Source organism: Microbacterium sp. AISO3, from assembly GCF_002204305.1.
GTDB lineage: Bacteria > Actinomycetota > Actinomycetes > Actinomycetales > Microbacteriaceae > Microbacterium > Microbacterium arborescens.
The window spans coordinates 171,073-228,356 of record NZ_NHRF01000006.1 but is presented as its reverse complement, the minus strand read 5'-3'; the positions used below and the strand labels follow the sequence as shown (position 1 = coordinate 228,356).

The 57,284-nt window shown below is 71.2% G+C and carries 49 protein-coding genes and 1 tRNA gene (2 of these 50 only partly in view); 26 read left to right on the top strand and 24 right to left on the bottom strand.

What is annotated here, in order from left to right:
• Both CBF90_RS11010 and CBF90_RS11005 read left to right on the top strand, forming a co-directional pair.
• Positions 1-661, top strand: the 3' portion of a protein-coding gene (locus CBF90_RS11010) for an energy-coupling factor ABC transporter ATP-binding protein (protein WP_088380602.1). Its footprint begins 26 nt before the window's first position; 661 of the gene's 687 nt are visible here — the last part of the coding sequence; the start codon falls outside the window, past its left edge; it ends in the stop codon at positions 659-661.
• Between the two features lie 25 nt (positions 662-686).
• A complete protein-coding gene (locus CBF90_RS11005) occupies positions 687-1,283 on the top strand; it encodes a CbiQ family ECF transporter T component (RefSeq protein ID WP_071919155.1) in 597 nt (198 codons plus the stop codon).
• 27 nt (positions 1,284-1,310) lie between these two features.
• On the opposite strand, the gene CBF90_RS11000 is transcribed toward CBF90_RS11005, so the two are convergent.
• The 8 genes from CBF90_RS11000 to CBF90_RS10965 form a co-directional block, all read right to left on the bottom strand.
• Positions 1,311-2,036, bottom strand: coding sequence for an anaerobic ribonucleoside-triphosphate reductase activating protein (locus tag CBF90_RS11000; RefSeq protein WP_088380601.1), 726 nt, complete (start codon positions 2,034-2,036; stop codon positions 1,311-1,313).
• 1 nt (position 2,037) lies between these two features.
• Positions 2,038-3,834, bottom strand: a complete 1,797-nt coding sequence (locus CBF90_RS10995) for a ribonucleoside triphosphate reductase (protein ID WP_088380600.1) — start codon at positions 3,832-3,834, stop codon at positions 2,038-2,040.
• A gap of 213 nt (positions 3,835-4,047) precedes the next feature.
• On the bottom strand, positions 4,048-7,077 hold the full coding sequence (locus tag CBF90_RS10990) for a glycoside hydrolase family 38 C-terminal domain-containing protein (RefSeq protein ID WP_088380599.1): 3,030 nt from the start codon (positions 7,075-7,077) through the stop codon (positions 4,048-4,050).
• 26 nt (positions 7,078-7,103) lie between these two features.
• A complete protein-coding gene (locus CBF90_RS10985) occupies positions 7,104-7,955 on the bottom strand; it encodes a carbohydrate ABC transporter permease (RefSeq protein ID WP_064955547.1) in 852 nt (283 codons plus the stop codon).
• A 1-nt stretch (position 7,956) separates the two neighbouring features.
• Complete coding sequence (locus CBF90_RS10980; RefSeq protein ID WP_088380598.1) at positions 7,957-8,901, bottom strand: carbohydrate ABC transporter permease; 945 nt, start codon at positions 8,899-8,901, stop codon at positions 7,957-7,959.
• A 7-nt stretch (positions 8,902-8,908) separates the two neighbouring features.
• The gene (locus CBF90_RS10975) at positions 8,909-10,267 is read right to left on the bottom strand and encodes an extracellular solute-binding protein (protein WP_023955746.1); all 1,359 of its coding nucleotides are present in this window, start codon (positions 10,265-10,267) and stop codon (positions 8,909-8,911) included.
• Positions 10,268-10,372: 105 nt separating this feature from the next.
• Positions 10,373-11,602: an ROK family transcriptional regulator gene (locus CBF90_RS10970; RefSeq protein ID WP_088380597.1), complete on the bottom strand. Its 1,230-nt coding sequence runs from the start codon at positions 11,600-11,602 to the stop codon at positions 10,373-10,375.
• 88 nt (positions 11,603-11,690) lie between these two features.
• Positions 11,691-12,587 (bottom strand): Bax inhibitor-1/YccA family protein, encoded by an 897-nt coding sequence (locus tag CBF90_RS10965; RefSeq protein WP_172407824.1) that lies wholly within the window; start codon positions 12,585-12,587, stop codon positions 11,691-11,693.
• A gap of 157 nt (positions 12,588-12,744) precedes the next feature.
• On the opposite strand from CBF90_RS10965, the gene CBF90_RS10960 reads away from it, so the two are divergent.
• The 5 genes from CBF90_RS10960 to CBF90_RS10940 all read left to right on the top strand — a co-directional run bounded on the left by CBF90_RS10960 (position 12,745) and on the right by CBF90_RS10940 (position 18,679).
• Entirely contained in the window at positions 12,745-13,740 is a 996-nt protein-coding gene (locus CBF90_RS10960; protein WP_088380595.1) for a glycerophosphodiester phosphodiesterase family protein, read from the top strand.
• Between the two features lie 90 nt (positions 13,741-13,830).
• Positions 13,831-15,453 carry a HAMP domain-containing sensor histidine kinase gene (locus CBF90_RS10955; protein ID WP_088380594.1) on the top strand — a complete coding sequence of 541 codons (1,623 nt, stop codon included), beginning with the start codon at positions 13,831-13,833 and terminating at the stop codon, positions 15,451-15,453.
• A gap of 10 nt (positions 15,454-15,463) precedes the next feature.
• Complete coding sequence (locus CBF90_RS10950) at positions 15,464-16,405, top strand: ABC transporter ATP-binding protein (protein WP_088380622.1); 942 nt, start codon at positions 15,464-15,466, stop codon at positions 16,403-16,405.
• On the top strand, positions 16,402-17,493 hold the full coding sequence (locus CBF90_RS10945) for an ABC transporter permease (RefSeq protein ID WP_071919163.1): 1,092 nt from the start codon (positions 16,402-16,404) through the stop codon (positions 17,491-17,493). The genes CBF90_RS10950 and CBF90_RS10945 overlap by 4 nt, the downstream gene beginning before the upstream one ends.
• Before the next feature lie 7 nt (positions 17,494-17,500).
• Positions 17,501-18,679: an ATP-binding protein gene (locus tag CBF90_RS10940; protein WP_088380593.1), complete on the top strand. Its 1,179-nt coding sequence runs from the start codon at positions 17,501-17,503 to the stop codon at positions 18,677-18,679.
• 11 nt (positions 18,680-18,690) lie between these two features.
• Here CBF90_RS10940 and CBF90_RS10935 read toward each other — a convergent pair whose 3' ends face one another.
• From CBF90_RS10935 to CBF90_RS10925, 3 genes are all read right to left on the bottom strand, one after another.
• The gene (locus tag CBF90_RS10935; protein WP_088380592.1) at positions 18,691-19,608 is read right to left on the bottom strand and encodes a helix-turn-helix transcriptional regulator; all 918 of its coding nucleotides are present in this window, start codon (positions 19,606-19,608) and stop codon (positions 18,691-18,693) included.
• Positions 19,609-19,627: 19 nt separating this feature from the next.
• Positions 19,628-19,954, bottom strand: a complete 327-nt coding sequence (locus CBF90_RS10930) for a hypothetical protein (protein ID WP_023955737.1) — start codon at positions 19,952-19,954, stop codon at positions 19,628-19,630.
• Between the two features lie 189 nt (positions 19,955-20,143).
• On the bottom strand, positions 20,144-20,353 hold the full coding sequence (locus CBF90_RS10925; RefSeq protein WP_023955735.1) for a hypothetical protein: 210 nt from the start codon (positions 20,351-20,353) through the stop codon (positions 20,144-20,146).
• A 133-nt stretch (positions 20,354-20,486) separates the two neighbouring features.
• Here CBF90_RS10925 and CBF90_RS10920 point away from each other — a divergent pair, with 133 nt between their 5' ends.
• The 3 genes from CBF90_RS10920 to CBF90_RS10910 all read left to right on the top strand — a co-directional run bounded on the left by CBF90_RS10920 (position 20,487) and on the right by CBF90_RS10910 (position 22,441).
• A complete protein-coding gene (locus tag CBF90_RS10920; protein WP_023955733.1) occupies positions 20,487-20,822 on the top strand; it encodes an ATP-dependent DNA ligase in 336 nt (111 codons plus the stop codon).
• Positions 20,823-20,951: 129 nt separating this feature from the next.
• Positions 20,952-22,091 (top strand): acyl-CoA desaturase, encoded by a 1,140-nt coding sequence (locus CBF90_RS10915; RefSeq protein WP_052007925.1) that lies wholly within the window; start codon positions 20,952-20,954, stop codon positions 22,089-22,091.
• A 44-nt stretch (positions 22,092-22,135) separates the two neighbouring features.
• Positions 22,136-22,441: a hypothetical protein gene (locus CBF90_RS10910; protein WP_023955727.1), complete on the top strand. Its 306-nt coding sequence runs from the start codon at positions 22,136-22,138 to the stop codon at positions 22,439-22,441.
• A gap of 8 nt (positions 22,442-22,449) precedes the next feature.
• Here the strand turns inward: CBF90_RS10910 and CBF90_RS18405 are convergent.
• The 3 genes from CBF90_RS18405 to CBF90_RS10900 form a co-directional block, all read right to left on the bottom strand.
• Positions 22,450-22,525: transfer RNA gene (locus tag CBF90_RS18405), tRNA-Met, on the bottom strand.
• 64 nt (positions 22,526-22,589) lie between these two features.
• A complete protein-coding gene (locus CBF90_RS10905; RefSeq protein WP_088380591.1) occupies positions 22,590-22,934 on the bottom strand; it encodes a hypothetical protein in 345 nt (114 codons plus the stop codon).
• Complete coding sequence (locus tag CBF90_RS10900) at positions 22,931-24,400, bottom strand: PspC domain-containing protein (RefSeq protein ID WP_172407823.1); 1,470 nt, start codon at positions 24,398-24,400, stop codon at positions 22,931-22,933. Before CBF90_RS10900 ends, CBF90_RS10905 begins: the two co-directional genes overlap by 4 nt.
• 114 nt (positions 24,401-24,514) lie before the next feature.
• On the opposite strand from CBF90_RS10900, the gene CBF90_RS10895 reads away from it, so the two are divergent.
• The 5 genes from CBF90_RS10895 to ligD all read left to right on the top strand — a co-directional run bounded on the left by CBF90_RS10895 (position 24,515) and on the right by ligD (position 31,266).
• Positions 24,515-25,756, top strand: a complete 1,242-nt coding sequence (locus CBF90_RS10895) for an ATP-binding protein (protein ID WP_023955721.1) — start codon at positions 24,515-24,517, stop codon at positions 25,754-25,756.
• Complete coding sequence (locus CBF90_RS10890) at positions 25,743-26,408, top strand: response regulator transcription factor (protein ID WP_167366996.1); 666 nt, start codon at positions 25,743-25,745, stop codon at positions 26,406-26,408. The genes CBF90_RS10895 and CBF90_RS10890 overlap by 14 nt, the downstream gene beginning before the upstream one ends.
• 44 nt (positions 26,409-26,452) lie before the next feature.
• On the top strand, positions 26,453-28,921 hold the full coding sequence (locus CBF90_RS10885; protein WP_023955717.1) for an ATP-dependent helicase: 2,469 nt from the start codon (positions 26,453-26,455) through the stop codon (positions 28,919-28,921).
• Positions 28,922-28,968: 47 nt separating this feature from the next.
• Positions 28,969-30,054, top strand: coding sequence for an SseB family protein (locus tag CBF90_RS10880; protein WP_023955715.1), 1,086 nt, complete (start codon positions 28,969-28,971; stop codon positions 30,052-30,054).
• Between the two features lie 186 nt (positions 30,055-30,240).
• Positions 30,241-31,266: a non-homologous end-joining DNA ligase gene (ligD, locus tag CBF90_RS10875; protein WP_023955713.1), complete on the top strand. Its 1,026-nt coding sequence runs from the start codon at positions 30,241-30,243 to the stop codon at positions 31,264-31,266.
• 47 nt (positions 31,267-31,313) lie between these two features.
• Here the strand turns inward: ligD and CBF90_RS10870 are convergent, their stop codons facing one another.
• The 4 genes from CBF90_RS10870 to CBF90_RS10855 form a co-directional block, all read right to left on the bottom strand.
• The gene (locus CBF90_RS10870; protein ID WP_023955711.1) at positions 31,314-32,612 is read right to left on the bottom strand and encodes a threonine/serine exporter ThrE family protein; all 1,299 of its coding nucleotides are present in this window, start codon (positions 32,610-32,612) and stop codon (positions 31,314-31,316) included.
• 71 nt (positions 32,613-32,683) lie between these two features.
• Positions 32,684-34,780: a phosphatase PAP2 family protein gene (locus CBF90_RS10865; RefSeq protein ID WP_023955709.1), complete on the bottom strand. Its 2,097-nt coding sequence runs from the start codon at positions 34,778-34,780 to the stop codon at positions 32,684-32,686.
• A gap of 102 nt (positions 34,781-34,882) precedes the next feature.
• Positions 34,883-35,926, bottom strand: a complete 1,044-nt coding sequence (locus CBF90_RS10860; RefSeq protein ID WP_023955707.1) for an ATP-dependent DNA ligase — start codon at positions 35,924-35,926, stop codon at positions 34,883-34,885.
• Positions 35,927-35,935: 9 nt separating this feature from the next.
• Positions 35,936-37,093 carry an AI-2E family transporter gene (locus CBF90_RS10855; protein ID WP_088380621.1) on the bottom strand — a complete coding sequence of 386 codons (1,158 nt, stop codon included), beginning with the start codon at positions 37,091-37,093 and terminating at the stop codon, positions 35,936-35,938.
• A 219-nt stretch (positions 37,094-37,312) separates the two neighbouring features.
• Here CBF90_RS10855 and CBF90_RS10850 point away from each other — a divergent pair, with 219 nt between their 5' ends.
• Positions 37,313-39,184 carry an alkaline phosphatase gene (locus CBF90_RS10850; protein WP_088380589.1) on the top strand — a complete coding sequence of 624 codons (1,872 nt, stop codon included), beginning with the start codon at positions 37,313-37,315 and terminating at the stop codon, positions 39,182-39,184.
• A gap of 75 nt (positions 39,185-39,259) precedes the next feature.
• Positions 39,260-40,240: a hypothetical protein gene (locus CBF90_RS10845; RefSeq protein WP_088380588.1), complete on the top strand. Its 981-nt coding sequence runs from the start codon at positions 39,260-39,262 to the stop codon at positions 40,238-40,240.
• Between the two features lie 23 nt (positions 40,241-40,263).
• On the opposite strand, the gene CBF90_RS10840 is transcribed toward CBF90_RS10845, so the two are convergent.
• Complete coding sequence (locus tag CBF90_RS10840; protein ID WP_064955115.1) at positions 40,264-41,511, bottom strand: acyl-CoA dehydrogenase family protein; 1,248 nt, start codon at positions 41,509-41,511, stop codon at positions 40,264-40,266.
• Positions 41,512-41,557: 46 nt separating this feature from the next.
• Positions 41,558-42,223, bottom strand: a complete 666-nt coding sequence (locus CBF90_RS10835) for a TetR/AcrR family transcriptional regulator (protein ID WP_064955114.1) — start codon at positions 42,221-42,223, stop codon at positions 41,558-41,560.
• Positions 42,224-42,284: 61 nt separating this feature from the next.
• Here CBF90_RS10835 and CBF90_RS10830 point away from each other — a divergent pair, with 61 nt between their 5' ends.
• Positions 42,285-43,808, top strand: a complete 1,524-nt coding sequence (locus tag CBF90_RS10830) for an FAD-dependent oxidoreductase (RefSeq protein WP_064955113.1) — start codon at positions 42,285-42,287, stop codon at positions 43,806-43,808.
• Between the two features lie 9 nt (positions 43,809-43,817).
• Here the strand turns inward: CBF90_RS10830 and CBF90_RS10825 are convergent, their stop codons facing one another.
• The 3 genes from CBF90_RS10825 to CBF90_RS10815 form a co-directional block, all read right to left on the bottom strand.
• Positions 43,818-45,512: a long-chain-fatty-acid--CoA ligase gene (locus tag CBF90_RS10825; protein WP_088380587.1), complete on the bottom strand. Its 1,695-nt coding sequence runs from the start codon at positions 45,510-45,512 to the stop codon at positions 43,818-43,820.
• A gap of 109 nt (positions 45,513-45,621) precedes the next feature.
• Entirely contained in the window at positions 45,622-46,230 is a 609-nt protein-coding gene (locus CBF90_RS10820; protein WP_088380586.1) for a DUF4304 domain-containing protein, read from the bottom strand.
• 70 nt (positions 46,231-46,300) lie between these two features.
• On the bottom strand, positions 46,301-46,801 hold the full coding sequence (locus tag CBF90_RS10815; RefSeq protein ID WP_064955110.1) for a hypothetical protein: 501 nt from the start codon (positions 46,799-46,801) through the stop codon (positions 46,301-46,303).
• A 112-nt stretch (positions 46,802-46,913) separates the two neighbouring features.
• On the opposite strand from CBF90_RS10815, the gene CBF90_RS10810 reads away from it, so the two are divergent.
• From CBF90_RS10810 to sucD, 4 genes are all read left to right on the top strand, one after another.
• Complete coding sequence (locus tag CBF90_RS10810) at positions 46,914-48,176, top strand: sensor histidine kinase (protein WP_064955122.1); 1,263 nt, start codon at positions 46,914-46,916, stop codon at positions 48,174-48,176.
• Complete coding sequence (locus CBF90_RS10805; protein WP_023955690.1) at positions 48,173-48,775, top strand: DNA-binding response regulator; 603 nt, start codon at positions 48,173-48,175, stop codon at positions 48,773-48,775. The genes CBF90_RS10810 and CBF90_RS10805 overlap by 4 nt, the downstream gene beginning before the upstream one ends.
• 134 nt (positions 48,776-48,909) lie before the next feature.
• Positions 48,910-50,076 carry an ADP-forming succinate--CoA ligase subunit beta gene (sucC, locus tag CBF90_RS10800; RefSeq protein ID WP_023955689.1) on the top strand — a complete coding sequence of 389 codons (1,167 nt, stop codon included), beginning with the start codon at positions 48,910-48,912 and terminating at the stop codon, positions 50,074-50,076.
• 27 nt (positions 50,077-50,103) lie between these two features.
• Positions 50,104-51,006: a succinate--CoA ligase subunit alpha gene (sucD, locus tag CBF90_RS10795; RefSeq protein WP_023955687.1), complete on the top strand. Its 903-nt coding sequence runs from the start codon at positions 50,104-50,106 to the stop codon at positions 51,004-51,006.
• A 79-nt stretch (positions 51,007-51,085) separates the two neighbouring features.
• On the opposite strand, the gene CBF90_RS10790 is transcribed toward sucD, so the two are convergent.
• Entirely contained in the window at positions 51,086-52,522 is a 1,437-nt protein-coding gene (locus tag CBF90_RS10790; RefSeq protein WP_023955684.1) for an NCS2 family permease, read from the bottom strand.
• Positions 52,523-52,602: 80 nt separating this feature from the next.
• On the opposite strand from CBF90_RS10790, the gene CBF90_RS10785 reads away from it, so the two are divergent.
• The 4 genes from CBF90_RS10785 to CBF90_RS10770 form a co-directional block, all read left to right on the top strand.
• Complete coding sequence (locus tag CBF90_RS10785) at positions 52,603-53,889, top strand: DUF6350 family protein (RefSeq protein ID WP_023955682.1); 1,287 nt, start codon at positions 52,603-52,605, stop codon at positions 53,887-53,889.
• 4 nt (positions 53,890-53,893) lie between these two features.
• Complete coding sequence (gene purN, locus CBF90_RS10780) at positions 53,894-54,508, top strand: phosphoribosylglycinamide formyltransferase (protein ID WP_088380584.1); 615 nt, start codon at positions 53,894-53,896, stop codon at positions 54,506-54,508.
• A 39-nt stretch (positions 54,509-54,547) separates the two neighbouring features.
• Positions 54,548-56,152 (top strand): bifunctional phosphoribosylaminoimidazolecarboxamide formyltransferase/IMP cyclohydrolase, encoded by a 1,605-nt coding sequence (gene purH, locus CBF90_RS10775; RefSeq protein ID WP_023955677.1) that lies wholly within the window; start codon positions 54,548-54,550, stop codon positions 56,150-56,152.
• A 113-nt stretch (positions 56,153-56,265) separates the two neighbouring features.
• Positions 56,266-57,284, top strand: the 5' portion of a protein-coding gene (locus tag CBF90_RS10770) for an RDD family protein (RefSeq protein ID WP_172407822.1). 406 nt of this gene lie beyond the right edge of the window; only the first 1,019 of its 1,425 coding nucleotides appear in the window; its start codon is at positions 56,266-56,268; the stop codon falls past the right edge of the window.

Here is a 57,284-nt window from a genome sequence, read left to right as displayed (position 1 = left end):
CGCGTCCGTACGACTCGGCGATGTGCAGGTGCTGGAGCCCCTCACGCTCGACCTCGACGCTCGCACGATCGCGGTGGTCGGCGACAACGGATCGGGCAAGTCGACGTTCGCGCGGCTCCTCGGCGGCCTCGTGCGACCGACGTCGGGAGAGGTTCGGGTGCTCGGCTGCGACCCGGTGCGGGATGCTGTCGAGCTGCGGCGCCGTGTCGCGATCGTCTTCAGCAACCCGGACGCGCAGATCGTCATGCCCACGGTCGCCGAGGACGTCGCCTTCTCGCTTCGCGGCGATCGCGCCTCCCGCGCCGACCGTGCGGCGCGGGTCGACCGGGCGCTCGCACGGTTCGGCCTCACCGGCCTTCGCGACCACCCCGCGCACGAGCTGTCGGGCGGGCAGAAGCAGCTGCTCGCGCTGTGCGGAGCGTTCGTGCGCGAGCCCGAGCTCGTCGTCGCGGATGAGCCGACCGCGTTCCTCGACGGGCGGAACGCCGCCCTCATCGCGGGGCATCTCTTCGACGACGCCGGCCACCGGCTGCTGCTCGTGACCCACGACCTCGACCTCGCGCGACGGTGCGAGATCGGCGTGCACGTCGCAGCGGGACGTGCCGTCGCCGTGGGAGACGCGGCCTCGGTCGTCGACGCGTACGCGAGGACGTGGCGATGACGTCGACCGGCCCGGCCGCGACGCGATGCTGACGCTCTACCGGCCGAGCGCGCGCGGCTGGCAGCGGCTCCCGACGGGGCCGAAGACCGTGCTCATCCTCGGCCTGGTGATGACGGTGTCGTTGCTTCCCGCAGCGCCGGCGACCGCGATGGCTGCCGCGGGCCTGTGCCTGGCCTGCTACGCCGTTCCCGGAACAGGCTGGCGCGAGCTGGTCCGACAGATCTGGGCGTTGCGCTGGCTCGCGATCGTCGCGCTCGCCGGTCAGCTCATCTTCCTCGGGATCGAGCCGGCCGTCATCGGGACCGTGCGCATCCTGGCCGCGATCCTGCTCGCCGCGCTGCTGGCGCTGACGACCCCCGTCGTCGCGCTGCTCGACCTCTTCGAGCGTGCCCTCGGTCCTACTCGGGCGATCGGCGCCGACCCCGAGCGCATCTCCCTCCTCCTCGTCGTCGCGCTCGGATCCGTTCCGCACCTCGCCCGGATCGCCCGCGACGTGAGCGAGGCGCACCGTGCCCGGGGCGCGAGAGGCGGCATCCGCTCCTCCGCGCTGGCGTTCATCGTGCTCGCGCTGAAGCACGCCGACGAGCTCGGCGACGCCCTCACCGCGCGGGGCGTGCGCTGAGGCCCGCCGTGATGACGCTGCCACGCCTCATCTCACCTCGATCCGTTCGAACCTCTCCCGCGGTAGGCGGTCGAGCCGCAGCGGCGGCGATTCCGGTTCGGGGCAGCGACTGCCCGTCGCGCGGAACCGCTGGATCGCCCACCGCCGCACACCGCGGTCGGCCAGCAGCTCGCCGAGATCACCGAGTCGGGTGTCGTCGATGAGGTCGGGGTGCACCGTCGTGCGGACCTCGACGCCGAGCGGATGCCGCGAGGCGGCGCGCTCGCGCTGGGCGGCGAGCACGAGGTCGAGCGAGCGCAGCGCAGCGCGTCCGCTCGGACCCCGGCCCGTCACCCGGGCATAGTCGTCGGCTCCCGCTTTCACATCGAGGCCGATCCACGACAGCGCCGGCAGCACGGCATCGAGCATGTGCGGGTAGGCGCCGCCCGTGTGCAGCCCGACGTCGAACCCGAGCCCGCGGGTCCGTGCGACCGCGTCGGGGAGGGCCCGTTGCATCGTCGGCTCACCGCCCGAGAAGACCACCCCGTCGAGCAGACCGCGGCGCTCGCCGAGGAAGGCGGCGACCGCCTCCCACGGCGTGCTGCCGCGCCCGCGCGGATCGATCAGATCGGGATTGTGGCAGTAGCGGCAGTCCCACGGGCATCCCTGGAGGAACACGGTCGCCACCAGGCGGCCGGGCCAATCGACCGTCGAGAACCGCGAGAGCCCTGCGATGCGCAGCTCGGCTGCGCTGCGGCCCGCAACGACGGGCACGTCACCCGACCAGCGCGGCGCGGTCGTACGAGAACGAAACCCGCTCGGCCGCCTCGCCGCGCTTGCCGATGTTGAACGACGAGACCGGGCGGAAGTAGCCCATCACCCGCGTCCACACCTCGCATTCGGCCAGGCACTGCGGACATGACGCGTGGTCGCCGGACAGGTACCCGTGCTGCGGGCAGATCGAGAACGTCGGCGTGATCGTGATGTACGGGATGCGGAACCGCTCGAGCGAACGGCGCACGAGAGCCTTGCACGCCTCGGCCGTCGGGGCGGCCTCGCCCATGTACAGGTGCAGCACGGTGCCGCCGGTGTACTTCTGCTGCAGACCCTCCTGCAGCTCCATCGCGAGGAACGGATCGTCGGTGAAGGCCACCGGCAGCTGCGACGAGTTCGTGTAGTACGGGTTGTCCGCCGTGCCGGCGTGACGGATGCCCGCGAAACGCGCGATGTCGGCGCGGGCGAAGCGGTAGGTCGCCGACTCGGCCGGGGTTGCCTCGAGATTGTAGAGGTGCCCCGTCTGCTCCTGGAACTCCACCATGCGCGCGCGCACGTGGTCGAGCAGGTCTGCGGCGAACCGCATCCCCTCCTCGGTGGTGATGTCGTGCCCGTCGTCGGTGAAGTTGCGCACCGCCTCGTTGAGACCGTTGACCCCGATCGTGGAGAAGTGGTTCGCGAGGGTGCCGAGGTACCGCCTGCTGTAGGGGTAGAGGCCGGCGTCGAGGTGGCGCCCGATGACGGCGCGCTTGGCCTCGAGGCTGTCACGGGCGATCTCGAGCAGTCGGTCGAGCTGCGCGTACAGGCCGGCCCGGTCGCCGGCGTGCACGAACCCGAGCCGGGCGCAGTTGACGGTGACGACGCCGATGGAACCGGTCTGCTCGGCCGAGCCGAACAGACCGTTGCCGCGCTTGAGGAGCTCTGTGAGGTCGAGCTGCAGGCGGCAGCACATCGACCGGATCATTCCGGGGTCGAGGTCGGAGTTCACGAAGTTCTGGAAGTAGGGCAGGCCGTACTTCGCCGTCATCCCGAACAGCGCGTCGACCTCCGGCGCATCCCAGTCGAAGTCCTTCGTGATGTTGTACGTCGGGATGGGAAAGGTGAACGCGCGGCCGTCGGCGTCGCCCTCCGTCATGACCGACAGGAAGGCGCGGTTGATCATCGCCATCTCGGGCGCGAGATCGCCGTACGTGAAGTCGGCGAGGCGACCGGCCACGAGCGGGCGCTCGTCGGCGAGGTCGTCGGGGCAGGTCCAGTCGAAGGTGAGGTTGGTGAACGGGGTCTGGGTACCCCACCGCGACGGCACGTTGAGGTTGAACACGAGCTCTTGGACGCCCTGGCGCACGGCTGGTTCGTCGAGCCCGTCGAGCCGCACGAAGGGCGCGAGGTAGGTGTCGAACGAGCTGAACGCCTGGGCACCCGCCCACTCGTTCTGGAGGGTGCCCAGGAAGTTGACGATCTGACCGAGGGCGCTCGAGAAGTGCTTCGGCGGAGCCGACGAGATCGCGCCGGGCACGCCGTTGAACCCCTGCTCGAGGAGCTGTCGCAGCGACCACCCGGCGCAGTAGCCGGCGAAGACATCGAGATCGTGGATGTGGATGTCGCCGTCGCGGTGCGCGGCGCCCGCCTCGGGCGCATAGACCTCGTCGAGCCAGTAGTTGGCGATGAGCTTGCCGGAGGCGTTGAGGATGAGCCCGCCCAGGCTGTAGCCCTGATTCGCGTTCGCGTTGACGCGCCAGTCGTGCTTCTGCAGATACTCGTCGACGGTCGTCCGGACGACGATGGAGCGCGTGGTCATGTGAGTCCCTTCACGAGATTCCCCAGATATGGGGGTCGGACCTCGATTCAGCCACTACATGATGTGCCGCGGGCGCGTGGCGCGCCGGAACAAATACGCGTCAGGGCCCGCGTCAACGGCGGAGGATGTCGCGAACATCGGACTCATCGTGCGCGTCGGTCCGACGTTTGCGACATCCTCCGAAGCTGGCGACTCGCCGCGGGGTGCGCGTCGTCAGCGGGCGAAGCGGAGCGTCACGATCTCGAACGGGCGCAGGGCGAGGGGGACGGCGTCGTCGACGAGGGCGGATGCCGTGGCCTCGCGCTCGAGCAGATCGGTCTGAACCACCGCGAGCGCAGCGAAACCGGGCCGTACGGCCGTGTCGACACGACGGCCGAGTGCCTCGTACAGCCGTACGACGACGTCGCCCGAACCGTCCTCGGCGAGCTTGACCGCCTCGACGACGACCCCCGGATCCGCCGCCGTCACGATCGGCTCGATCACAGATGCGGTTCCCGTCACCACCCGCTCGGGCAGATTCAGCCGATAGCCCTCGACGACGGCATCCTCGACGTCCGCACCCACGACCATGCCGACCCGCAGCGCATACCTGCCCTGATCCTGCGTGGGATCGGGGAACAGTGCCGAGCGGATGAGCGACAGGCGGACGATCGAGATCGTGCCGCCGCCGGCCGAGCGCTCGGCCCGTGTGATGTCGTGTCCGTACGTGGAGTCGTTCACCACCGCGACACCGAAGCCGGGCTCACCCACGCGCACCCACCGCTGCGCGACGGTCTCGAAGCGGGCGGCATCCCACGACGTGTTCGTGTGGGTCTTCCGCTCGATGTGACCGAACTGCACCTCCGACGTCGCACTGTCGGTGTGCACGTCGACGGGGAACGCGAGCTTGAGCAGCTTCTGCGACTCGTGCCAGTCGAGCTCGAACCCGAGCGACACGGTCCGCGACCCGGCCTCGAGCCCGATGCGCTCGGCCACCCGCGACGAGCCGAACGACCGGGTGACGACGAGCTCGTCGCCGTCGACCTCGAGAGCGTCGAGGTCGACGAGGTCGGTCACGGTGTTCCGGTAGTGCACGTCGACGTCCCAGGCATCCCACTGGGTCGGGGTGTCTCGGTGCAGCTGCAGCAGGGCGGATGCCGCGCCCGGCGGCACGCTGTCGCGGCCGCTCGCCACATCCACCGCCGAGACGATCAGGCCACGATCGTCGACCACCACGCGCACGATGCCGTTGTCGAGCACCCAGCCCTCGGGCGAGCGCTCGGGGCGCACGCGAGATGCCGGTGCCGCAGGTGCGGCACCCAGGGCCGCGACCGCGCCGCGGGCATGCGGCGCCGCGTTGACCCGGAGCTCGTGCGCGGCCTCTCCCGGCTCGGGCGCGCCCGCCAGAGCCGTCAACGCGTCGCCGATGATCTCCTCGAGCTCGCGAGCGACGGCGGCGTAGTTGCGCTCGGCGTCCTGGTACACCCACGCGATCGACGAGCCCGGCAGGATGTCGTGGAACTGCTGCAGCAGAACCGTCTCCCATACGCGGGCGAGCCTGTCGGCGGGATACGGCGCGCCGGTGCGCACGGTCGCGGTCGTCGCCCACAGCTCGGCCTCGCGCAGCAGATGCTCGCTGCGGCGGTTGCCCTGCTTCGTGGCGAGCTGGCTCGTGTAGGTGCCGCGGTGGAACTCCAGGTACAGCTCGCCCACCCAGACCTCCGGCTCGGGGTACTCGGCCTCGGCGGTCTCGAAGAACCGCCGGGGCGTCGAGTGAACGACGCGGGGTGAGCCCTCGAGCGAGGTGGTGCGGGAGATCGCCGCCGTCATCTCGCGGGTGGGTCCGCCGCCGCCGTCGCCGAAGCCGTACGGGAGCAGCGAGACGGTGCCGCGTCCCTTGTCGGCGTAGTTGCGTTCGGCGTGTGCCAGCTCGGCCGCCGAGACGACCGAGTTGTACGAGTCGACTGGCGGGAAGTGGGTGAACAGCCGCGTGCCGTCGATGCCCTCCCACCGGAACGTGTGGTGCGGCATCCGGTTCGTCTCGTTCCACGAGGTCTTCTGCGTGAGGAACCAGCGCGCGCCCGCCGCTTTCGCGATCTGCGGGAGGGCGCCGCTGTAGCCGAACGAGTCGGGAAGCCACACCTCGGGGGTGTCGATGCCGAACTCGCGCTGGAAGAACCCCTTGCCGGCGATGAACTGCCGGGCCAGAGCCTCGGCGCCGGGCAGGTTCGTGTCGGATTCGACCCACATGCTGCCCACCGGCACGAACCGGCCCTCCGCGACGCGCGCGCGGATGCGCTCGAACAGGTCGGGGTAGAACTCCTTCACCCACGCGTACTGCTGCGCCGACGACGCGGCGAAGGCGAAGTCGGGGTCCTCGTCCATGAGCGAGAGGACGTTCGAGAACGTGCGCGCGACCTTTCGCACCGTCTCACGCACCGGCCACAGCCACGCCGAGTCGATGTGGGCGTGCCCCACGGCGTGCAGCGTATGCGCGCTCGCCGAGGCCGGAGCCGCGAGAACGGGAGCGAGCACGGCACGGCCCGCAGCCGCGGTGCTCGCGACGTCGTGCGGATCGACGACGTCGATCATCCGCTCCAAGGCGAGAAGGATGTCGGCACGGCGGGCCGACGCCGGGTCGAGCTGCGCCGCGAGTCCCCGAAGCGCCGAGGTGTCGGCCAGCAGAGCCGTGACCTCGAGGTCGCGCAGTCGCACGTCGACCGTTCGCAGCACGTAGACGGGGTCCTCTCCGGCCGTCGCCCGGTCGCCGACCGGCGTGGGCGCGAAGGTGAAGATGCTCCCGACGTCGGGGTTGGAGGCGCCCTCCACGAAGACGTCGATCGCTCCGCCCGGCGAGACCGCCTCGGCCGCCGCGTTGTTGAACGGCGCGATACCGCGCAGCGGCCGGCCGTCGACCGACCACACCATCGCCTCGCACTGGAAGCCCGCCTGTCCGGTCGTGAAGCCGAGGTCGACGACGAGCTCGGCCCGCGTCCCCGGGATCGGCCGGCCGTCGTCGAACCAGTCGGCCGGCGCGTCGCCCGTGACGCGGAACCAGGTCGTCCCCCACGGGCGTCCCCACGGCTGGCCGACGTCGATCGGGCGGTACTCGCCCGCGCGTGCCTCCTCGAAGGCCACCGGTTCGCCCGGCGCGTCCCAGGCGGTGACCGAGAGCGGATGCGAGGCGCGGTGGATCGCCGGAGCGAGACGCTCGCGCATGAAGCGGTCGATGCGCAGCAGCGCGAGGGCGGAGCGGTCGTGCATGAGGGGCCTTTCGAGGGAGGAGCGGGTCAGCCCTTGACGGAGCCGGCGAGCGCGAACGCCCCGCCGGAGAAGCGCTGGACGAGGACGTACAGCACCACCATCGGTGCGGCGTAGAGCACCGAGTAGGCGGCGAGCTGGCCGTAGGCGATCGAGCCGTACTGCCCGAAGAAGTTGAAGATCGACACCGCGGCCGGGAACTTCGACGAGGTGAACAGCAGGACGAAGGGGACGAAGAAGTTTCCCCACGCGGTCGTGAAGACGAAGATGAACACGACGCCGATGCCCGAGCGCATGAGCGGGATGACGATGCGAGCGAGGGCCTGCATCGATCCGGCGCCGTCGACCCAGGCGGCCTCCTCGAGCGAGATCGGCACGGAGTCCATGAAGTTCTTCAGCATCCAGATCGCCATCGGCAGGGATGTCGCGGCCATGAAGACGATGACGCCCCAGACCGAGTCGAGGAGGCCGAACGAGACGAACAGCGCGTAGACGGGCACCATCATGGCGGTGATCGGCAGTCCGGTACCGAAGAGGATCGCGTACATGAAGGTCTTCTGGAACCGCATCGCGTAGCGCGAGAGCGGGTAGGCCGCCAGCACGCCGACGACGACGGTGATGACGGCGGTTCCGAGCGAGACGAGGATGGAGTTCAGCAGGGGCTGGAACGTGAGCTCCCACGTCATCACCTGCGTGTAGTTCTCGAGCGTCCAGGTGTCGGGCACCTTCATCGTGACCTTCGCGTCGCCGTCGAACGAGGCGAACACGATCCACAGCAGCGGAACGAGGAAGAGCACGCCGATCGCGGCGAGGATGACCGACGACAGCACGGTCTGGGCCCGCTTCCGCGGCGCCGAGACGGAGGTGGCGATGGTGGCCATGTCAGTCGACCTCCGGTTTGAGGATGCGAATGTAGACGGCGGAGAAGACCGCGCCGATCAGGAGCGTCACGACCGCGATGGCGGTGCCGTAGCCCACCTGGGCGAACTTGAACGCCTCTTGGAACGCGAGTACCGGCAACGTCGACGACTGCGTTCCCGGGCCGCCCCCGGTCATGACCCAGATGAGCGTGAAGACGCCGAGGGTCTGCAGCGTCGTCAGCAGCAGGTTGGTCGAGATCGAGCGGCGGATGACGGGGAGGGTGACGCGGATGAACCGCTGCCAAGCTCCCGCGCCGTCGATCGTCGCCGCTTCGATCAGCTCCGGCGGCACCTCGGACAGCGCGGCGTTGTAGACCATCATCGAGAAGGCGGTGCCCCGCCAGATGTTCGCGAGGATGACCGCGAGCATCGGGAAGTAGTACAGCCAGCTCGTGCCCTCGAGGCCGAACCAGCTGAGGAACGTGTTGAGCGTGCCGTCGGTCTGGAAGAAGGCGTACAGGGCGAAGGCTGCGACGATCTCGGGCAGCACCCAGGCGAGCACCACGAGACCGCCGACGATCGAGCGCAGGGGCTTCACCGAGCTGCGGATGAGGACGGCGAGCAGCATCCCGAGGACGTTCTGGCCGATCACGGCGGACGCGAGCACGAACACGACCGTGAGCCCGAGAGAGAGCCAGAACTCTCCCGAGGCGAAGAGGGCCGTGTAGTTGTCGAGCCCGATGAACTGCGGGTTCGCGGCGCGCGGGCCGGTCATCGCGCGGTCGGTCAGCGAGCCGTACAGCGCATAGACGATCGGCCCGAGCATGAACGCCAGCAGCAGGAGCACCGCGGGCAGGAGAGGGAGCAGTCGTGCGGCGGCACGGCCGGCCGACCGGCCGGACCGGGAGGTAATGTCCCGGCCCGGACGGTGCCGCCCGCCGGTGGTGACGGTGGCGGTCGCGGTCATCGCTGGATCAGCCCGCCTGCGTGTTCTCCTCGCCGACGATGCCGACGAGAGCGGAGTCGTACGCGGCCTGCGCATCCTGCGGGGTTGCCTGACCGGTGAAGATCGACTCGGTCGCGCGTGGGATGTTCGCTGAGATCTGCGAGTAGTCGGGCGTCGCCGGCCGGAAGTGGGTGTACGGCACCAGCGACGAGAAGAACTCGAACGACGGGTTGTAGTCGAGGTACTCCTGACTGGCGGCGACATCCTTGCGCACCGCGATCTGCCCGGCCTCCTGGTGGTACATCAGCGCGTTCTCGAACGTCAGCGCCTGCGCGATGAAGTCGAACGCGGCCTGCGGGTTCTTCGCGTTGGACCCCATCGCGAGCGTCCAGCCCCCGGACATCGAGGTGAAGCCGTCACCGCCGCCGTCCTGCGTCGGCATCGCGGCGAAGCCCATCGTCTGCTCCCACTCCGGCCAGGCGTTCTCGCCGTCGATCCAGTTGCTCGGCAGCCACGAGCCGTCGAGGGCGATCGCGATGCCGCCCTGGGGGAGGAGCTCGGTGCTGACCTTGGTTCCCCAGCCGGCGTCGAGCGCCTGAGCGGGGTCGGGGCCGAGCTTCTCGTCGGCGACGGTCTGGTAGAACTCGAGTGCGTCGAGGAACCCGGCCGACCCCGTGACCCACTTGTTCGTGTCGGTGTCGAGCAGTTCGTCCTCCGTGCCGTAGAGCAGCATCTCGAAGCCCTGCATCGAGGTGGCCTCGCCCAGCGCCTGCGAGGCGTAGATGTTGAACGGGATGACGTCGGGGTTGCTCTCCTTGATGGTGCGAGCGGCCTCGAGCACGTCGTCCCAGCTCTCCGGCGCCCAGTCCTCGGGCAGGCCCGCAGCGGCGAAGAGCTGCTTGTTGAAGTAGAGCCCGCGGGTGTCGGTGCCGAGTGAGACGCCGTAGGTCTTGCCGTCGTCACCGAGGCCGGCCTGCTTGGCGCCGTCGTCGTACTGCTCCCACTGGTCCCAGTCGGCGAGGTAGTCGTCGATGGGCTGCAAGTACCCGGCGGCGGCATCCGACCGGATCTGGAAGGTGTCCTCGTAGATGACATCGGGGGCGGTCCCCGCCGACCCGTTCATCAGGGCGAGCTTGGTGAAGTACTGGTCCTGCTCGGCCTCGATCGGCACGAGCTCGACGGTCATCCCCTCGTTCGCGGCCTCGTACTCCTCTTTCGCCTTTTTCATCAGCTCGTCCATCGCCGTGAACGAGGTGGTCTTCTGGTAGGCGACCCGGATCGTGTCGGACGACGCCTCGCCGCCCCCGCCACCGCTGCCACAGCCCGTGAGAGCGAGTGAGAACGCGGCGATTCCGACGACTGCCGCGGTCGTGGTGGATCTCTTCATGGTCGAAGCTCCTTTGCTTTGACGAGGGCGCTGGTGCGCGCGCACGTCTTTTCTAAACCAAATGGAATAAAAGGACAAGGCTTCGCCGGACCTTTCTCGCCGAGATCAGTGCGCCGTGCCGGCGATCATGAGGTCGGTCGGGCGCGGCGTCATCGCGGCATCGAGCACCAGGCACGCGGCGCCGACAGCGGCGGCGTCGGTGGCCAGGCCGCTCTCGAGCACCCGGATGCCGCGGACCGTCGCCGTCTCGGTGCTGGAGGCGACCGCCTCGACGAGGGCGGGACCCGCGGTCGCCGAGAGCAGCGTCCACAGCGGGCCGCCGACGACCACGACATCCGCGTCGAGCAGGTTGTTGATCTGCACGACGGCCCGCGCGAGGCTCGCCCCCGCGCGTCGTACAGCGGCCACGGCGCGGTCGTCCCCGCCCTGCGCGCGTGTGGCGAGATCGCGCACGTGCTCGCGGAGGGCGGAGGCGGCCACCGGCTCTCCGCCGTCGATGACGCCGGCGTCGATGAGCAGCCGCTCGGGTGCGATGGCGGCGCCGAGGCACCCGTGCTGACCGCATCCGCACGCCGGGCCGCCGGGTTCGACGACGAGGTGTGCGACGTCGCCGGCGTTGCCCGTGCGGCCCCGGATCGGCGTCCCGTCCACGGCGAGACCCGCCCCGACGCCGGCCCCGTAGTACACGAAGATCGAGTCCTGCAGCTCCTGGGCGGCATCCCGCCAGAGCTCGCCCACCATCGCCGCGACGACATCCTTCTCGACCGTCGTCGGCAGCCCCGTCGCCGCGTGCAGCAGCGACCCCAGGGCGAGGTCGTGCCAGACCGGGGGCAGGAGCGGGGGCTCGAACAGGACGCCCGCCTCCGCGTCGAGCGGGCCGGGCGCTGCGACGCCGATCCCGAGCACGGATGCGCGTGATCTGCCGCCCTCGGCGAGCAGGGACTCCACGGTGTCCACGAGGTCGCCGAGGATCTGCTCTCGTGTCGCATCGGGCCGCGGGTTGCGCTCGGTCTGTGCGACGACCTGGCCCAGCAGGTCGACGACCACGACCGTCTCGACGGCCGGATCGAGATGGATGCCGACGGCGCAACGCGCCGCGGGGTCGAGCTGGAGGGGCGTGCGGGGCTTGCCGGGACCCGAGACGACGGGAGTGCCCTCGCGCACCCAGCCTTCCGCGACGAGACGGCGGGCGACGTTGCTGAGCGTCTGCGCGGAGAGTCCGGTGCAGGCAGCCAGCTCGATGCGGCTGATGCCGTCGGGGGAGCGCCGGATCAGGTCGAGCACGAGCGTCTGGTTGTACGTGCCGACGGCCGGCAGGTTCGAGCCGCGTCTCATGGTTCCTCCCGTCGAACCATACTGCGCAGGCGCATGACGAAGGCCCGCCCGGCGAACCGGACGGGCCTTCGAGGATCGCGGGGGAGCGTCAGTTGTTGCCGCGCAGGATCGCGATGATGCGGAGGATCTCGACGTACAGCCAGACGACGGTCACCATGATGCCGAACGCGCCGACCCAGCCGTACTGACGGGGCGCGCCGTTGCGGACGCCCCGCTGGATGTTGTCGAAGTCGAGCACGAGCGAGTACGCGGCCATGATGACCACGAGCACGCCGATGATGAGGCCGAGCGGGATACCGGCGACTGTCTGGCTGTGCAGGCCGAACATCATGCCGCTCGGGAACACGCCGAAGAGCATCAGGCCGACGTTCAGCAGCGAGAAGACGAGGTAGCCGAGCATCGCGATCATGAAGATCTTCGTGGCCTTGGCCGACGCGCGGACCTTGCCGCTGGCGAAGAGGGCGAGGGTCACGCCGACGACGGCGAGCGTCGCGAGCGTCGCCTGCATGACGATGCCCTGCCAGATGAACTCGAAGTAGGCGGAGATACCGCCGACGAAGAGGCCCTCGAACGCGGCGTAGCCGAAGATCAGGCCGGGGCGGACCTTCTTGCGCGAGGTGAAGGTGACGACCATCGCCAGGACGAAGCCGCCGAGCGCACCGATGATCCAGGGCATCATCGTGGGGGCGGGGTTGTCGCGCGTCACCGGCGAGAGCGTCCAGACCCAGCCGACGACGGCCGCGGCCAGCAGGATGGCGAAGAGCCCGAGCGTCTTGACGACGGTGTCCTCGACCGTCATGCGGGAGGTCTCGCGGGCACCGGCGGCCGGTGCCGCGTACATGCCTTCGAGCTGCGCCTGGGAGGCGACGTCCACACCGGCGTGCTGCGCCGAAGCGGTCTGCATGCCGGGGGCGGCGGGCGGCGTCAGACCCGGCCGCTGCTCCTTGAACGCGGGATTGTCGAATGCGGGGTTATTGAGGGCCACTGCTCTCACACTCCAAGTCGAGGGTCGACACAGCTGGATGCCGTGTTCACCCAGCCTACGGGAACCGGTTCCCGCGGTGTACGTTCCCTGCTGTGAGCAGGCCATGAAGCCGATCGCCCTCAGCGAAACCGGGCGAGCCCGGCCCTAGCCTGGGACCGTGACCCGCCCGCTCGTGATCGGCCACCGAGGTGCGCCCGGGTATCGTCCCGAGCACACGCGCTCGTCCTATCTCCTCGCGCTCGAGAGCGGGGCCGATGCCGTCGAGCCCGATGTCGTCTTCAGTCGGGACGGCGTCGCGATCATCCGCCATGAGAACGAGATCGGCTCGACGACCGACGTCGCCGACCACGCGGAGTTCGCGCCGCGACGCACAACGAAGACGGTCGACGGCATCGAGGTCACGGGCTGGTTCGCCGAAGACTTCACGTGGGACGAGCTGTCGCGGCTGCGCTGCCGCGAGCGACTCCCGCGGCTTCGGCCCGATAGCGCCCGGAACGACGGGGCGGAGCCGATGATGCGGCTGCGGGATCTGTTCGATCTGGTAGCGAGGTTCGCCGAGGCGTCGGGGCGCAGACCCGGCATCGTCGTGGAGATCAAGCACGCCACGTTCTTCGCGGGCGCGGGCTTCGACGTCGCCGCGCTCATCGGCGCCGAGCTCGCGGCGGCCCGGCTCGACGCGGCCGACCTCCCGCTGTGGATCGAGTCGTTCGAGCTGACCATCCTCGACCGCCTCGCCGACGCCGGGGTGGAGGGCACTCGGATCTTCCTCCTCGAATCCGACGGCGCACCATACGACCTGGTCGCCACCGAGGGCGGCCGGGCCCGCGGCTACCGCGAGTGGGCCTCGCCGGCGGGACTCGACGCTCTCCGCGGACGCGTCGCCGGTGTGAGCCTCGACAAGCGGATGATCCTCGAACCCCCGCGCGGCGCGGACGGGGATGATCTCGTGAGCGCCGCGCATGAGCGCGAGCTGATCGTGTTCACGTGGACGGCCCGGCCCGAGAACGCGTTCCTCGTCCGCCGCCACCGACGAGCCGGCGGGCGGGCCGCGTGGGGGGACTACCGCGGCGAGTGGGGTGAACTGGCCGCATCCGGTGTCGACGGCGTGTTCGTCGACCACCCTGATGTCGGGGTCGAGGTCTTCGGGCACTGACATGTCGGACTGTCACGGACTTGACAGCGGAGCCGCCTGATCGGGAGGGTGATCGTCGTCGGGCGAGCGGATGCCCGCGGATGAGGCCCGATGCTCAGCAGACCCCGGATCCAGCCGTACGCCCAGTATCTGATGGGGGCGTCGACCGCGATGATCTCCACGACCGTCGCGGTGGTCGACCCCGCGCGCATCACCGGGATGTATGTCGCGGGCGTCGGCGTCATCCTGGCAGCCTGCATCGCCATGGCGCTGGTCTGGCACGACAAGCCGACCCGCGGAACCGTCTGGGTGTGCATCGTGCCGCTCGCGTCGATCCTCGCCTGCGCGCCGCTGCGCAGCAGCGCGATCGATCTGCTGCCGGTGACCGGGATGCTCGTGATCTTCCCCATAGCCTGGCTCGCATTCGCGTTCCCGCCCCTCGTCACGGCGCTCGGAGTCGTCATCGCGGGGCTGCTTCCTCTTGCCGCGTCGCCCGCCGTCCCCTCGGGGCTCGGCGAATGGGTGTCGCTGGTGACGGTGCCGGCGCTGCTCGGCATGTTCGCGATCGGCACCCGCTTCGTCGCGGTCGATCTCGGACGCCAGCGGACGAACGCCAGGCGCGCCAGACACCGGATGGCCGAGGCGATCGACTCGTCGAGCCGGACCGACGCGGCGCTGCAACAACTGCTCGACACGAGCCCGGACGCGATCGTCGTCTTCGGCGACGACGACGCGGTGCTGCTCGCGAACGCCCCCGCACGCGCGCTTTCACGACGCGCCGGGATCGCGATCTCGCTCGAACAGGACGGACGGACGTTCGTCTACGAGGAAGACCGGATCACCCCGGTCGGGCTCGGCCCCTGGCTCCGCGACGTCATCCTTTCGGGTGAACTCGCCGAACCGCGTCGCGTGTGGGTCGGTCAGCCGGGCGATCAGGTGGCACTGCGCTTCGTGGCGCGGCCGATCGCCCTCGGCGGCGAGCCCATCGGAGTGCTCGTCGTGGCTCAGGACGTGACCGAGCTGGTCGAGGCGGTCGACGTGCGGGACCGCTTCCTCGACACGGTCGGTCACGAGCTGCGCACCCCGCTCACGGTGATCCTCGGCAACGCCGAGCTCGCCGTCGCCGGGGCGATGCCCGAGCATCGCGACCGCTGGGAGACCGTCCATCGCGCGGCCGAGCGCCTGGAGCACACGGTCGAACTGATGCTCGCGACCGGTCGCGCGGACGTGGCGCCCCGACCGTCGTCGTGCGACGTCCGTGCCGTCGTCGAGCGTGCCGTCGACGATGTGGGCGACGGCGACCCCGGAGCGAGGGTCCTGGTGTCGGGCGCTCCGACCCACGCGAGGATCGGCGCCCGCGATCTGCACTCGATCATCACCGAGCTGCTGCGCAACGCCCGGCAGGCGTCACCTCCCGGCAGCGAGGTGTCGGTGACGATCACGACCGCCCCGGAAGAGGTCGCGATCGCCGTGGCGGATTCGGGCTCGGGCATGAGTCCCGCCGAGCGCCGACAGGCCTTCGAGCGGTTCTATCGCACCGCCCGGTCGCGCCGGAGCGCCGAGCAGGGCCTCGGCCTCGGGCTCTCGCTCGCGAGGGGGCTGGCCCGCGCCCACGGCGGCGACATCCGCCTGCTGCCCGGAGCGGAGCGGGGCACCACCGCGGTCGTCCGGCTCCCGCGGGCTGACGCGCCCCTCTCGGATCCGCCGCTCGATCCCGCCATCGCCGTCCCCTAGGGTGTCGGACATGCTCACCGCCGGGATCAGCGTCCGTGATGTCCGTCGTTCGTTCGGGCGGGTCGAAGCCGTCCGCGGCGTCGACCTGGATGCGCGAGCCGGGGCTGTCACCGGGCTCGTGGGCCCCAACGGCGCCGGCAAGACGACGCTGCTGCTGATGCTCGCGTCGCTGCTGCAGCCCGACGCCGGCAGCATCCGGATCGCCGGCATCGACCCCGTCGCCGACCCCGCGCAGGCCCGCTCGCGGCTGGGATGGATGCCCGATGCCCTCGGGGCCTGGGGGTCGCTCACGGTGCGCGAGACGTTGGAGATGACGGGCCGGCTCTACGATCTCGACACGTCCGCCGCGGCTCGCCGCGCGGGAGAGCTTCTGGATCAGGTCGGACTCGCGGGGCTGGCCGGGTCGCCCGCTCGCGTGCTCTCACGCGGGCAGAAGCAGCGGCTCGGACTCGCGCGTGCGCTCGTGCACGACCCGTCCGTCCTCCTCCTCGACGAGCCGGCCTCGGGACTCGACCCCCAGGCGCGGGTCGACCTGCGCGGGCTCCTGCGCGGTTTCGCCGCGGCCGGGAAGACCGTGCTGATATCCAGCCACATCCTCTCCGAGCTCGAGGAGGTCGTCGACGACGCGGTGTTCCTCCTCGACGGCGCGACCGTCAGCCCCGATCGGGTCGCCGCCGCCGCGCGCCGCACCCGCGCCTGGCGGGTCCGCGTCGCCGACCTCGACGCGCATGCCGCGGTGCTCCCGGTCGCAACGGCCCTCGGGCTCGATGTCGCGCGGGTGCCGATCGATCGTCGCGACGTGCTGATCCCGTTCGCCTCCGAGGATGAGGCGGCCGCGGGGCTGCGGACGCTGGTGGATGCCGGCGTCGCGGTCGCCGAGTTCTCGGCGGCGACCGGGATGCTCGAGCACACCTTCCTCGATCTCGGCGCCGAGGGGAAGGAGGCGTCATGAGCATCGCCCGGCTGTGGACCGTCGCTCGGCTCGAGCTGCTCCAGCGCGTGCGCACCGTGTCGTGGTACGTGCTGCTCGGAATCTTCGCCGTGCTGCTCATCGGTGTGACGGCGCTCGCATTCCTGGCCTTCGGCGGGATCGTCTCCGAAGCGGACCAGCGCGGTGCCGGCATCTACTCCACGATCGTCATCATCACGCTGCTGCTCGTCGTGCTGGTCTCACCGACACTGAGCGGCAACTCCGTCAACGGCGACCGGGATGCCGCGACCCTGGCTCCGGTCCAGGTGACCCTCGCACGCACCTCCGAGATCCTGCTCGGGAAAGTCCTCGCCGCCTGGATCACGGGGCTCGCCTTCGCCGCTGTGGCGGCCCCGTTCCTCGTCATCGCGACCCTGGCCGGGGGAGTGGACCCCGTCGTCGTGGTGGTCTCGCTGGCCGTCCTCGTGATCGAGATCGGCATCATCGCCGCGATCGGCGTCGGGTTGAGTGGCCTCATCGCCCGCCCGCTCTTCTCGGTGGCGGCGACGTATCTCGTGGTCTCCGCACTCGTCTTCGGAACGCTCATCGCGTTCGGCCTCGGCGCGACCGCCTTCTCGAGCGAGGCGACGACGACCTATCGCCCCGCGATGTACAACGCCGACGGGTCGCCGCAGTGCGTCGACGGCACGGACGAGTGCTGGAACGATCCGGCCCGCATGGTGTGCGGCGAGCCGCAGGAGTCGACCTACACCGTGCCGCGGTTCGATCGCGTCTGGTGGGTGCTCGCGGCCAATCCCTTCGTCATCCTCGCCGACGCGACCCCTGCCGAATACGACCGGTCCGGCTACCCCGTCGACCTGTTCGGGCAGATCGCATCGGGGGTCCGCCAGGCGCAGATCGCGCCGGATCTCGAGACCGGCTTCGACGAGTGCCGTCCGGCTCTCGACGAGGTCTTCCCGACCCCCGCGGAGATTCGCGATCGGACGGTGCCGAGCTGGTTCGTCGGGCTCGGGGGACAGGTGATCGTCGCCGGTCTGCTGGTGGCGGGAGCATGGTCGCGGACGAGGACGCCGGCGCGGAGCCTGCCGCCCGGAACGCGGATAGCGTAAGAGTGTCATGATCACGCAACTCGACATCACCCGCCGTGAGGCGATCGACGCCTACCACGTGATCGGCGAGGCGCCCGCGCCCGACCTGCAGGGAATCGTCCGCCTGGCCGCAACGGTCTGCGGCGTCGACACCGCGGTCATCAACATCATCGATGACCGCTCGCAGCATCAGATCGCCGCCGTCGGCTTCGAACCCGCCGTCTGCTCGCGCGAGGACTCGATGTGCGCCGCGGTCATCGCGCGCCCCGGCCGGGTCGTCGTGCCCGACGCGCGACTCGACGAGCGTTTCGCCGCGAATCCGTTCGTCACCGGCGAGATCGCGCACGTGCGGTTCTACGCTTCGAGCCCGCTCATCACGCCGGCGGGGGTCGCCATCGGCACCCTCTGCGTGTTCAACGACTCGGTCGGCGACCTCGACGAGTCGTCTCGCGAGGCGCTCGACCTCCTCGCGCATCAGGTGGTCGATCTGCTCGAACTGCGCCGCATCAGTCGCGAGCTCAGCGCGTCGAACGATCAGCTCTCGCGGTTCGCGGGGCAGATCAGCCACGACCTCCGCAACCCGCTGACGGCCCTGACCGGCTTCCTCGAGCTCGCGATCGACAGTCCCGACATGGACAACGCCCCCGAGGCGGCCCGGGTGCTCGCTCGCGCCGAGTCGGCGGCCGACCGCATGAACGCCATGATCTCCGACATCCTCTCCTACGCTCGTGTCGGCGGTGCGAGCCCGCAGCGGAAGCGGGTCGACCTGGACGCCGTCATGCACGCCGTCGTCGAGGATCTCGACGCGCAGATCACCGCGTCGGGTGCGGACATTCGCCAGGCCCTCGAGGTCGACCCCGTCGGCGACCCCACCCTTCTGCGCGCGGTCCTGCAGAACGTCGTCGCCAACGCCCTGAAGTTCACGGCCACGGCGGGGCGGGTTCCGCAGGTGCGAGTCGGGGCGCATGCCGTCCACGGCGGGTGGCGGATCACCGTCGACGACAACGGTCCGGGTGTGCCGCCGGCCGACCGCGAACGCGTCTTCGCCCTCATGGAGCGCGGCGACTCCGACGCCGAAGGGCTCGGCATCGGACTGTCGACCTGCCGCCGTGTGATCGAAGCACACGGCGGGCGCATCGGTCTCGACGACTCACCCCTCGGCGGCGCGCGCGTGTGGATCCTGATCCCGGATCCGACGGCCGCCTGACGGAACCGTCCTCAGCGACGGAGCGTATGCGACGGGTGTTCCCCGTACATCGCGGCGTACAGCTGAGCGAAGCGCCCCGTGTGTGCGAAGCCCCAGCGCAGGGCGACATCCCGGACGGTCGTCGATCCGGGAGGCGCCGCGCGCAGTTCGCGATGCGCACCCTCGATCCGCAGGCGGCGCAGGTAGGTGCTCGGCGGAATCTCGAACGCCTTGTGGAACGCGCTCTGCAGCGCGCGCACCGACGTCCCGGATGCCACCGCGATATCGCTGATGCTGATGGGGTTGCTGACGTTCTCCTCCATGAACGCCACGGCGCGACGGACGGCTCGCGCCGTGGGGCGGCGCCGTTCCCCGTCGTCAGGGTCGATGAGGGGGAACGCGGTCACGAGGGACGCGACCGCCTGGTGCACCAGCTGGGTGCGCATGAGGGGCGAAGCGGCCACCTTCTCGTCGGCCAGCACGGTTGCCTCGAGGAAGCGCAGGGTCTCGGCGACGAGCCTCGGGTTCTCGGCCCGGCGGTTCAGGCCCGAGAACTGCAGGTGGCGTGGGTCGTCGCCGAGCATCGCCCGGAGCACGTGATCGAGCGTCTCGGTCGTGATGCTGAAGGTGCGCAGGTGCAGCTGACCGAACTCGGCCGCGAACTCCGTGTCCGGAGGCACGATGAAGGGGGTCCGGCCGTCGCCCGACTCGCTGCCGATCTGCCAGCGGTGGTTCCCGTGCGCCGCGTGCGCCACCACGAGACGCGGAAAAGCCCGTGTGCCCGAGCGCATCGTCCCGGTGAACCGCATGGCGGCTGCGGCGGCGGCCGGGTGGTCCAGCGCCGCCATCTCGTACCGGAACGGCGCTACCCCGTCGACGGCGAGCGACACGGGGGTCTCGAACAGCGAGCTGACCGATTCCTGTGCCCGACCGGGGTCGTCGGTCTGCAACCCCCGCCGATTGGGCTGACTATTCAACACCGAGCTTGTCGGATGCCGACTCCGCCGGCTCGGGGACGATGTAGAGCCCGCTGGGAGAGTTCGCCGTGTACATGAGCGCCTCGAGCCAGGCGCGGTTGATCGCCGGGGTGCGGCTGCCGTGGAAGGTGAAGACGAGCGATGCGCCGGCGTGCATCCACACGGTCGTGCGGCCCTTGCCGACGCTGACGTCGTCCTTCCAGGTGAAGAAGAATGCCTCGCCGCGACGGAGCTTCGCCCCGATGGTCATCTGGAGGTGTGCGAGCGTGCGGTCCTCGATCTCGGCGCGATTGTTGCCGTCGTAAACAAACCTGCCCAATATTCCTCCTTGCGCGCCCAACGGCGCGATCAACAGCTTCCGCGATCGACTCGGGGGGTCGCGAGGAAGAATCCGTTCCGCGCGCACTCGATCCGCGACGCGCACAGACGTGCTGTGCCACCGCAGATTTCAGGCAGTTGTCAGGAAGTGGGGAGGGGGTTGACTTTTACGGTCGAGTACGTAACACGCTCACTCGCCAGGGATGTCGGCGAGGGTGACGTCGACGCCGGGGGTGATCAGCAGATCCGTCGTCAGCGCCACGCCCTCGCCGTCGTTGACGGTGAGCCAGCCGTGCCCCAGCGCGAGGGCGGCGGCGATCTCGGCGCGGATGTCGTCGATGTTGCGGCCCCCGATGCTGTAGGGGCGACCGCCGTAGAACACGTCGACTCTCTTGGACACGGCATTCCCCCTTCATCGCAGCGGCGTCGAGCACGCCGCGTCAGGCGAGACTACCGATTCGGGCGTCGAGCACAAGGGGATGCCGGCTGTGGGCGGCGGGCACTAGGTTCGGGCCGGACCGGAAGGAGACGCGATGGGCCGTTTCATCTATGAGAACCAGATCCGAGCGGATTTCGAGGATCGGACGCTCGCGCACCTTCAGACCGTCATCACGACGAAGCTGCGGCGCGGCGAGGCGTTCACGCTCACGTGGAAGGACGACATCAGCATCGGTGACGGCCGCACGACGGTGTGGCTGCACCCGGGCTGCGGCCTCGTCTTCAAGTACTACGGCAGCCGGACGCCGTCGCTCAATCGCGCGTGGCTCGAGGCACTGACCTACACCGCCAACTCCCCGACGGGGCTCTACGTCGTGCCGGAGCCGCCGGACTCGCCCCGTAACGGCACGTTCCTCGACGGCTCGGAGTGACCGACGGGTCGAACCCGCCTGAGCGACAGCCGTGCGTCACCGGTGAGAGTGGGGCATATACCGCTGCGGCGATCCACCGCTCCGTAGTGTGGGCCGCAGCCGTCGGCATCCGCCTTCCGCTCCCCGACCATCCCGGTCACGAACGAGTCAGCAGGTGCTCCCATCGCTTCATCCGTCGTCGAGTCGCGTCTCGGCCCCGTCCGCACCACCTATGCCGGAACAGCCGATTTCCCTCCGATGGCCCACGCCTTCACCGATGTCTCGCGCGTCGTCCGTGAATCGGGTCTTCTTCGCCGCACGCCGTGGTTCTACGGCCTCGTCGGCCTCGCCCTCGTCCTCGCGATCGGCGGATGCGTCACCGGCTTCGTCCTCCTCGGAGACAGCTGGTTCCAGCTGCTCATCGCCGCAGCGCTCGGCATCGTCTTCACGCAGGTCGCGTTCCTCGCCCACGAAGCCGACCACCGTCAGGTGCTCGCCTCCGGCCCCGCGAACGACCGGCTCGCCCGCTTCCTGGCCGTCGGCGTCGTCGGCATGAGCCTGTCGTGGTGGACGTCGAAGCACGCCCGGCATCACTCCAACCCGAACAAGGTGGGCAAGGACCCCGACATCGAGATCGACACGATCTCGTTCATCGAAGAGGACGCCGCGACCGCTCGCGGCATCCGCCGGTTCATCACCCAGCGCCAGGGCTGGTTCTTCTTTCCGCTGCTGCTGCTCGAAGGCCTCAACCTCCACGCGCTGTCGATGCGCCACCTGGTCAGTCGCGGCCCGGTGAAGAAGCGGGCGCTCGAGATCACCCTGATCCTGGCGCGGTTCGCGCTCTTCGTGGCTCCGGTGTTCATCTTCCTGCCGATCGGCATGGCGTTTGCGTTCTTCGGGGTGCAGGTCGCCGTCTTCGGGCTGTACATGGGCGCCTCGTTCGCGCCGAACCACAAGGGCATGGCGATCATCGCGCCCGACGCGAAGCTCGACTTCTTCAGCAAGCAGGTCCGCACCTCGCGCAACATCGGCGGCGGCTGGTGGGCGACGTGGCTCATGGGCGGTCTCAACTACCAGATCGAGCACCATCTCTTCCCGAACATGCCGCGTCCGGCACTCGCCCGGGCTCGCGAGATCGTCAAGGACCAGTGCGACGCCCTGAACGTGCCGTACACCGAGACCACACTCTGGCGCTCCTACGCCATCGTCATCGACTACCTCAACCGTGTCGGGCTCGCCGCCCGCGACCCGTTCGACTGCCCCATGCGCGCGGAGTTCCGTCGCGCCTGATCCGCAGCATCACGTCGACATCGGCCACGGCTCATACTGAGTCCGTGGCCGATGTCGATTCCGAGCGCTGGCTCGTCGTGGACGGGCGGCGCTGGCGGCGCACCGACCCGTCCCTGCCCGACGATGTCGTCGCCGCGCTGACATCCCATCTCGGACGGGGCCGGTCCGCAGTGGGAGCTGCGAAGCGTCGCGGAGACGACGACGCGGTCGCCGCAGCACGCGAGCGCGTGGACCTCGCCAAGCACGGCCTGGGGGAGCGCGGCCCGTACTGGTGGGACGAGCCCGAGCCCGACCGTCTCGCCCGGGCGCGGGATGCGCTGCGACGGCTTGATGCGCTCGATGGGGATTGAGACCCGAATGGACGCGACGGCGGGAGTCGAACCCGCAACGCGATCGGTTATGAGCCGATGCCCGGGACCACCCGGATCGCCGCGATGCCCTCACGCTACGTGGGCGGCCCGCCGGGTCGCCAGAGGTGTGAAGACCGGAGTCGTCGTGCTACGTCGTGTGACGAGCGGCCGTCTCGCCGACGGGGTCCGCGCCCGGCCCGGTGGCGCGGCGCGCCGCCAGCGAGCGCTGAGCGTGCCGCAGCATGCCGGCGATCCCCGCGATGAGGACCGCGAGGCCCGCGCTCAACAGCGCCGTGGCGACGAGCGTCGGAATCGAGATAGCCGTCACCCACTCGATCAGCCCGCCGTAGGCGTCCGATGACCGGGTGAGCACGATGCCCGCGATGGCGAGCGTCGCGAACGCGAGGCCCCACACGATGCCGGCCCACCGCACCCGGGGACGAGCAGGAGGCGAGGGGAACGCTGTGTCTTCGGTCATGACGATGTCGGTCATCGGTCGGTGTCCTTCGGTTCGAGGATGCGGATCTCGATGTAGCCGCGCTCCTGGTCGAGGGCGACCGATTGACGCGTCGTCGTCTCGCCTCGGGAGGGGATCGTCACATCGACCGCGGTCCGGTTCGCGCCGATGTCTCGCGCGTCGGGTCCGTCGGTGAGCACGGTCCATGCGTCGCCCTCCGAGAGGATCAGCGACGCCTCGTCGCCGACGGATGCGTGCAGCGTCACTTCGACACCGGGGGCGACCGTCACGTAGGTCGAGCCCGCCCCCTTCTCGATGGTCAGCGGCGCCGCATCGGGTGCATCGACCAGCTCGACGCGGAGCTCGCCGAACGTCTGCCGGTAGGTCCCCGCCCCGGCATCGGATGAGACGTTCGAGATCTCGTAGACGCCGATGTGCAGTTCCTCGGCGACGCAGACGGCGAGGGCGAGGCCTCCGCCCATGAGCAGGCACGCGCTCGCGAAGGCGAGGAAGCCGCTCCGCCGGCGGATGGCTCCGGCGACGATCATGGCGAGCGCGGTGACGGCGGTCGCGGCGAACAGCCCGAGCGCCACCGCCGCCTCGCCCGAAGCAGTGAGCGCAGCGATCGTGCCTGTGACGGCGGCAGCGCCGGCCGTCACCGCGAGGAACGCGATGCTCGTGCGCGGGCGCTCGGCGCGGCGAAGGAGGCGACGCTCCGCCGCCTCGCGCGCGAACACTGCGGCGGCGGCGCGGCGCTCCTCCCGCTCGGCGGTGCGAGCCGCGCGATCGGCGTCGCCCTGCTCGCGACGCCAGGCGCGATCTCGCTCCTTCCAGGCCGCGTGCTGCCTGCGCCAGGCGGCCAGGTCGTCGGGGTGGGCGTCGTTGCTCGGGGGCGCGGGCTCGGTGAGCGCGACCGCGGCCTCCGCCGCGCGGGGGCCGGCACCGGCGGCGGCATCCACGCGGGACCCGCCGGCCGACGCGCCTGGGGCCTCCTCGGTATGCGGGGCCCGGCGGGCTCTGCGCACCAGCAGCGCGATGACGGCGGCCGTCAGCACGGTTCCGCCCGCGAGGACGAGCGCCACGAGGACGGTCCCGACGGCTCCGGCGCTCGTGCCGGTCGCGAGCGCCACGGCGGTGACGAGCAGGCCGAGGACCTGGAGCACGCCGATGATGGCGACGGCGAGGATCGCGCTCTGAGCGTACGAGAACCGGCCGCGCTCGAGGTCGGCGGCGTGGGAACGCCCCGACATATCGGGCAGGATCGCCCAGGCGGTGGCGTAGGCGACGATGGCGGGGAGACCGATGACGGTCGCGACGGCGGCGAGACCGCGCACGATGACGGGGTCGATGCCCCATCGTGCGGCCGTTCCCGCACACACCCCGCCGATCCACCCGTCTCGGCGGGCGACGCCGAGGGCATCGACCCAGCGGAAGAACCCGCCCTCCGTCGATGACGTGGGATCGGGAGCCGGCGGGGCGGCGAGGGGTGGCGCGGAAGTCATGATCCGATCCTGCGGCGAACGGGGTGCCGGACGATATGGGGGATCGCCCTGAGGCATCCCTGATCCTGCTCCGGCGCCGGTGTGCCGCCGCGACCGGAGTGATTGGATGTGGCCATGTCCTCCGCTCTCGCGACTCCCGCCGTGCACCCGGGACCTCCGCCCCCGCGACCGGTCATCGGCCCGGGCGCGCGACCGCCGCTGGAGCGCTCGCGCGACAGCATCGTCTCGGGCGTCAGCGCGGGGCTCGCGAGGCACCTCGGGGTCGGTGCGGGCAGCATCCGTGCGCTGTTCGTCGTCCTGACGCTCGTCGCGGGGGCGGGGCCGCTGCTGTACCTGTGGCTCTGGGTCCTCGTGCCGTGGCAGCCGGGTCCGGCCGCGCCGACACGCCGGTCCCCGATGGCGTGGATCGGTGTGTCGGCGGCGACCGTCGCACTGCCGGTCCTCGTCGCGGTGCTGGCCGTCGAGGCGCGTGACGCCTGGACGTCACGGTCGTTCTCGCCGGCGCTCGTCGCCGTCGTCGCGTTCGTGAGCGTGCTCGCGACGGCCGCCGGATGCTGGGCGGAGCTCGTCGACCGGCGTGACGTCGATCGCGGAGACCGACACACCGTCGCGGTGCGGGCCGCCGCGGCCGGCATCCTGTTCGTCGTGCTCCTCGCGATGCTGCCGCGCGTCGACTCCGACGGGATCGTGGCGCTTCCTGCCCTGGCCGTTCCCGTCGCGGGACTGATCGCGCTCGTCGGGTCCGCCCTCGCGAGCCGGTGGGGTGATCTGTCGGGGGAGCGCGTGCGGCGCATCCGCGAGGAGCAGCGAAGCGCGATGGCGGCGCACCTGCATGATTCGGTGCTGCAGACTCTCGCGCTCATCCAGAACACGGCGGGCGCCTCGAGCGAGGCCGCCCGCATCGCCCGGGCGCAGGAGCGCGAGCTCCGCGCCTGGCTCTTCGACGGCGAGGCGCATCCCGACAGCGATCTCGTCACCGACCTGCGCGACTACGCCGCCGCGCTCGAGCTCGATTACGCGGTGCGGATCGACGTGGTCTCGGCCGGGCTGTCGGCGGAGCAGGCCAGCGGCGAACTGGCGGCGGCGGCGCGCGAGGCGATGCTCAACGCCGCCCGCCACGCAGGCGGCGACGTCTCGGTCTACATCGAGGGCGGATCCCGCGGGGTGGACGTGTACGTCCGGGATCGCGGCCCCGGGTTCGACGTGACCGCGATCCCGGACGATCGGCTGGGCGTCCGTGAGTCGGTCATCGGCCGGATGCGGCGCGCCGGGGGATCGGCAACGGTCCGGACGGCGGCATCGGGCGGCTCCGAGATCCACCTCCACGTCGGCGCTCCCGGAGATGCGCGTGGCTGATCGGCTGCGCGTGGTCATCGTCGACGACCACTCCATCTTCCGGTCGGGGCTCCGCGCGGATCTGTCCGCCGGGATCGCCGTCGTCGGCGAGGCGGCCGACGTGGAGTCCGCCGTCGAGGTCATCGCGCGAACGGAGCCCGACGTCGTGCTGCTCGACGTGCATCTTCCCGGCGGGTCGGGCGAGGACCGTGCCGGGGGCGCCGAGGTGATCGGCCGGACCGCCCCGACACCGGCGCGGTTCCTCGCGCTGAGCGTGTCGGATGCCGCCGACGACGTCGTCCGCGTCATCCGAGCCGGTGCGCGGGGATACATCACCAAGGGGTCGTCGGGTGACGAGGTGAGCCGGGCCGTCGTGGCGGTGGCGGGCGGCGACGCCGTCTTCTCGCCGCGCCTCGCCGGTTTCGTGCTCGACGCGTTCGGCGCGGTGGCGGGCGAGACGGCGACGGCGGTCGACGAGCTCGACCGGCTGTCGTCGCGCGAGCAGGAGGTCATGCGCCTCATCGCGCGCGGCTATGCCTACAAGGAGGTCGCGGCCGACCTGTTCATCTCGGTGAAGACGGTCGAGACGCATGTCTCCGCGGTGCTGCGCAAACTGCAGCTGTCGTCGCGGCACGAGTTGACCGCCTGGGCGACGGCCCGTCGCCTGCTCTGAGCCGCCGGGCGGGTGTCGGCGGCCGAACGTAGAATCGAACAGTCATGCCAGAGCCCATCAAGCCCGTCATCGTCGGGTCCGCCGCATCCGCGCGCCCCGGCGCCTCCTCGGGCGAGCGTCCCGACGCCGACCTCCTCGAGGGTCTCAACCCGCCCCAGCGTGAAGCTGTGACCTATCGCGGCCCGGCCCTGCTGATCGTCGCGGGCGCCGGCTCCGGCAAGACGCGGGTGCTCACTCATCGCATCGCGTCGCTTCTACGCGGCCGAGAGGCGTGGCCGAGCCAGATCCTCGCCATCACCTTCACCAACAAGGCTGCCGGCGAGATGCGCGAGCGCGTGCAGCAGCTGATCGGCGACAGCGCGCAAGGCATGTGGATTTCGACGTTCCACTCGGCCTGCGTGCGGATCCTCCGGCGCGAGGCGCAGCAGTTCGGCTTCACCAAGAACTTCACGATCTACGACTCGGGCGACTCGCGCGCGCTCATCAAGCGTCTCGTGAAAGAGCACGAGGCCGACGCCTTCGGTCTGACCCCCGCTGGTGTCCAGAGCCGCATCTCGAAGCTCAAGAACGAGCTCGCCGACGCCGATTCGTACGCGCGCCAGGCGAACATGTCCGATCCCGCCGAGCGCGTCTTCGTCGAACTCTTCGGCGCGTACCAGTCCGCCCTCCAGCGCGCCAACGCCTTCGACTTCGACGACCTCATCGCCCAGACGGTGTACCTGTTCCGCGCGTTCCCGCACGTCGCCGACGTCTACCGCAAGCGGTTCCGGCACATCCTCGTCGACGAGTATCAGGACACCAACCACGCTCAGTACGCGCTGATCCACGAGCTGACCCGTCCCGTTCAGGGACAGGGCGGCGACGCGTTCTCATCGGGCGGCATGATGATCTTCGAGCCCGAGTCGGCCCCCGAGGTCGAGGCGGCCTCGCTGACCGTCGTCGGCGACTCCGACCAGTCGATCTACGCGTTCCGCGGCGCCGACATCCGCAACATCACCGAGTTCGAGCGCGACTATCCCGGTGCGAAGGTCGTGCTCCTCGAGCAGAACTACCGCTCGACGCAGAACATCCTCTCGGCCGCGAACGCCGTCATCTCGAACAACTTCGACCGCAAAGACAAGAAGCTCTGGACGGATGTCGGCGCCGGCGACGCGATCGTCGGCTTCACCGGCTACTCGCAGCACGACGAGGCCCAGTTCGTCGCCGATGAGATCGAAGCGCTGCACCGCTCGTCGGTGCCGTACTCGCAGATGGCGGTGTTCTACCGCACGAACTCGCAGTCGCGCGCGCTGGAAGAGATCTTCATCCGCGCGGCGATCCCGTACAAGATCATGGGCGGCACGAAGTTCTACGACCGTGCCGAGATCAAGGACGCGCTGGCCTACGTCGTCGCCGTGGCGAACCCCGCCGACGAACTGGCGGTGCGCCGCATCCTGAACCGTCCGCGTCGCGGGATCGGCGACGTGACCGAGACGTCCATCGCCCGGTACGCGGCCGACCACCAGATCACCTTCCGCGATGCACTCGCCAACGCCTCGGCGTTGGGTGTGGGGCCGAAGATCCAGGCCGCGATCGCGCAGCTCGACGCCGTGCTCGCCGAGGCGTCCGAGATCATGCTGCCGAGCTCGGGCGAGATCGCTCCGCCGACAGCCGTGACCGAGGGCTTGACGGTTCTGCTCAACAAGTCGGGCTACATGGATGCGCTGCGCGCGAGCCGCGACCCCCAGGACGAGGCGCGCCTCGAGAACCTCGACGAGCTCATCGCGGTGACGCGCGAGTTCGCCCGCAACAACCCCGAGGGCACCATCCTCGACTTCCTCACCGAGGTCGCGCTCGTCGCCGACGCCGACGATCTCGACGACGCCTCGGGAACCGTGTCGCTCATGACGATGCACACCGCGAAGGGCCTCGAGTACGACGCCGTTTTCGTCACGGGCGTGGAAGAGGACCTCATCCCGCACCGCATCTCAGCGAACGAGCCCGGCGGTCCGCAGGAAGAGCGACGCCTCTTCTACGTCGCGCTCACCCGAGCGCGCAAGCGCCTGCACCTCTCGCTCGCCATGACCCGGGCGCAGTTCGGTGAGGTCTCCGCCGCCATGCCGAGCCGTTTCCTGCAGGAGATCCCGCACGACCTGATCGACTGGCGGCAGTCCCCCGGCGACGTGAACTCGCGCGGCGGCGCGCAGTCGCGCGCGCTCAACGGACGGCGGACGGGTGGCTCCGGCGGCGGATTCGGCGGGTCGGGCAAGCGCTACGGCGACGATCTCGTGCCGCTCCCGCGCCGGGAGAAGAGCGGCGACATCGCCAAGTTCGCCAACCGCATCCCGGCCAAGGTCCGCGACAACGGCGATCTCGAGCTCGGGCCCGGCGATCGCATCAAACACGACGACTTCGGCGAGGGCCGGGTCGACGCGGTCACGGGCGAGGGGGCCAAGCGCGTTGCGCACGTCCGCTTCGATTCGGCCGGCCCGAAGAAGCTGCTCATCAAGATCGCACCGATCGTCAAGCTGTGACGCAACCCCCCGGCGATGCGCCGGGGGTGCGGGTTAGGCTCGAAGGCATGGCGATCTTCAAGCGCTCCGCGCGAGACACCACGAGCCAGACCACGAACGCCGACGAGGTCGACGCCGACATCGACGGCCATGCCGCCGCACCCGCCGCCGAGGAGGCGCCGGTCGAGAGCGTGCCCCACGTGGGCATCTCGATGTCGACGTTCGGCGCGCCCGCTCAGCCCGTCGCTCCGGCCCAGCCCCAGCGAACGGTCACCCGCCCGCCGGCAGAGGCGCCCGCTCGCACCGAGACGGTGACGGGCATGCCCGACAACACGCTGGTGCAGGCGGCGCTGGCCTCGTTGCCCGAGAAGCCCGGCAACGTCGACGTCATGAACGTCATGCGCCAGAGCATGCAGGGCACGATGTACGTCCGCGTGCGCGGCGATGCGCGCGCACTCACGGCCGAGGGCAAGCCGATCACCCTCGCCGTCTCGCAGATCGACGGAGCCCGCTTCCTCCTCGCCTTCACCGGCGGCGCGTCGCTTCGCGCGAGCGTCGAGGCCGACGGCGATCGTGACACGTCGGCGCTCGGGCTTCCGGTCGCGAACGTCTTCCGCAACGCCATCGAGGGGCCGTACGAGGGGCTCATCATCGATCACGCGGTCGCAGGCTCGCGCATCGTGCTTCCCGTGCAGCTCATCACGAAGGCGTTCGAGGAGGGCGATCCCGCCTTCACGATCAAGAACCTGCTCGCCGGACCGCGCAGCGCCGAGACCGCTGCCGCCGTGGGCGAGGCCCTCGCGCAGGCGCCGCTGTGGGTCGCCGCGGGTCCCGCGGGCGACAGCGGTCAGCTCGGCCTCGCCGAGTCGCGCACCGCGTCGGGCGAGCGGCGCCTCGAGGTCTACTCGCACCCGCTCGAGGTGCTCGTGCTTCAGCGCGGCGACCGTCCGGTGCCGGTCACCGCCGCGCAGCTCGGACGGGCTCTGCAGTCGAACCCCGCACTGAGCGGCGTCATCGTCGACCCGGGTGGGCCGTGGATCCACGTCGATCGGGCCGATCTCGGCCCCGTCCTCGCGCGCGCCGACGAGCCCGACCCCGCGCCCGCGCCGGCCGAGCCGGCTCCCGAGCCGGCCTCCGAGCCACCGGCATCCTGACGACGCCGTCGCGCTGATACATCCGTCGGGCCGGCGGGGCTCGTGAGCCCTGGCTCCCGGCTCGAGGCACAACCAGCACCGCCGATCCGACAGGTGTATCGATACGTCGGCTCCGTCGCCGAGCATTCCGCCGAGGGGATTGTCCAGGGGGTACGTCATCCGAGCCCGACGGCCTAGGGTCGGGCCATGGCGAGCGAGCGCATCACCCTGACCGTGCCGGGCCCCGACGGTGATCGAGAGGTCGGCCTGTCGAGCCCCAATCGCGTGCTGTGGCCTGAGCTGGGGATCACCAAGCACGAGTACGCCGAGTATGCGATCGCCGTCTCCGAGCCGTTCCTCCGCGCGAACGGCCATCGCCCCGTCTCGCTCGAGCGCTTCCCCGACACCATCGACGGCGAGCGGTTCTTCTCGAAGAATCCGCCGAAGGGCGCTCCGGGCTACGTCGATCAGGTCGTGTGCACCTACAACAGCGGGCGGCGGCATCCGCAGGTCGTTCTGAGCGAGACCGCCGCCGTCGTCTGGGCGGTGCAGATGAACACCGTCGTCTTCCACCCGTGGGCGTCGCTCGCCGCGAACACCGACAACCCCGTCGAGCTGCGGATCGACCTCGACCCGCAGCCGGGGACCGACTTCGGGGATGCCGCGACCGTCGCACCCGCCCTGCGCGAGGTCCTCGCCGAGGCGGGGCTGACGGCGTTCCTCAAGACCAGCGGCAACCGCGGGCTGCACGTGTTCTGCCCCGTCGAGCCGACGCACGAGTTCCTCGACGTCCGTCACGCGGTCATCGCCGCCGGACGCGAGCTGGAGCGCCGGATGCCCGACCGCGTCACGACGAACTGGTGGAAGGAAGAGCGGGGCGAGCGCATCTTCGTCGACTTCAACCAGGCCAACCGCGACCGCACGATGGCCGGTGCCTACAGTGCGCGGGCGCTGCCGGCGGCGACCGTCGCCACCCCGATCACCTGGGACGAGCTCGAGGCCGGAGTCGACCCGTCATCGTTCACGGTCCGCTCGGTGCCGCAGCGGCTGGCCGAGATCGGCGATCCCTGGGCCGAGCTGCAGGCCGCGCCCGGCCGCATCGACACCCTCCTGGAGTGGTGGCAGCGCGATCTGGATGCCGGACTCGGCGAGCTGCCGTTCCCGCCGGAGTTCCCCAAGATGCCGGGCGAGCCGCCGCGCGTGCAGCCCAGCCGCGCTCGGCAGCCCGAGTAGCCACAGCGGCGCCGGCGCCGGCGCCGCGGCGGCGCGAACCGCTCGCGTCACCGTGCGGAGGGGCGCTGCCATTCGCGCTCGGTGACGACACGGGCGACGGTGAGACCCACCGCCAGAGCGACGACGACGAACACGGCGGTGACCCCGTACTGCACGGCGCTGATCGTGTCGCCCTCGATGGTGCCGACGATCGCGCGGTAGGCCGACGCTCCCGGCACCATGATGAGGACGGCCGGCACGGTCAGCGTGATGCGCGGCGCCCGCACGAAGCGCGAGACGGCGAAGGCCCCGAATCCGACGGCGACGCCGGCGGCCGCTGCCGCGACAGGCTGCATCGCGCCGTGGTCGATCATGAGCAAACGGCCCACGTTGGCGATCGTGCCGATCGCCGCCGCGGCGAGAGCGATGCGCCACGGCGTCGAGAACAGCAGCGCGAAGCCCATGACGCCGACGAACCCCGCGACGAGGCGTCCCAGCGACAGCAGCGGCTCGCCCAGTTCCGGGGCGGCGACGGCGACGGCACTCGTCTGGAAGACGGCGGCCACCGCCCACACCGCGCACCCCGTCGACAGCAGCACCAGGCACGCGTACACGACGCGGTTCACCCCCGCGTTGAGGTCGAGTCGGGCGAGGTCGAGCGCGCCCGTGACGAGGGGGAAGCCGGGGACGAGGTAGAGCACGGCGCTCGTCAGGGCAGCGCCGTACTGCGGCGACGGCGCGCCGAGCAGTTCGATCAGGTGCGAGACGCCGAGGAAGGCCAGGAGCGCGGCCGAGGCCGACAGGAACACGAGGAGGAACTCGTTGACCTGCAGCCGGGCTCCGCGGATGCGCACGTACTGGCCGAGCGCGACGGCCAGCGCGACGCTGAGGCACTCCGCCCAGCCGCCGTTGTTCAGGAACGCGAAGGCCGTGCAGGCCGCGGCCGCGGCGAGCACCCGCACCGCGGCCGGGTAGCGCGGCGGCATCCGTTCGATCCGGTCGAGCTCACGCTGCAGCTCGTCGGCGGTGACACCTCCCGCGACCCGGTGCGAGAGGTGCATGACCTCGGCGATGCGCTCGGAGTTGACGACCGGATGCCGCACCTCGGCCACGCGCGTTCGGAACAGCTGTCCCCGCTGGGCGGTGATGACGATGTCGGTCATCCCGACGCGGGATTCCAGGCGTTCGAGACCGAGCCCGTGGGCGGTGCGGTCCATCGTGTCGCGCACGCGCGCCGACGAGGCTCCGGCGCCGAGCATGAGCGTCCCGAGGCGCAGCACCGCATCCGTCCGTGCGATGAATCGCAGCGGCTCGAGGTGCAGTTCGGCGGTGCCGTCGGGGACGTCGTCGCGCTGGTCATCCCGCATGGTTCGATCCTCCCACCCGCGGCGTGGGCTCGGGTGGGAGGATCAGCCGGACCAATCCGGTCGCGGTCCGGTCAGCGCCGCGCCGGACGTCGGCCGCGCGAGAGCAGCACGGCCCCGCCGCCCGCTGCCAGGAGGACGCCCCCGATCATCAAGCCGATCGGCGCCCCCTCGCCGCCGGTTCGAGCGATGCGGTCGGCGGCGGGCCCTGCTGCGTCGCCGTCGCCGACGGCAGCGGCCGAGCCGCTTCCGGCGGCATCCGGGTCGGCGGGCGCCGGGACGCCCGGGATCTCGCCGGGCGTCTCACCCGGCACCTCGCCGGGGGCCGCGGCCTCGACCAGGTAGACGCCGTCGGCGCGGTATTCCAGCGTGGCGTCGAAGCCCGCCCCGGCGCCGGTGAGCTCGACCGCGTCGAAGCTGGTGTCGGCGGCACGGGAGCCGTAGGAGATCAGCCGCAGGGGCGAGACCGGGGCGGCCCCGGCGAGATCGACGCGGAGGGTCCCCCCGAGCCTGGCCGTACCGGAGATCGCGAGAGCGGGGCCTGCGTCGTCGACCGACAGCTCGAGCGTGGCGGCCTCCGCCTGCGCGAAGTCGCCGCCCACGGTCAGCTCCGACGTCGTCTCCACGAGCGAGCCGCCGGCCACCGTGAGGTCTCCCGCACCGAGCGCGGTGGGCGCCGCGGCCCGGAGGGTTCCGGCGGCGACGACGGTGCCGCCCGCGTAGGAGTTCTCGCCCGACAGGATGAGGGCGCCCGAGCCGTCCTTCGTCAGCGACCCGGCACCGTCGATGTCGTTGCGCCACTCGTCCGCCGCCGCGAAGCCGCCGGCGTCGGCGTCCATCGTCACCGTGACATCGGTGTCGAAGGCACCGTATCCGTTCGACGCCTCGAACAGGTTGAGCCGCCCCCAGCCCTCGGGGTCGTCGAGCACGGCGTGGCCGGAGTCGATGGCCGTGGAGAAGAGCACCCAGCGGCGCTGCTCGGCGTCGAGGTAGGGCAGCCGGTGCTCGAGAAGCACCTCCGCACCGGCCGGCACGCGCGCCGCTCGGCCGGTGTCGCCCGTCGTCGGCAACCCGTACGTCATGCGCTCGCGGTACTCCTGCGCGAGGGCGTCGTACCCGGCGTCGTCGAGCACGGACGGGGATGCCGCGGCGGGGAGCGTCGCCAGCAGCCCCTGCGCCTCGGCCGACGCGGCGGCACGCAGCTCGGCGTTGGCCGGATCGTTGAGGCTGGCGGCGGCGAGGGCGGTCGCCAGCACGCGGCCGCCGATGACATCGAGCGACGAGTGCATCCCCGCCACGATCCGGCTGTCGCCGATCTCGGCGGCGTTCGCGATGAGCTGGTCCTGATATTGCGGCGCCGCGTCGGCGAGGGCGAACGACGCGAGGTACGCGGCGTTGGTGTGACCGCTCGGGAAGCCGCCGTCGCTCGCCGCCTCGCTGTCGGGCTTGCGCACCGGCAGCAGCGCGGGGACGATGATCGAGTCGTCGACCCACCGGAACGGCCGCTTGTAGCCGAAGAAGTTCTTCGAGGGGTTCGACGATGCCGCGGGCCCGCGGACCGTGTCGACGAGGGACACGACCGAACCGAGCTCGGAGTCGGGGTCGGCCCAGCGTCCCGCGGAGTTGCCGCCGTCGTCGTAGCGCACGGTCGTGGCATCGGCGGGAACGGTGCCCGCGATCGTGGTGCCGGCGTTCATCGCCTCGCGGAAGGCGGCCGCGGCGGAACCGAGCCCGTCGACGGCGCTGTAGCTCTGGTGACGGCGGTCGAACACCCAGGCGGCGGACTCCTGCGCTGCCGTGCGCGTGCGCGCCACCTCGACGTTGCGCGCGATGTTGGCGTCGAGCACCGGTGCGCCGGCATCCGTCGCCCGCCCGCTGTCCCATGTGGCGCCCGGCTGCCAGAGGTCGAGCATGCCAGAGAGCACGCCGATCGCGGGGTTCGTCTCGGGGGTCGCGTTGGCGGAGCTGTTCGCCGTGTAGGTGTCGACGAACGTGCCGTAGGGGGCTGCGTGCGGCGCGATCGCACCGTCGTCGAGGAGTTCTCCGTCGGCGGCGCCGGCCGGCGCCGCGGTGCCGAGGGTGAGACACGCGGCGGTGAACGCGGCAACGGCTGCAGCAGGGACGGCGGTGCGACGCGGGCGCGACTGCGGACGGGAGGGAGCGGGAGGCATGCGGCGGTCCTTCGGGTGCGGGGGAGAGCGACTCCCGCACGCTAGGAAGGGGCGCGCAACGACCGGTGGCCGCGGAGTGAACGGGCGGTGTCGGCCGCGCGGTCAGTCCAGGACGTCGGCCAGGTCGTAGGCCGCGACCGTCTCGAGCTGGTCGAACGTGCACGAGCGGGCGTCCCGGTCGTGGCGCCAGCGCTCGAACTGGACCGTGTGCCGGAACCGCCGTCCCTCGAGCTGGTCGTAGCGCACCTCGAGCACGAGCTCGGGACGCAGCCGGACGAACGAGACGTCTTTCGACGACGCGAAGCGCGAGCGGTCGGACTCACCGGTGACCGCTTCCCCGGCGGCATCCCGCTCGACCAGCGGCTCGAGCTCGTCGATCAGCTCGCGGCGCCGTTTGTCGCTCCAGGCCGAAACGCCGCCGACGCCGTGCAGCGCGCCGTCGTCGCCGTAGAGACCGACGAGGAGCGAGCCGACGCCTGTGCCGGACTTGTGGATGCGGTATCCGATCGCGACGACGTCCGCGGTGCGGGCATGCTTGATCTTGAGCATCGTGCGCTTGCCCGGGGCGTACGGCTGATCGTTGGGCTTGGCGACGACGCCGTCGAGCCCCGCGCCCTCGAACTCGGCGAGCCAGCGGCGGGCGGTGTCCACGTCGTCCGTCGCGCGCGTCACGTGGATCGGATCGGGCACGGTGCGAAGCAGATCGACGAGCTCGCTGCGTCGCCGCGAGAAGGGATCGCCCTGGAGATCGTGCTCGCCGCGGGCCAGGAGATCGAACGCGATGAACATCGCCGGGGTCTGCCGGCTGAGCAGAACCACGCGCGAGGCCGCGGGGTGGATCCGCTGCGACAGTGCCTCCCACTGCAGCCGCCGGCCGGCCCCCGTGTCGGTCGCCACGACGATCTCGCCGTCGATGAGGCACGGCTCGGGAAGCAGCCGCGCGAACGCGTCGACGAGCTCGGGGAAGTAGCGGGTGAGAGGCTTCGCCCCTCGGCTGCCGATCTCGACGCTCTCGCCGTCCCACGAGACGATCGCACGGAATCCGTCCCACTTGGGCTCGAACGACAGCCCCGCCTCATAGCGGCCCGGATCCGGGATCGCGGGCACCGCCTTCGCGAGCATCGGGGCGGGGATGTCGTACGTCATCGCGATCCCTCAGGCGTGCAGCTGTTCGCGGGGCTTGGGCCGGGCCCAGCGGGCCGGAAGGTTCGGGCCGTCCCACACCTGCACGATGCCCCACACGACGGCGGTGATCGGGACGGCGAGCAGGGTGCCCAGGATGCCGCCGATCGCGGTGCCGGCGGTCAGAGCGACGAGCACGACGAACGAGTGCAGCTTCATGGTGCGGCCCATGAGGACCGGCTGGAGGAAGTTGCCCTCGAGCTGGTTGACGAGCACGACGGCGCCGACGACGAGGACGGCGTTGAGCGGGCCGTTCGCGACGAGGGCGACGAGTGCGGCCAGGATGCCGGCCAGGGTCGCACCCACGATCGGGATGAAGGCCAGGAGGAAGACGAGCACGGCGAGGGGGATGGCGAGGGGCACCTGGAGCACGAGCAGCGCGATGAAGATGCCGACCGCGTCGACGAAGGCGACAGCCGCGGTGCCGCGGATGTAGGAGCCGAGCACGACCACCGTCTTGTCGCCGATGCGACGGGCGCGCATCTCGTTCGCCCCGCGGAACGGGCGCAGCAGGAACTCCCACATGCGGGGTCCGTCCTTGAGGAAGAAGAACAGGATCACCACCAGCAGCACGGCTCCGGTGATGAAGGTCGCCACGGCGCTGACACCCGCGATGGCGCCCGAACCGAACTGAGCGCTGGTGACGAAATCGCCGAGAGCGCCCAGCCACTCGTCGATCTGCTCCTGATCGATCGAGAAGGGAAGCGTCTGCGCCCACGCGACGAGCTGCTGGAAGCCCTCTTCCGCCTGCGAGTACAGGTCGTCCCACTGGTCGCGGACGGCCCAGACGATGAGCCACGACAGGCCGCTCAGCAGCACCACGATCGTGAGGAGGGTGATGATCGTCGCGAGCAGCGACGGTACGCCGTGGCGGCGCATCCAGCCCATGGCGGGGGCGAACGCGCACGCGAAGATGAGCGCGAGGATGAGCGGGATGGCCACGACGGACACCTGCCGCAGCACGTAGACGACGCCGATCGCGATGATCACGAGGACGATGATCTGCACGCCGCGGATCGCGAGCCGGCCGAAGCCGTCGGCCCACAGGCCCGCGGGGGGTCGTTCGGCGTCGCGGTCGATGGCATCCGCCAGCACGATCTCGGGCCGCGGTCTGCGTCGGAACAGGCTCATGACGACGACGCTAGCGGACCGCGCCGCCCCGGACGCGGGGTTGCGCTCGAGCCGCGCGCGGGGCAGGGCGCGATTCATCGTGGTCACCTCCGCGGTTGCTCCCGTTCACCCGCGCGTCGCCGCGAGGTCGCCGCGCGGCCACCCCCGCCGAGGACGGTGGAGGTGCCGCCCGCACGCGGCGGCTTTCGCACCTCCCCCCAGATACGAAAGAGGATCTCCATGCACCGGAGAGCGCATACGCGCGCCTGCACCCTGACCGCGACGAGCGTCGCCGCCGGTCTCGTCCTCGCGTCGGTCCCGGCCGTCGCCGCGAGCGCGGCCGATGCCGACGCGGCATCCGTTCCGAAGAACGTCATCCTGATGATCTCGGACGGCGCAGGCTACAACCAGTTCGACGCCGCGAGCCTCTACGAGCACGGGACGAGCGCGCACCAGGTCGCCGTCGATCCCGCGACCGGCGCGATCGCGCATGAGGCGGCCACGCCCGGTCAGGTCTACGAGACCTGGCCCGTCCAGGTGGCCCAGTCTCACTACTCGGCGTCGGGCCGGGCGGAGTACGTCACCGAGAAGGCGTGGGGAGACTTCGGCTGGGTCGCCTCGGGCGCCACCGACTCCGCCGCGGCGGGCACGGCACTCGGAACCGGCGTGAAGACGAACAACGGGACGCTCGGCTTCGCACCGGGCGGTGATCGCCTGCTCACCGTGGGCGAGCAGGCACAGGAGGTCGGGAAGAAGGTCGGGTTCGTCACCTCCGTACCGTTCAACCACGCCACCCCCGCGGGCTTCATCGCCCACAACGCCGACCGAAACGACTACCAGGGCCTGGCCGCCGAGATGATCGACAGCGGCGTGGACGTCTTGATGGGCGGCGGGCACCCGATGTACACCGACGCACACGAGCCCCGCCCCGCCGACTGGACGTGGATCGCGCAGCGCGACTACGAGCGCGTCTCGACCGGAGCGACGCCGTTCACCTTCATCGAGGACAAGGCCGACTTCGACGCTCTCGCCGCCGGCACCGCCGTCCCCGACAAGGTGTTCGGTCTCGCGCAGGTCGCCGAGACCCTGCAGTACAACCGCCCCGGGCTGGCGAACGACACCGCGCTGCCGTACACCGATCCGGCGAATGACGTCGCCGACCTCGACACTCTCGCCCGGGGAGCGCTGAACGTGCTCGACACGGGCGACGAGGGCTTCTTCCTCATGGTCGAGGGCGGCGCGGTCGACTGGGCCGGCCACGCGAATCAGACCACGCGCCTCGTCGAGGAGCAGATCGCCTTCAACGACGCCGTCGAGGCCGTCGAGTCGTGGGTCGAGGAGAACAGCAGCTGGGACGAGACGCTCGTCATCGTCACCGCCGACCACGAGACCGGCTACCTCGCCGGCGCGGGTGCCGGTGCCGAGACCGGATGGACGCCGATGACGGGGGCAGCGGGGCAGCTCCCCGACCTGACGTGGCACTCGGGCGGCCACACGAACGCGCTCGTCCCGCTCTTCGCCAAGGGTGCCGGGGCCGACGTGCTCGAAGCCCGGGCCGACCAGTGGGATCTCGTCCGCGGCGCCTACCTCGACAACACCGCGATCGGCGAGACGATCTTCGACGTCCTCGGCCACGGCGAACGCAGCTCGGCGGACGCGGTGGCGCTCGAGGCCACGATCGCCGGCCAGCCGGCGGACGGCGCGCTCAGCCTGAGCGTGGCCGGACACGGGGAGCGAGTCTCGTTCGGCGGTTCCGGGGCGGATCTGGATGCCACGCTGCCGCTCGTGACCGTCGCCGACACGCGCAACGAGGTCCGCGCCCAGGGGCGTGGCTGGACGCTCGCGGGAACGGCGACGGACTTCGTGGCCGGCAACCGCACGCTGTCGGCGGAGAACCTCGCGTGGGCGCCGCGCATCGTCCGATCCGAGGCGGGTGCCGCCGCGGGCGGCCGGGCGACGCTCGCCGCGCCCGCGACGCTCGCCACCGCCGACCGGACGTCGCGCCTGGGCTCGACGGTGATCGGGGCCGATCTGGATCTGACGGTCCCGGCCGACGCCGCGGGCGGCCGGTACGGCAGCGAGATCACGCTCACCCTGTTCGCCCAGGACTGACCGGTCCGCGCGACAGCGATGCATCGGCGGGGGCGGGCTCCGGCCCGTCCCCGCCCCCAGCTCACCGGAGACCTCATGCCCCGCATCCTTCCCGTCCGCGCCGTGCTGCTGGCGGTCGGCGTGCTCGCCGCGCTCACGGCATCCGCGTCGCTCGCCGTCGTCCCGGCATCGGCCGCGGCGCCGGAGCCGCCCGCGATCGAGTGGGGCGTCGTCCCCGCCGACGCCGCCGGCCCCGACGGCCGCGTGTCGCTGCGCCACACGATCGACCCGGGCGCCGCGATCACCGATGCCATCGCGGTCACCAACCATTCCGTCGAGCCCGCGGTGTTCACCGTCGCCGCCGGTGACGGCGTGGTGGGCGCGGACGGCGCGTACGACGTCCGTGCCGACGATCCGGAAGCGGGCGGAGCGTGGATCGACGTCGGCGGGCTCGACGGCGACGGCCTCGCGCTCGCTGCGGGCGAGACCCGTGTGCTTCCGGTCACGATCACGGTGCCGGCGGATGCGACGCCGGGAGATCACCCCGCGGGGATCGTCGTGGGGCTCAGCGCCGAGGGATCGGAGGTGACGGTGACGCACCGCGTCGGGGTGCGCGTGCACCTGCAGGTCGCCGGTGACATCGCTCCGGCGCTCCGCATCGACGCGGCCACCGCGAGCTTCACGCCCTCGTGGATCCCCTTCGCTCCCGGCACCCTGACGGTGGAGTACCAGGTGACCAACATCGGCAACGTCCGCTTCGGGGCCAGCGGTGCCGCCGAGGCTGCGGGCCCGCTGGGGCTTCTTCCCGGCGGTGGCGTCGCCGAGGCGTTCGAGGTGCTGCCCGGCGGCACGGCGACGCAGCGCATCGAGCTGCCGCTCGCGCCGCTGTTCCTCGCCGCCGGCGAGGTCACCGTGACCCCGATCTCGCTCGGCGACGATCGGGTGCCGCTCCCCGAACCGGCATCCTCGGGGTTCTCATCACCGGCCGTGCCGTGGTCGTCGATCGCCGTCCTCGCGGCGGGTGCGGGGATCATCGCGCTCGCGGCGGTCATCGTGGTGCGCCGGCGCGCGCGCTGAGTCGCAGTTCGCCGGCCGGCGGCTCAGGCGAACGCGCCGACGCCCGTGATGTCGCGGCCGAGCAGGAGGGCTTGGACGCTCTCCGTGCCCTCGTAGGTGTGGATGGCCTCGATGTCGGTCATGTGCTGCATGACGCCGTTCTCGAGCAGGATGCCGTTGCCCCCGAGCAGATCGCGCGCGATCTGCGCGATCCGTCGCGCGGCCCGGGTGTTGTGGTACTTCGCCAGCGAGGCCTGGGTGGGACGCAGGCCGCCCGAGGTCTCGAGGTCGGCGAGGCGGCGGCAGTAGAGCTGCATCGCGGTGAGCTCGTCGAGCATCTGAGCCAGCCGCTCCTGCACCATCTGCGAGCGGGCCAGCGGACGCCCGAACTGGATGCGCTCGCCGGCGTAGGTGACGGCAGCCTCGTAGCACGCGGTCGCGTGACCCAGCGCCGACCACGCGACCCCGGAACGCGTGGCGTAGAGCACGGTCGAGGCATCCCGGAACGAACGAGTCCCCTCGAGGACAGCATCGGCCGGCAGCCTCACATCGCGCAGCGCCACGTGAGCCTGATGAATGCCGCGCAGCGACGCCTTGCCCGCGATGACGGTGCCGGTGTAGCCCGGGCGGTCCTGCTCGACGAGGAAGCAGCGCACCGCACCGTGCAGCTCGTCGCCCTCATCGTCGACCCGAGCCCACACGAACGTGATGCCGCCCGATGCCCCGTTCCCGATCCACTTCTTGGCCCCGCGCAGCACCCACTCGTCGCCCTCGCGGCGGGCGACCGTCTCGAGCGAGACCGAATCGGAGCCGTGGTCGGGCTCGGTGAGCGCGAAGGCGCCCAGCACTTCGCCCGCGGCGAGCGGCCGCAGCCAGCGCTCCTGCTGAGCGGGGGAGCCGAAGAGGGCGAGGGTGCGCAACGCGAGCCCGCCCTGCACCGCGTGCGCCGTGCCGAGCGAACCGTCGCCGCGGGAGATCTCCATCGTCACCAGGCCCGCGCCGAGTGGCGTGATGCGCGTGAGCTCGGGGTGGTCGATGCCGTCGACGAAGAGATCGAGCTCGCCCATCCGGCGGACGAGGTCGAGGGGGTAGGTCGCGGTGTCCCAGGCGTGCTGCATCCGCTCGCCCACCTCATCGACGAAGGCCCGGGCGCGATCCCAGGCGGCGCGGTCTTCGTCGTCGACGTCGGCGAAGACGCCGTAGTAATCGGTGTCGCGGCGGCTCGTGAGGGCGTAGGACGCGACGCGCTCGCCGGGGAGCGCGTCGAGGTCACGGTCGGCTTCATCGCTCATGGCATCCAGTATCACCCCGAATGACACTGGGTGTCACCGCATCTGCTCAGGAGAGGTCGGCGCGGAGGCGGCGGGTCACCTCGGCGAGCGGCATCCGGCGCGGGAAGACGGCCACCACGACGTCGTCGTCGGCGGGTGTCCCGCCGTCGGGATGCACGCCGAACCGACGCAGCAGATCGTCGAGCGCCGCTTCCACCGTGGCCCGCGCGACGGCGTCCTCGCCGCGGAGGAGCCGGCGCAGGACATGGTTGTGTACGGCGGTCACCGCGGCGCTGAAGGCGACGGCCTCGGCGGGATCGAGGTCGGGCAGACGCCCGCGCAGATGATCGCCGAAGAGCCGCTCGTACCGGAAGACCATCACGATCTCGCGCTCGCGCAACGCCGGGACTCCGCGGACCACGCGATAGCGGCGCCGCGCCAGCTCGACGTCGGCGGCGAAGTGGTCGAAGGCCGCGAGGGCGGCGTCGCATACGGCCCGCCACGGGCTCTCGTTCGGCCTCTCGAGCAGCTCGCGCAGAGCCGCGATCGCGACGTCGTGGTCGGCGAAGACCACATCGTCCTTGCCGCCGTACTGCCGGAAGAACGTCGAGCGCGACAGGCCGCCGGCCCGCGCGATGTCGTCGACCGAGGTGCGCTCGTACCCCTGCTCGTCGAACAGCGCGACCGCCGCGGCCACGAGAGGGTCGCCGGGGGTGCGGGAGGCCTCGGTCATGGGCACCGAGCCTAGTGTCAAGTCGCTTGCCGCCGTCCGGTGCGCGGCGTTGACTGCGGGAATGACCGCGCTGTGGAAGTCCGACGTCGCCGTGCCCGCCGGAGCGCCGTTCGAGCCGGGACGGCGCCACGACGTGGTCATCGTGGGGGCAGGGCTGACCGGCCTCGCGACGGCGCTCGAGCTCGTGCGCAGCGGGATGGACGTCGCGATCGTCGAGCGCGGCGGCATCGGCGAGCTCGCCTCGGGCTCGAACACCGGCAAGATCTCGCTGTTGCAGGGCACGACGCTGTCGTCGCTGCGCCGGCACCACCCGGCATCCCTCGTCCGTGCCTACGTCGACGCGAACCGCGACGGCTTCGAGTGGATCACCCGGGCCGCCGACGAGCTCGGGGTCTCGACCACCACCCGCACCGCGTACACGCACGCCCAGGGCGCCGAGGGTGTCGCGGCCGTGACCGACGAGTACCGGGCGGCTCGAGAGGCGGGCCTCGACGTGCGACTCGCGGGTGCCGACGAGCTCGCCGCCGGCCCCGTCCGCATGACCAGCGCCGTCGCTCTGGACGAGCAGCGCGCGATCGACCCGATGAGCCTGTTGACGGCACTGGCGACCGCTTTCGTCGCGGCCGGAGGCCGGCTCCACCTGGGCACGGCCGTGCGACGGGTGCGGGTCGTGCCGCGGCCGCGGATCGACACCGAGGCGGGGCCGCTGTTCGCCGAGAAGATCGTGCTCGCCACGGGCGCGCCCATCACCGACCGCGGGCTGTACTTCGCCAAGGTGAGCGGCATGCGGTCGGCGTGCGTCTCGTTCGACCTCGAGGGCGAAGTGCCCGAGGGCATGTACCTGTCGGCCGACAGCCCCACCCGGTCAGTGCGCACCGTGACGGCGGCAGACGGTGCGGGCGGCCCCGAGCGGTCGCCGCAGCTCGTCGTCGGCGGCGCCGGACACCCCGTCGGCCGGACCGACAGCGAGCTCGCGAAGCTCGAGGAGCTCGTCGCGTGGGCTCGGGACACGTTCCCCGTGGGCGCGGAGACCCACCGCTGGTCGGCGCAGGACTACACCTCGCACAACCTCGTGCCGTTCATCGGCGCGATGCCCCGCTCGCTCGGTCGCGTTCGGTTCGCGACCGGATACGCCAAATGGGGGCTCACGAACGCGCCCGCGGCGGCGCTGCGGATCGCCAGCGAACTCCGCGGGGAGAGGATGCGCGAGCGCCCGACGTGGATGACGGTGATCGGCACGCGGCTGACGGTGCCCGCGGATCTCGCCCGCGGCGCGGCCGAGAACGCCAAGATCGGCGCCGTCGCGGCGCGCGGCTGGGCCTCGGCCGCGAGGCGGTCCACCCCGGTGGCGCAGCCCGCGGAGGGCGAAGGAACCGTCGCGCAGCACCATGCCCGGCCGGTGGGCGTCTCGACGATCGACGGTCAGACGCGGGCGGTCAGCGCGATCTGCCCCCACCTGGGCGGCGTGCTGGAGTGGAACGACCTCGAGTGCACGTGGGACTGTCCCCTGCACGCGTCGCGGTTCACCCCGGACGGCGAGCGCATCGAGGGTCCCGCCTCGACGGGCCTGCGTCGCCTGCGCTGACCCGAGCGGTCAGTCCCGCGCGAGCAGCTGTTCGCGCACCTGACGTCGCAGCACCTTGCCGATGAGCGACCGGGGAAGGTCGTCGACCGCGACGATCCGGCGCGGGACCTTGTACGCGGCCAGGCGCGTCCGGCAGAAGTCGCGCAGACCCTCGACGTCGAGCTCGGCCCCATCGCGCAGCACGACCGCGGCGACGACTTCCTCTCCGCCCGAGGAACGGGGAGCGGCGACGACGGCCGCGGCCTCGACGTCGGGGTGCGCGTGCAGGGTGTCCTCGACCTCGCTGGGTGAGACGTTGAACCCGCCCGTGATGATGAGCTCCTTGAGCCGGTCGACGATCGTGACGAAGCCGTCGGGCGAGACGACGGCGATGTCTCCCGTGCGCAGCCAGCCACCGGGAAGCAGTGCGTCCGCGGTCTCGGCGGGGCGGCGCCAGTAGCCCGAGAACACCTGGGGGCCGCGCAGCAGCAGCTCGCCCTCCTCGCCCGGCTCGCGGTCGGCGGAGGGGTCGTCGGGGTCGACGATGCGGATGTCGGTGCTCGGGAACGGCACTCCCACCGTGCCGGGACGGCGGGAGGGACCCATGGGATTGCCGAGCGCGACGGGGGAGGACTCCGTCATGCCGTAACCTTCGACGAGGAGCCCGCCCGTGGTGTCCTCCCACCGGCGGACGGTGGCGACCGGCAGGCTCATCGCTCCCGAGATCGCGAACCGCACGCGTGACAGGTCGATCGCGCCACGCGATGCCGCCCGCGCGAGCTGGTCGTAGATCGGCGGCACCGCGGGGAGGAACGTCGGCGGGCTCTTCTTGGCGGCGTCCGCCATGAGGCCGACGTCGAACTTCGGAAACAGCACGAGCTTCGCCCCGATGCTCATCGCGAAGGTCAGGCAGAGCGTCATGCCGTAGGCGTGGAAGAGCGGCAGGACGCCGTAGAACGTCTCCTCGCCCTCGACGAGACCGGGAACCCATGCGCGACCCTGCATGGCGTTCGCCCGCAGGTTGCGGTGGCTCAGGACGGCGCCCTTGGGGATGCCGGTCGTACCGCTGGTGTACTGCAGCAGTGCCGTGTCGTCGAGCGTCGGTCCCGCCGCACGACGCGACAGGGGGCGGTGTCGGACGAGCTTCGACCACGGCAGCGCATCCTTCGCTCGCGGCTTCGCCGTCAGCTGGGCGCGCGACTCCCGCGCTTTCGCGATCGGCAGGCGGAGCAGCATCCGCTTGCCGCGCGGCAGCGCCTCGGTGACGTCGACGCTGATGATGCGCTCGACCCGCAGGTCGGTCGGGAAGTCGGCGATGGTGTCGACGGTCTTGTCCCACACGATCGCGAACCGTGCGCCGTGGTCCTCGAACTGGTGGCGCAGTTCACGCGCGGTGTAGAGGGGGTTGTGCTCGACGACGATCGCGCCGAGGCGCAATGCCGCGTAGAACGCGATGACGTGCTGCGGGCAGTTCGGGAGCACGATCGCCACCCGGTCGCCCGCGGTCACCCCCAGCCTGCGCAGGCCTTCCGCGGCGCGGTCGACGCTCTCGCCGAGCTCGCGATACGTCGTGGTGGCGCCGAAGAACTCCAGGGCGGTCCGGTTGCCGTGTCGGGCGACGGTCGCGGCGAGCATCTCCGGCAGGGTCTGCGTCACCTCGTCGATCTCGGCGGGGACGCCGTCGGCGTAGGCCGACAGCCACGGGCGGGACTCGAGGGCGGTCATGTCCCCATCCTGCATTCCGCGACATGCCCGCCGCTGAATACGGCGCCGGTTTCGCGCCGATCGGCCGGTCCGCGAGAGGGGCGGTCCCGTGGCGCCGCGTCCGCGCGGGTCAGACCGCGACGGTGACGCCGTAGCGCTCGCCCACCCGCACGAACCCGGCGAGGAGGCGGGGCCAGCGCTCCTCGTGCCCGAAACCCGCGTGCGCCTGCGCCAGCTGGGCCTTGCGTGCCGCGTCGTCGCCGGCGGCGCACCACCAAGCGAACAGATCGAGGTCGAGGCCCGCGCCCGACTCCTGCTTCGCCAGGGCGAGTCCCTCGGCGGAGTCGATGCGCTCGAGGTGGTCAGCAAGCGCGCCGACCGCCTCCCGCAGACGCGGCACGAGCTCGTCGTCGGACCACGTCTCGAGGTCGATCCATTGCGCCGGCCATCCGACGATGTCCTCGAATCGACGGCGGTACTGCGGCGTGGCGCGCGAGAGGGGTGAGGGCGCTGTCCTGCCGATCGCCTCGTCGAAGCCTGCGACGTGCACGGCGCCCTCGACGTATACGCGGAGGTGGCCAGCGGCGTTCCCCTGGCTGCGCTGCAACGTCACCTCGTGGAGCACCCCCGGCGTCTCCCGAGTCCAGACCAGACGCTTCTTGCGGTACCCGCGAGGCTTGAGCACCGGGACGACAGCATTGGCCACGAAGGCGTCGAGGCGTTCTTCGAGCGCGGTCATCGTCGTCTCCTCGGTGTCGGTGTCGGTGTCGGTGTCGCCGAGCGGAGCCTATCGGGCGTGCTCCGCCGCGTCAGGTCGCGACGTAGAGCACACCGGTGATGAACAGCGTGATGATCGTCGTCCACATGACGATCGCCGCTCCCTGCCACAGCAGGACGGTGCGAGGGGGCACTCCGGTGGCGGTCAGGGCGGCCGCGGTGAACTGCGTGGGCAGCAGAAGCGGACCGAGCAGGCTCACGCCCGGGGTGCCGTAGCGGTGGTACGCCTTCTGGAACTTCTCGCTGCGGGCCGACTTCGGCTTCTCGGGGGCCCCGCCGCGCGTGGTGACGGCGGTGCGCACGCGGGCGGCCACGAGCACGACGACGGCGACGCAGACGAAGTTGCCGATGGCGCCGGCCAGGGCGGCGACGACGGGGTGGATGCCGCCGATGATGCCGATGCCGGCCGCGCCTTCGCCCTCGATGAACGGCACCGCGCCGGCGAGGGCGACGATGACGGGCTGAAGGATGTCGGGCATCCGGGCCACGAGGTCCTGGAAGCCGAGGATGAGGTCTGCGAGGGGGTTGGTCATGGATCCATCCCAGCGGCGCCCGGAAGTCCGCGGCAGTGTCGGGGCGTCACCGGTGCCCGGGAGGTTCCGCGACCCGGACCGTGACAAACGTCATGGCCGTACTGTGGGCCTCGTGAACGACCGCGACCCCCGCACGGCATCCGCGCCGCGCCGCACGGCACTGGCCCGTGAGGTCGCGGCCACCTCGTGGTACATCGCCGTATCCATCGTCTTCTTCATGATCTCGGCGCTCGGCATCTGGAGCCTGTGGGCGCTGCAGGTCCGCACCCGCCTGGAGGACCCGGCGGTGATCGTCGGGTACGCGGCCGGCTCGGTCGCCGTCCTGGTCTCGACGGTCGTGCTGCTCGTTCGATACCGCACCGACGGCGACGTGGGGGAGGCCGATCGTCCGCCGCGCCTGCGCCGCTTCCTGTCGTGGCCGGTTCTTCTGGGCGTGGCGGGGTCGCTGCTCCTCGGCGCGACGACGATGACGGTGCTGTTCGGGGCCTCGGTCCTCGCGACGATCCTGTGCCTGGTGCGCTGGGGGCCCGGCATCCGCTGGCGGGGCGTGATCCTCGTCGAGGCAGCGCTCGTCGCGCTGTGGTTCGCGGAGCGGGCACGCATCGAGGGCGCCCTCGCGGGCGTGGGCTCGCTGACGTTCGCGCTGCTCGTCTTCGCGGTCGCGCTGCCGGCGTCCATCGCCCTGTCGCTGTGGTCGTGGGATGTCGTGCTCGAGCTCGACCGTGCGCGCACGACCGAGTCGCGCCTCGCCGCGACGCAGGAGCGGCTGCGCCTGGCGGGCGAGCTGCACGACCTGCAGGGGCACCATCTGCAGGTGATCGCGCTGCAGCTGGAGCTCGCGGAGCGGATGCTGGGGCGCGACCCGGATGCCGCGGGCGAGCAGATCCGCCTGGCCCGCGCCTCCGTCGACGCAGCCCGCACGGGCACGCGCGAGCTCGCCGGGCGCTTCCGCGGCGTACCGCTGCCCGACGAACTGGCCAACGCCGCCGACCTGCTGCGCGCGGCCGGACTCGCGGTGCGGCTCGACGTCGCGGCCGACGCGGTGCTCGCGCCCGCCGACATCCTCGGCCCCGTGATCCGGGAGTGCACGACCAACGTGCTCAAGCACGGCGGTGGTCGATGGGCGGAGCTGAGGCTCGATCGCGAGGGCGGGTACTGGCGCGTCGCCTTCGCCAACGACCCGGGGCCGGATTCCGCGCTGGGGGCGGGCTCGGGCCTCGCCGGCATCGCGCACCGGGTCGGGGTGGCCGGCGGCGACCTGCGATCCCGCCGTGAAGACGGGCGGTTCGAGGTCGTCGTTTCGGTCCCCGCGGGAGCGCCCGGCACTGCCGCTGGCGCGACCCGGGAGCCGGCGGGCGAGGGGATGCCCGGATGATCCGCGTGCTCATCGCCGATGACGAGGACATGATCCGTTCGGCGCTCGCCGCGCTGCTGCGTCTCGAGGACGACCTCGAGGTGATCGCCGAGTGCCGCGACGGCGAGAGCGCGGTGGAGCGAGCGCTCGAGCTGCGTCCCGACGTCTGCCTGCTCGACCTCGAGATGCCGGGCATCGACGGGGTCGAGGCGGCCGCCCGCATCCGGCAGCGGGTGCCGGCGCGCTGCGTCGTCGTCACCCGGCACGCGCGGCCCGGCGTTCTCCGCCGCGCGCTGAGCGCCGGCGTCGACGGCTTCGTGCCGAAGTCGCGCCGCGCCGACGACGTCGCCGCCGTCATCCGCGAGGTTGCCGCCGGGCGGCGCTACGTCGACCCCGAGATCGCCGCTGATGCGCTGAGCGACGAGCGCAGCCCCCTCACCGACCGGGAACTGGACGTGCTGCGGGCGGGTGCCCGAGGCGAGACGATCGCCGAGATCGCGGCGACGCTTCATCTGTCGGCGGGCACGGTCCGCAACCACGTCTCGTCGGTGCTGGGCAAGCTCCATCTCGCCACCCGGCAGCAGGCGGCGATCATGGCGCGCGAGCGCGGCTGGATCTGACGCCGTCCCCTCCGTTCGGCGGGGATCGGGCACGGGGCCGTCAGACACGGGTAGTAGGCTTTCCGATCGGGCGATATCTCGACATCGAGATTTCTCACGCCCCATCACCCACCGTCGCCCAGCGAAGGATTGCAGTGGACCTTTACGAGTACCAGGCCCGAGACCTGTTCGAGAAGTACGAGGTGCCGGTGCTCGCCGGCATCATCGCCGACACCCCTGAGGAGGCGAAGGCGGCGGCCGAGAAGATCGGCGGCGTCGTGGTCGTCAAGGCTCAGGTCAAGACCGGAGGTCGCGGCAAGGCCGGCGGCGTCAAGGTCGCCAAGACCCCCGACGAGGCGTTCGCCGCGGCCGAGGCCATCCTCGGCCTCGACATCAAGGGCCACGTGGTCCAGCGCGTCATGGTCGCGCAGGGCGCCGACATCGCCGAGGAGTTCTACTTCTCGGTGCTGCTCGACCGCGCCAACCGCTCGTACCTGAGCCTGTGCTCGGTCGAGGGCGGCATGGAGATCGAGGAGCTCGCCGTCGAGCGTCCCGAGGCGCTCGCGCGCATCGAGGTCGACCCTCTGCAGGGCATCGATAAGGCCAAGGCCGTCGAGATCGCCCGCGCGGCGAACTTCCCCGAGGACCTCGTCGAGAAGGTCTCGGACGTGTTCGTCAAGCTCTACGCCGTCTACACGGGCGAGGGCGCGACCCTCGTCGAGGTGAACCCGCTCGTCCGCACGGGCGCCGGTGACATCGTCGCCCTCGACGGCAAGGTCTCGCTCGACGAGAACGCCAGCGAGGTCCGCCACCCCGAGCACGAGGAGCTCGAGGACAAGGGCGCCGCCGACCCGCTCGAGGCCAAGGCCAAGGAGTCGGGCCTGAACTACGTCAAGCTCGACGGTCAGGTCGGCGTCATCGGCAACGGCGCGGGCCTGGTCATGTCCACCCTCGACGTCGTCGCCTACGCCGGCGAGAAGCACGGCGGCGTCAAGCCCGCCAACTTCCTCGACATCGGTGGTGGCGCCAACGCCCAGGTCATGGCCTCGGGTCTGGACGTCATCCTCGGCGACGAGCAGGTCAAGAGCGTCTTCGTCAACGTCTTCGGCGGCATCACCTCGTGCGTCGCCGTGGCGGAGGGCATCGTCAAGGCGCTCGAGATCCTCGGCGATTCGGCGACCAAGCCGCTCGTGGTGCGTCTCGACGGCAACCAGGTCGACGAGGGCCGCGCGATCCTCGCCGACGCGAACCACCCGCTCGTGACCCTCGCCGCCGGTATGGACGAGGGCGCCGACAAGGCCGCCGAGCTGGCCAACGCCTGAGCTCCGGACGCGAAAAGGACCAACGACATGTCTATCTACCTCAACAAGGACTCCAAGGTCATCGTCCAGGGCATCACGGGCGGTGAGGGCACCAAGCACACCGCGCTGATGCTCAAGGCGGGCACCAACATCGTCGGCGGCGTGAACGCGCGCAAGGCCGGCACCACGGTCTCGCACACCGACGCCGACGGCAACGCCGTCGAGCTGCCCGTGTTCGGCTCGGTCGCCGAGGCGATCGAGAAGACCGGGGCCGACGTCTCGGTCGCGTTCGTGCCGCCCGCGTTCACCAAGGACGCCATGGTCGAGGCCATCGACGCCGAGATCCCGCTGCTGGTCGTCATCACCGAGGGCGTTCCCGTCGGCGAGTCGGCCGAGGCCTGGGCCTACGCGAAGTCGAAGGGCAACAAGACCCGCATCATCGGGCCGAACTGCCCCGGCATCATCACGCCCGGCGAGGCTCTCGCGGGCATCACGCCGGCGAACATCACGGGCAAGGGCCCGATCGGCCTCGTGTCGAAGTCGGGCACCCTGACCTACCAGATGATGTTCGAGCTGCGCGACCTCGGGTTCTCGACCGCCATCGGCATCGGCGGCGACCCGATCATCGGCACGACGCACATCGACGCTCTCGCGGCGTTCGAGGCCGACCCCGAGACGAAGGCCATCGTCATGATCGGCGAGATCGGCGGCGACGCCGAAGAGCGCGCGGCCGAGTACATAAAGGCGCACGTCACCAAGCCGGTCGTCGGCTACGTCGCGGGCTTCACCGCCCCCGAGGGCAAGACGATGGGCCACGCCGGCGCCATCGTCTCCGGCTCGGCGGGAACCGCACAGGCGAAGAAGGAGGCCCTCGAGGCCGCCGGTGTCAAGGTCGGCAAGACGCCGTCCGAGACCGCCGCGCTCATGCGGGAGATCATCGAGAAGCTCTGACGCTTCCCGGACACGACGAAGGGGCGGATGCTGCGGCATCCGCCCCTTCGCTGTTCTCCGAAGCGGCCTTCGGCGGCTATCAGACCCCGAGCAGCGCCTCGAGGGGGCCGCGGGCGAAGAAGATCACGAAGCCGCCGGCGACGACCCACAGCAGCGGGCTGATCTGCTTGACGCGTCCCGACAGCGCGTTGACGAGCACCCACGAGATGAACCCCGCGCCGATGCCGTTGGCGATCGAGTAGGTCAGCGGCATGACGGTCGCCGTGAGGAACACCGGCAGCAGGACGCGGAAGTCGGTCAGGTCGATGTGCGCGATCTGCGACAGCATCATCGCTCCGACGATGACGAGCGCTGCGGCGGCGACCTCGGTCGGGACGATCGAGGTCAGCGGGGTGAAGAACATCGCGAGCAGGAAGACGAGGCCCGTCACGACGTTCGCGAGTCCCGTGCGCGCCCCCTCGCCGATGCCCGAGCCGGACTCGACGAAGACCGTGGCCGACGACGAGCTCGTCGCGCCACCCGCGATCGCCCCGACACCCTCGACGATCAGCGCCGACTTGATGCGCGGGAAGTCCCCCTTCGCGTCGGCGAGGTTCGCCTCCTTCGCGAGTCCCGTCATGGTGCCCATCGCGTCGAAGAAGTTCGAGAAGACGAGCGTGAAGACGAGCATCACGAGGGTCACGATGCTGACCTTGCCGAGGTCGAATCCGAAGTCGACGGCGCCGATGAGGCTCAGATCGGGGACGCTGACGGGAGAGCCGGAGAGCGCCGGGACGGTCAGTCCCCACCCGCCGGGGTTCTCGGTCGCCGCGCCGAGGTGCCAGATCGCCTCGACGACGATCGACAGGACCGTGCCCGTGACGATGCCGATGAGCATGCCGCCCTTGACCTTGCGAGCGACGAGGACGCCGGTCAGCAGGAGGGTGATGACGAACATCAGGGTCGGCACCGATGCGACGGAGCCGCCGACACCGAGACCGACCGGGGGAGAGGCCTGTCCGGTCGAGGTCACGAAACCGGAGTTGACGAAGCCGATGAACGCGATGAACAGGCCGATGGCCACCGTGATCGCGAGCTTGAGCTGCACGGGGACGGCATCGAAGATGAGCTTGCGCAGGCCGGTGGCAGCCAGCAGCACGATGATGACGCCGTTGATCATGACGAGCGCCATCGCCTCGGCCCACGTGACCTCGCCGACGACGCCGAACGCGACGAAGGCGTTGATCCCGAGCCCGGCCGCGAATGCGAAGGGGAGGCGGGTGATGAGACCGAACAGGATCGTCATGACGCCCGCGGTCAGCGCGGTCGCGGCGCTGACCGCCGCGAAGTCGAGGCTCGTCCCCGCCACATCCGGCTTGCCCGACAGGATGATCGGGTTCAGGATGACGATGTAGGCCATCGTGACGAAGGTCACGAGGCCGCCGCGGACCTCCGTGCCGATCGTCGAGCCGCGTCGGCTGATGTCGAAGAAGCGGTCGATGGCACCCTGGGGCGCGCGCGATTGCGTAGTGTTCACAAAATCCTCCGAGAAGACGGTAGCGCCCCCGCGCGCGTCAACCCGACACGCACAGACTCGCTGGGTAGGGTCGATCAGGCATGAATCGCCTGCTCGTCGCCCTCCTCTCCGCCTTCGACGCCCTCGTCGCGGTGGCCGTCGGCGTTGCCGCGGCCCTGGCGCCGCTGACCGTCCTGTGGGCGGTCGCCTTCGGCGGGGGAGCCGACTGGTCGTCGCTCTGGCCCGCGTCGGTGCGTCTGTGGCAGTTCGGCAATCTCGTGCCGCTGCAGGTTACCCTTCCGCAGGAGTACACGGTCGGAACCGGGATCGGCACGGACGCCGTCTCGTTCTCGCTCTCGCTGCCGCCGCTCGCGGTCGCGCTGCTCATCGCCCTGTTCGCCGCACGCTCGGGCGCGCGCGCCGCCGGAGCCGGCGCCGGATTCACCGGGGTGCTCGCCGGAACGCTGACGGTCGCTGTCGCCTCGGCCGTCGTGGCCGCCACCGCCGCAACCCCGTACGCCGTCGTCGAGACCTGGCAGGCCGTTCTGCTGCCCACGCTCGTCTTCGCCGTTCCCGCCCTGCTCGGCGCCGTGACCCGCGCGTGGCGCGACGGTGACGACGGGCCCGTCGACTCGCTGTTCGTCCGGCTCGACCGCACCGGCTATGCGGCAGCGGTGTCGGCCGGCGCCCGCGGGCTGGCGATCGCCGTCACCGGCTTCGTCGGCGTCGGAGCATTCCTCGTCGGGGTCGCTGTGCTGGTGCGCGGCGGAGAGATCGTCTCGCTGTTCCAGGCGGCCAACGTCGATGCCATCGGTGCGACGGTCGTCACCCTCGGCCAGGCGGCGTATCTACCGACCTTCTTCGTGTGGGGCGGAGCGTTCGCCGCAGGCCCCGGGTTCTCGCTCGGCGCCGGCTCGACGGTGGCGGCTTCCGGCACCCAGCTGGGCGTCGTGCCGGGGATTCCGGTGCTCGGAGCGATACCGCCGACGACGCCGCCCGTGCTCCTGCTCGTCGCCTTGCTCTTCGTCGCGGTCGGATTCGTCGCCGGTGCTGCGGCGCGCCGCCGTCTGCCCGCGCCGGCATCCGCTCTTGCCGCCGACCCCGTCCTGCCCCGCCTGGCCGCCGCGGCGATCGTGGCAGTCGGGGGCGGCGTCGCCGCGGCCGTGCTCTCTCTCCTGGCTTCCGGTGCCTTCGGGCCCGGACGACTCGACCAGATCGGCCCGTCGGCCGGTGCGGTCGGCCTCGCGTTCGCCGTCGAGATCGGCATCGGTGTGACGATCGCGCTCCTCGGCCCGCGCTCGTCGCACCGCGTCGACACGCGCGACGAGGGCGCCGCAGCGGGGGATGACGACGCCGCACGGCTGGCCGGAACGGCGCGGGTAGAGTAGGACGGTGCTGACGGTCGCGGTCCTCATCTCCGGTGGCGGGTCGAATCTGCGGGCCCTCCTGGATGCCGCGGCCGAGCCCGGCTTCCCGGCCCGTGTGGTGGTCGTCGGAGCCGACCGGCCCGCCGACGGCCTGGCTCATGCCGACGCCTTCAACATCCCGACCTTCGCGGTTCCGTTCCGGGAGTACGCGACGCGGGAGGAGTGGGGCGACGAGCTCCTCCGCCAGCTTGAGGCCTGGGCTCCCGACCTCATCGTGCTCAGCGGTCTCATGCGTCTGCTGCCGGCCGCCGTCGTCGACGCATGGTCGCCCCGCATCATCAACACCCACCCGGCGTACCTCCCCGAGTTCCCGGGCGCCCACGGTGTTCGCGATGCTCTGGCCGCAGGCGCCGATCGGACCGGCGCGAGCGTCATCGTCGTCGACGCCGGCGTCGACACCGGACCGATCCTGGCGCAGGAGCGCGTTCCCGTCCTGCCCGGCGACGATGAGACGACGCTCCACGAACGCATCAAGCCCGTCGAGCGCCGTCTGCTGATCGATGTCGTCCGCCGCATCGCGACCGGCGAGACCGACCTCGCCGCGCCCGCTTCCCCGAACCCGACCGCTCCGACGGCCTGACGCACCGCAGGCCCCACACCGCACCCGAGGAGAACCGCCATGGCCGGACCGAGCCACGACCCCGCCCTCTACCGCGCGCGCGACCTCGTCGCCGTCCGCCGCGCGCTCATCTCGGTGAGCGACAAGACCGACCTCCTGCCGCTCGCGCAGGCCCTCGCCGACGCCGGTGTCGAGATCGTCTCGACCGGCGGTTCGGCGGCGCTCCTGCGCGACGCCGGTCTGACGGTGACCGATGTCGCCGAGGTCACCGGGTTCCCCGAGTCGCTCGACGGACGCGTCAAGACGCTGCACCCCGGCGTGCACGCCGGGCTTCTGGCCGACCTGCGTCTCGAGAGCCACGAGACCCAGCTCGGAGAACTCGGCATCTCGGCGTTCGATCTCGTGGTCGTGAACCTGTACCCGTTCGTGGAGACCGTGGCGTCGGGGGCTGCGCCCGACGACGTCGTCGAGCAGATCGACATCGGCGGACCCGCCATGGTGCGCGCCTCGGCCAAGAACTTCGCCAACGTCGCGATCGTCGTCTCACCCTCGTCGTACCCCGCGATCATCGAGTCGGTCGCTGCCGGTGGCACGAGCCTCGCGCAGCGTCGCGACCTCGCCGCCCGCGCCTTCGCGCACACGGCCGAGTACGACCGGGCCGTCGCGACGTGGTTCGCCGAGTCGACGCTCGAGGGCGACGAGCTGCCGCAGCACCTGACGATCCGCGCCGAGCGCCTGGCCACGCTGCGCTACGGCGAGAACTCTCACCAGCGCGCCGCGATCTACACGCGCGCGGGCGGCCACGGCATCGCCCAGGCCGAGCAGCTGCAGGGCAAGGAGATGTCGTACAACAACTACGTCGACGCCGATGCTGCCCTGCGCGCCGCCTTCGACATGGTCAAGCCGGCCGTCGCGATCATCAAGCACGCCAACCCCTGCGGCATCGCCGTCACCGCCCCGCAGGCGCTCGACCCCATCGCGTCCGCGCACCTGCGCGCGCACGAGTGCGACCCGGTGTCGGCCTTCGGCGGTGTGATCGCCGCCAACCGCACCGTCACGCTGAAGATGGCCGAGAACCTCCGCGACATCTTCACCGAGGTGATCGTCGCCCCCGACTTCGAGCCCGAGGCGCTCGAGGTGTTCAAGCTGAAGAAGAACCTGCGGGTGCTGCGCCTGCCCGCCGACTGGCGGCAGGAGCGCATGGACGTCCGCCTCGTCTCGGGCGGGCTGCTGCTGCAGGACGCCGACCGGTTCCCCGACGACATCGAGTCGGTCGCGAAGGACTGGCAGCTGGTCTCGGGCGAGCGCCCCGACCCCTCCGAGCTCGAGGGCATGATCTTCGCGTGGAAGGCGTGCCGGGCCGTCAAGTCGAACGCGATCGTGCTCGCCCAGGGCTCGGCGACGGTCGGGATCGGAATGGGCCAGGTCAACCGCGTGGACTCGTGCCGCCTGGCGGTCGAGCGCGCGGGCGACCGTGCGGCCGGCTCGGTCGCGGCATCCGACGCCTTCTTCCCCTTCGCCGACGGCCCCCAGGTGCTCATCGACGCCGGGATCAAGACGATCATTCAGCCCGGCGGCTCGGTGCGCGACCAGGAGGTCGTCGACGCGGCTCGCGCGGCGGGAGTGACCATGTTCTTCACGGGCGAGCGCCACTTCTTCCACTGACACGCCGGCGTCTTCCGCTGACCGTTGCGGGCCCGTCGAGTCAACAGGTGATCGGCGGCCCCGCAACGGGCGATAGGGTCGCTTCGGGTGTGGAGCGTTTCGGGGAGGAACGAGTGATCTGGGAGATCGATGAGCGCGCTCGGACGATCGAGGGGCTCGATGCCGACGGTCGCCCGAGGCCGGAGTACGCCGCGTCACTCGGGCTGCGCCGCGCTCCGTTCGGCAGACGCGCGCTGGCCACCGTCATCGAAGCCCTGGTCCTGCTGCTGATCCAGTCGCCCATGCTGATCGTCGTGGTCCCGGCGCTGACCACCGTCGCTCTGGCGACGGACCCCGTCGAGGCGCTCACGGCACGCGATGACGTCGTGCTGCTGATCATCCTCGCCGCCGTCAGCTCCGGCCTCTCGACCGCGTTCCTCCTGACCCAGCTCATCCTGCTCGGCCGTCGCGGGGTCACCCTGGGCAAGGCGCTGACGGGACTGCGGGCCGTCAACGTCCGCACCCTCGAGCGGCCGGGATTCTGGCGCGGAGCGGTCGTGCGCTACCTCGTCCTCTGCGCGAGCATGATCGTTCCGGTCCTCGGCCCCCTGCTCGTCATCGCACTGTCGCCGTTGTTCGACCCCGACCGCCGGGGTCGCAGCTGGCCCGACTTCGCCGCCGCCGTCTGGCTCGTCGACGTCAAGCGCGGGCTCAACCCCTACGACGACAAGCGCATGCGCATCGCTCGGAAGACCGTCGCGACGGATCTGCTCGACGTCAAGGCCGAGCTCCCCTCGCTGGCCACGCCGGTCGCCTCAGGCGGAGCGGAGGCCTACGTGCCCCTCGCGCGCAACAAGGGCGGTGTCCTCGGCGCGGTGCGGTCGGCCCCCGGCAGCGGCATCATCGGCGAGACGGATGCCGCCGAGGAGGAAGCGCGCCCCGGCATCCCCACCACCGTGGCCCCCGCGCCGTTCGCGGCGCCTGCGCCGGGTCTGCCCCCGGCGGCCCCGGCGCCCGCGGTCCCGGCCGCTTCCGCGCCCGCACCCATGCCCGCCGCCGTCGCCCCCGGAGCCATCGTCGCGCCCGGGGCCGGGTCGGCCCCGTGGACGCCGCCGCCCCTCCTCGAGGAGCCCGCACCCGCGGCTGCGCCGGC

Bases quoted from the DNA above. Each gene is read 5' to 3' on its own strand.
- CBF90_RS10870 (WP_023955711.1), bottom strand. From the start codon at position 32,612: ATGCGGGATGACCAGCGCGACGACGTCCCCGACGGCACCGCCGAACTG.
- CBF90_RS10845 (WP_088380588.1), top strand. From the start codon at position 39,260: ATGCCCCGCATCCTTCCCGTCCGCGCCGTGCTGCTGGCGGTCGGCGTG.
- CBF90_RS10785 (WP_023955682.1), top strand. From the start codon at position 52,603: ATGAATCGCCTGCTCGTCGCCCTCCTCTCCGCCTTCGACGCCCTCGTC.
- CBF90_RS10895 (WP_023955721.1), top strand. From the start codon at position 24,515: ATGTCCTCCGCTCTCGCGACTCCCGCCGTGCACCCGGGACCTCCGCCC.
- CBF90_RS10980 (WP_088380598.1), bottom strand. From the start codon at position 8,901: ATGACCGCGACCGCCACCGTCACCACCGGCGGGCGGCACCGTCCGGGC.
- CBF90_RS10820 (WP_088380586.1), bottom strand. From the start codon at position 46,230: ATGACCGCGCTCGAAGAACGCCTCGACGCCTTCGTGGCCAATGCTGTC.
- ligD (WP_023955713.1), top strand. From the start codon at position 30,241: ATGGCGAGCGAGCGCATCACCCTGACCGTGCCGGGCCCCGACGGTGAT.
- CBF90_RS10890 (WP_167366996.1), top strand. From the start codon at position 25,743: ATGCGCGTGGCTGATCGGCTGCGCGTGGTCATCGTCGACGACCACTCC.
- CBF90_RS10835 (WP_064955114.1), bottom strand. From the start codon at position 42,223: ATGACCGAGGCCTCCCGCACCCCCGGCGACCCTCTCGTGGCCGCGGCG.
- CBF90_RS10855 (WP_088380621.1), bottom strand. From the start codon at position 37,093: ATGAGCCTGTTCCGACGCAGACCGCGGCCCGAGATCGTGCTGGCGGAT.
- CBF90_RS10865 (WP_023955709.1), bottom strand. From the start codon at position 34,780: ATGCCTCCCGCTCCCTCCCGTCCGCAGTCGCGCCCGCGTCGCACCGCC.
- sucD (WP_023955687.1), top strand. From the start codon at position 50,104: ATGTCTATCTACCTCAACAAGGACTCCAAGGTCATCGTCCAGGGCATC.
- CBF90_RS10995 (WP_088380600.1), bottom strand. From the start codon at position 3,834: ATGACCACGCGCTCCATCGTCGTCCGGACGACCGTCGACGAGTATCTG.
- CBF90_RS10830 (WP_064955113.1), top strand. From the start codon at position 42,285: ATGACCGCGCTGTGGAAGTCCGACGTCGCCGTGCCCGCCGGAGCGCCG.
- CBF90_RS10920 (WP_023955733.1), top strand. From the start codon at position 20,487: ATGGGCCGTTTCATCTATGAGAACCAGATCCGAGCGGATTTCGAGGAT.
- CBF90_RS10970 (WP_088380597.1), bottom strand. From the start codon at position 11,602: ATGAGACGCGGCTCGAACCTGCCGGCCGTCGGCACGTACAACCAGACG.
- CBF90_RS10905 (WP_088380591.1), bottom strand. From the start codon at position 22,934: ATGACCGACATCGTCATGACCGAAGACACAGCGTTCCCCTCGCCTCCT.
- CBF90_RS10945 (WP_071919163.1), top strand. From the start codon at position 16,402: ATGAGCATCGCCCGGCTGTGGACCGTCGCTCGGCTCGAGCTGCTCCAG.
- CBF90_RS10850 (WP_088380589.1), top strand. From the start codon at position 37,313: ATGCACCGGAGAGCGCATACGCGCGCCTGCACCCTGACCGCGACGAGC.
- CBF90_RS10880 (WP_023955715.1), top strand. From the start codon at position 28,969: ATGGCGATCTTCAAGCGCTCCGCGCGAGACACCACGAGCCAGACCACG.
- CBF90_RS10950 (WP_088380622.1), top strand. From the start codon at position 15,464: ATGCTCACCGCCGGGATCAGCGTCCGTGATGTCCGTCGTTCGTTCGGG.
- CBF90_RS10815 (WP_064955110.1), bottom strand. From the start codon at position 46,801: ATGACCAACCCCCTCGCAGACCTCATCCTCGGCTTCCAGGACCTCGTG.
- CBF90_RS10940 (WP_088380593.1), top strand. From the start codon at position 17,501: ATGATCACGCAACTCGACATCACCCGCCGTGAGGCGATCGACGCCTAC.
- CBF90_RS10825 (WP_088380587.1), bottom strand. From the start codon at position 45,512: ATGACCGCCCTCGAGTCCCGCCCGTGGCTGTCGGCCTACGCCGACGGC.
- CBF90_RS11005 (WP_071919155.1), top strand. From the start codon at position 687: ATGCTGACGCTCTACCGGCCGAGCGCGCGCGGCTGGCAGCGGCTCCCG.
- purH (WP_023955677.1), top strand. From the start codon at position 54,548: ATGGCCGGACCGAGCCACGACCCCGCCCTCTACCGCGCGCGCGACCTC.
- CBF90_RS10805 (WP_023955690.1), top strand. From the start codon at position 48,173: ATGATCCGCGTGCTCATCGCCGATGACGAGGACATGATCCGTTCGGCG.
- CBF90_RS10840 (WP_064955115.1), bottom strand. From the start codon at position 41,511: ATGAGCGATGAAGCCGACCGTGACCTCGACGCGCTCCCCGGCGAGCGC.
- CBF90_RS10990 (WP_088380599.1), bottom strand. From the start codon at position 7,077: ATGCACGACCGCTCCGCCCTCGCGCTGCTGCGCATCGACCGCTTCATG.
- CBF90_RS10975 (WP_023955746.1), bottom strand. From the start codon at position 10,267: ATGAAGAGATCCACCACGACCGCGGCAGTCGTCGGAATCGCCGCGTTC.
- CBF90_RS10985 (WP_064955547.1), bottom strand. From the start codon at position 7,955: ATGGCCACCATCGCCACCTCCGTCTCGGCGCCGCGGAAGCGGGCCCAG.
- CBF90_RS10885 (WP_023955717.1), top strand. From the start codon at position 26,453: ATGCCAGAGCCCATCAAGCCCGTCATCGTCGGGTCCGCCGCATCCGCG.
- CBF90_RS10900 (WP_172407823.1), bottom strand. From the start codon at position 24,400: ATGACTTCCGCGCCACCCCTCGCCGCCCCGCCGGCTCCCGATCCCACG.
- CBF90_RS10860 (WP_023955707.1), bottom strand. From the start codon at position 35,926: ATGACGTACGACATCCCCGCCCCGATGCTCGCGAAGGCGGTGCCCGCG.
- CBF90_RS10955 (WP_088380594.1), top strand. From the start codon at position 13,831: ATGCTCAGCAGACCCCGGATCCAGCCGTACGCCCAGTATCTGATGGGG.